This is a genomic window from Ruminococcus flavefaciens ATCC 19208, assembly GCF_000518765.1.
GTDB lineage: Bacteria > Bacillota > Clostridia > Oscillospirales > Ruminococcaceae > Ruminococcus > Ruminococcus flavefaciens.
Genome location: NZ_JAEF01000017.1, coordinates 16,121 through 73,791, shown reverse-complemented (window position 1 = coordinate 73,791; position 57,671 = coordinate 16,121). Strand labels below are relative to the sequence as shown.

The window sequence follows — 57,671 nt, the reverse complement described above, 5'->3', positions numbered from 1 at the left end:
ATCTCATAGTCAGTTTTCATATTCAAAGCCACTCCTTTCCAATTCGGATCTTAACGCCTGTTTAGCGTTATATAGCAATGCTTCGATCTGCCTCTTTGATTTTTTCATTATCAAAGCAGCTTCTGCATTGCTGAATTCTTCAAAATAGGAAAGATACAACACCTGACGATATTCTGATTTCAGGCTATGTAGAGCTTTATGAACAATGCGCTTTTGTTCACCTTTTATATATTTGCTTTCAAGGTTTTCCTCGTCGGCAATGTACTCCTGTAATTCCAGCGGGACGATGCTCAGCTTTGTATTTTTTCGCAGAAATTTTGCGGTTATATTCCGTCCGACCGCATAAAGCCACGTCTTGAACGTACTTTTTTCGGAAAACTTCGGACAGCGTATAGCAATTTCTGCAAATGTATCCTCTGTCAGCTCTTCAGCGGTGTGGATATTCTGCACAAAGCTGTTAAGATACAGTATCAATCCTGTGCGGTATTCACAGATGATCTCGTATAATCCTTCATCATCACCTGCAAGGAAACGGCGGTAGCTACTTGCACCGTTATCCATGGAGAGCTTCCTCCTCTCAAGGGGATTTTTCCCTTTCATCTATTAGTACCACTTTTAAGCCAAAACTCAAAGTGAATTTATAATTTTTTTATTTTTAACTATTATATCACGCTTAATTATACATTACAATATTTTATTTTCCATATCATAAAGCCTGTTATTGTTTTAACTCACCGTCGTTTATGATAAAGCATAACGAACATTTTTTTTCGTATGATCTTATTCACAGCTATTTACTAATAAAAATTTACAAAATATCATTGAATTACTGCTAAAAATATGGTAAGCTTATAATATAGTTAACAATAATATGCTATAAGTGTGCATTACATAAAGGTGGCGATCATTTTGAGCAAAACTGATTCCAGAAGCATTCCTTCTGACAAAAAACGTTTATCCATATCTATACATTTACCATTGCTGTTTATAGTAAGCTTTATCTGGATAATCGTTGCAGTAATCGTGCTGGTGTATTTCCGATTTGAAAAGAGAACTGTCGATGAATACACCGCTATGGGAAAAAGTGCTACAATGCTTATGACAAAGGAATTTGATCCTGATAAAACTCAGTTTTATATGGAGGAGAACTTCAGCCTTGAAGAATACAGTGAAATACGCGATCGGCTTGTATTTCTGAAAGAAAACTATCCCGACGTTATGTATATGTATATCTATCATTTTATTCCCGAAGGCGGTGAAGTAATTTTCGATCTTGACAGCGATTACAGTCTCGACGCTGATCCCCCCGGAACGATATATGATCCCGATCCTGCTGTTGTACCATATATGAATGATCTATGCGAAGGAAATGAGATACCTGTTCTGACAGGTGATACAGGAGACGGCTATATGCTGACATATATGCGTCCTGTTTTTGACAGCAACGGCAATTACAGCTGTCATGTATGCGTAGATTTTTCTATGGATAATCTTCATAAAAAAGATATTCGCTTCGTATTGGGACTTCTTCTGATACTGGCAATTATTACTGTCGTCATCGCGTTCATCGACATATACATTATGCGCAAAAAAGTTACAGGTCCTATAAACCGTATGAAACAGGCAACTGACAGCTTTTCATACGAAAACGAAAACGACCACCAGAACAATATCAGCATTATGGAAAAACTTAATATACATACAGGCGATGAAATAGAGGACTTATACCGTTTGTTCCTAACCTTTATGAAGAACAACCTCAGCTTTATGCAGAACCTTAATAAAGCCGAAAATGATATCAGAGACAAGGAGGCAAAGATCGGTCAGATAAGTCAGGAGGCATACAGGGATACACTTACAGGAGTGGGCAGCAAAACTGCTTATATAAAAAAGGTCGAGGAGATCAATTCCGATATAAAATCAGGCAAATGCGAGCTTGCCGTAGTAATGGTAGATATAAATAATCTAAAACAGATAAATGATGAACACGGTCATAAATCAGGCGACATATATATCAAGGGCTGCTGTCATATGATATGCTATCACTTCAAGCACTCCCCTGTATATCGTATAGGCGGAGACGAATTTGCTATAATCCTGAACGGTCAGGACTATGACAACCGAAAAACTATCATTGATTCGCTGAATAAAGCCTTTAACGAAAGCTTCATGAAAAAAGATAATGAACCTTGGCTGCGTTATTCCGCTGCAGTTGGAATGGCAGAATACTCCTCGGATGACAATACATTCGAGCTTATTTTCAAACGCGCAGACGAAGCAATGTACAAAGCCAAAAAGGAATTCAAAACACAGTACGGCAGTTACAGATAATAAACAAATGGAATCCGCAGGAAGTACAATCTCCTGCGGATTTTCTTTCAGGGAAGGTGTCGCAGGTGAAGTATTCGACGGCAGTTATTTTGATTTTTTTCAAAAAATGCTTGACAAACATTCGGTTTTGTGATAAAATATTTAGGTACTGCGGAGCAACTCGAAATGAGTCCGCCTCGGTTAGTCTGAGCCGTGTAAAATTTATCAGACATTATGCGGATATGGCGGAATTGGCAGACGCGTATGGTTCAGGTCCATATGAACGCAAGTTCATGCAGGTTCAAGTCCTGTTATCCGCACTTGAATATGCAAAGATTCGCACTTCACAATAGTGAGGTGCGAATTTTTTTATAATAATATGAAATATTTCCCGAAATAATTCGACTATATTATCAAGAGGGACCTCGCCTCCCCGAAAGGAGGAATACACCATGAACGATAAAGATATCATCGAATTATTCCGAAAAAGAGATGAACAGGCGATCACGGAACTAAAGCTGAAATACGGCAGACTATGCTTCCATATCGCAGCAAATATCCTTTCTCAGCGCGAAGATATCGAGGAATGTCTGAATTCTGTATACTACGATATATGGAACAGGATACCGCCTGACGAGCCAAATGACCTCAGGACATATCTATGCCGCATAGTGAAAAACAAAGCTATTGACAAGCTGAAATACAACTCAGCATCGAAGCGTAATTCCAAATTAAGCGTATCAATTGATGAGCTGGCAGAGTGTATCCCTGATACACGGCAGCAGGATATCCCTACGCAGAAGCTTGCAGAGCTAATAACACGTTTTCTGCGAATGCAGGACGAAAAACACAGAAAGATATTTGTGAGACGTTACTGGTACGGCGATGATCTTTCAAAGATAGCCGAGTATTTCCAGATGAACGAAAAAACTGTTGCCACAAATCTTTTTCGGACAAGAAAGAAACTAAAAGATTTTTTAAAGAAAGAAGGTTTCGAGTATGAATAAAAATGATTTATTTGAAGCCATTGACCTCATTGACGACGAGCTTATCAGAGAAGCTCAGATAAACTCAGAAACTGCCTCAAAGGACGTAACTGATGAACCAAAGCCTGATATAACTGTTTCGGGAGTTGAAGTTCATCGCGGTATCAGATGGCAGCGCATCTCTGCTATTGCTTCCGCATTTATTCTTATTGCAGGCTTCGGAATATTAGGGGCTTATCTGCACAGTAACCGTCCAAAAAGGAATGTTCAGCCTAACGAGATCATAATACCTGCGGCTACGGAAAACACAACCGAAACTGAGGACAAGAAGACTGAGAGCACAGAAGCTTCAACAACAAAGACAACAAGCTCCCAAAAGAAAGAAACAAAAGAAAGTACAAATACAGTTACAACAAGCAAATCCGACTCTGAAACTTCAACCGCTACTCCTGCACCGACAGAAAGCAGTGAACTGAAACCTGCGGAGAATACGAAACCCGATGAAAAAACGCCTGTTGTAACAGTCACTCAGCCTGTTATAATACCAACTACTACAACTAAAAAAGCGATAGTTACGAGCAAGCCCAAAACCACTCAGAAGCCCGTAACAACGACTGCCGTAAAACCAACCGAACCAAAGGTTACTGAGCCCGAGCCAACGACAGACGATAACTGGGTGATACACCTTCCATGCACCAAATCCTCAAATGTAGTATGGCGTTCTTATCAGTGCCCCGAAATGTTTGAGATACTCAGAAGCATAGAATACAGACATATCACTGCGGCTGAATTTGCGGTAACCGACTATGAAATGCCTAATACTTACCTCATAGATGCAGATGATAACAACAGAGTATACGCACTTAACTTCGACCACAAATGGATCATGAGGTTCGGAACAGATGGAACTGACTGTGGTGATGCCCCCATGCCTGACAGACTTTACGAGCTTTTCTGTGGTTCATAAATATCAAAAGGTCCTCGATAATACATCGAGGACCTTATTTTACTTTTCACAGGAATGAATTGCCTTAGCAGGACAGGCTTCCATACAAGCACCGCAATTGGTACACTTATCATAGTCGATAGAAGCGTGGAAGTTATTAACGGTTATAGCCCCGTTAGGACATTTCTTCTCGCATATCTTACAGCCTATGCAGCCATTCTTGCAGGCAAGCTTTGTAGCCTTTCCGTTATCGCCCGAGGAGCAAAGAACGTCAATATGCTTTGCAAGGGGCTTTATACTGATAAGACTGTTTGGACAGGCAGCTGCACACTGACCGCAGGCACCGCATAAGGCAGGTATTACCTTTGCTACGCCGTTAACGACCTTTATAGCTTCATGCTCACAAGCACTAACACAGTCTCCAAGACCGATACAGCCGAATTTACAAGTACCGTTTCCGCCGTAAAAACGCTTAACAGCCTTACAGGACTGAACTCCGTCAAATGAAAAAGCAGTCTGAGTTGCATTGCAGTCACCGTTACAGTGGACAACTGCTGTCATGGGAACTACCTCAGCGGCAGCAGTACCAAGAATAGCAGCTATCTTCCCTGCTGCATCTGCACCGCCCGGACGACATAGATTTGTAGCTGCGCCCTTCTGAACTATAGCGTTTGCGTAGTCGGAACAGCCTGCAAATCCACAGGCACCGCAGTTAGCCTGAGGAAGTGCCTCGCTTATTTTTTCGATACGTTCATCAACTTCAACATGGAATACCTTAGCCGCAACTGTAAGCAGGACACCTGCCAGAATACCGCAGCCGCCGAGGATAAGTGCAGGTATAAGATAAGTAGTCATACACGTACCTCCTTAGCTGAACAGTCCCGAGAAGCCCATAAAGCTTACCGAAACTATTGAAGCAGCAATAAGTGTAGCAGGAACCCCCTTAAAGGTCTCGGGAATATCTGCGTATTCAAGCTTTTTGCGCACACCCGAGAATATTACAAGTGCAAGCATAAAGCCCAAACCTGCGCCAAGAGAGTTTATTATAGACTGACCGAAGCTGTAGCTGTTATCAATGTTAAGAACTGTAACACCGAGCACAGCGCAGTTTGTAGTTATAAGCGGCAAATAAACACCCAGTGAGCTGTAAAGTGACGGAACACACTTTTTAAGGAAATTCTCGACCAGCTGAACAAACAATGCAATAACAAGGATAAATACCACTGTATCGAAATATTCAAGTTCGTTGGGTACGAGTATTCCGTGGTGAATAGGATATGTTACCAGAGTAGCACATATCATTACAAATGTAACTGCAATTCCCATACCTGCCGCGCTGTCAAGCTTCTTTGAAACTCCGAGGAACGGGCAGATACCCATGAACTTTGAAAGTACAAAGTTATCAGTGAGCATTGCAGAAAGAAGTATCACAAGCATAGTTTTCATTTGCAGTCACCTGCCTTTCCGCATTTATCCGCATTCGGACAGCCGCTGCATCCAAGCTCCTGAGGAGGCTTTTTGTTGCTCAGCTTATTCACAAGAGCGATTATGATACCAAGAGTGAAGAAACCGCCAGCAGGCATAATAAACAGCAGCATAGGATTATCGCTGATTACAGGGATAGTTAATCCCATCCACTTGCCTGAGCCGATTATCTCACGAACAGAGCCCATAAGGAAGAGTGCAAGAGTAAAACCGATACCCATACCAATAGCATCGCAGGCAGAAGCAATGATCCCGTTTTTGCTTGCGAACATCTCGGCTCTTCCGAAGATTATACAGTTAACTGTAATAAGGGTAAGGTATATACCGAGGCTTTCGTACAAGCTTGGCACAAATCCTTCAAGCAGGAAGCCGATAAGCGTAACGAAGCTTGCGATAATAACGATAAAAGCAGGAATACGCACCTTATCGGGAATTATCTTCCTGAGTGCAGATATTACAACATTTGAGCCAATAAGGACGAATGTAGTAGCAAGTCCCATACCGATACCGTTCATAGCCTGAGTAGTAACAGCAAGGGTAGGACACATACCCAAAAGCATTACAAGTGTTGGATTTTCCTTGATGATGCCCTTGGTTATCTCCTTAGTAAGAGAAGTTTTGTTATCAGCCACCGATTATCGCCTCCTTATTTTCGTTATATACCTTCAAAGCAGTATCAACTGCGTGTTTCATACCCTTTGAAGAGAAAGTAGCACCGCTTATAGCGTCAAAAGAATCGGAAGGCTGTGTAAGTCCGTAGAACTGCTTTCTGAAATCTGCCTCATCTCTGACCTTAGAGCCAAGACCCGGAGTCTCACCAAGTGATACGAACTCAATACCCGAAACAGCACCGTTTTCATCTATACCAACGAGGATATTTATACCGCCCTTTGAGTAACCGTCAGTACATATCTGGATAACGGTTTTCTTATCCGGGGTTACAGCTATGGTCTGTATCTCATCATATCCGCATTTCAGCTGAACTACCTTGCTTTCTGTCTTGCCGAAAAGCGCCTCAACACTTGTGTTGAACTTATCTGCTTTCTGCTCCGCAATACTCTCCTTTGTAAGCTCATAGGCAAACACAAGAAGAAGAGAAGCAATAACGCATATAACAGTGAGTACAAGAGTAGGCTTGATCTTATCCTTCATTCTTTTCAGCCTCCTTTGCACCGAGCACCTTAGTTCTTGTAAGCTGTTCTATGTAAGGTGTAAGAACGTTCATAAGAAGTATTGAGAATGAAACTCCCTCAGGATACGAACCGAAACGGCGTATAACAAAAGTGATTATACCGCAGCCGAGTCCGAAAACGATCTTGCCCTTTGTAGTTATAGGGGTAGTAGCGTAGTCTGTAGCCATAAAGAAAGCACCGAGGAATACGCCGCCTGCAAGTATCTGATATACAGGATCATCACCTGCAATAAAGCTCAGAACGAACAGGCTTCCGATGAATGACACAGGTGCAGCCAAAGAGATTATCTTTCTTGCTGCAAGATAAAGTCCGCCGATGAGAAGTCCCAGAGCACATACCTCACCGAGACAGCCTCCTGTCTTTCCGAGAAACAGATCAAGATAAGACGGCAGCTCTCCGCCTTTTTTAGCGAGTACCAGCGGAGTTGCCGAGGATACTGCGTCATAATCGTACTCCAAAGGCTTTATCCAGTTAGTCATTGCTGCTGGAAATGATACCATAAGCACGATACGTGCGGTAATGGCAGGATTGGCAAAATTCTGTCCAAGTCCGCCGAAAAGCTGCTTTACTATAACGATAGCCACAAAAGAACCTATGACAGCCATCCAGTAAGGCAGCGTAACAGGCAGGTTCATGGCAAGAATAAGTCCCGTGACCACAGCCGACATATCGCCCACAGTATTACTGCGCTTCATCATAGCACGGCATACATATTCAAAGAATATACAGCTTCCGATGCATACAGCCGTAAGCGGAATAACACGCATACCGAAGAAATATATCGCAGCTCCCCATGCAGGAAGAAGAGCGATTATAACATTCAGCATTATATTTGAAGTTTTTACATAGTTTTCGTCGTGCGGTGACGGCGAAACGATAAGCTTGTTCATGTTTCTCCGCCTCCTTACTTTCTTGGGATAAGTGCTTTGGCAAGCTGATTTGTCTCTGCAAGCTTTCTGTTTGCAGGACAGACATAGGTACAGCTTCCGCAGTTCATGCAAAGCATGACTTTAAGCTGTTTCAGCTCATCAATATTGCGTATCTTAAAAGCTCTGTCTATATCCGCAGGCATAAGTCCAAGAGGACATACTCTCACACAGCGTCCGCAGCGGATACAGCTTGAAGTTTTACGCTCATCATAGTGATTGAAAGCAAGCAGCGCATTTGAAGTCTTTACAACAGGCATATCAATATCTGGAACACTCATTCCCATCATAGGACCGCCTGCAATAAGCTTTTTAATAGAGTCGATATCTGTCTTGCAGAATTCAAGAAGCTCCCTGAAAGAAGTACCTATTACAGTGCTTACATTTTTAGGCTCACCCACCGCATTTCCGTCGATGGTAAGTCTGCGCGTAACAAGGGGCATACCCGTCTGCATATATCTGTACAGAAAAGCGACCGTAGAAACATTCATAACAATAACGCCTGCATCAGCAGGAAGAGTACCCTCGTTTACGATTCGTCCCGTTGAATTATATATAATGACCTTCTCAGCACCCTGAGGATAAGCTGACGGAAGCGTGATTATGTCAATTGTATCATCATTCTCAGCCATTTCGGTGAAATGTTTTATAGCCTCGGGCTTGTTAGCCTCAATTGCAAGCTTTGCCCACTTGATACCCAACTGTGATTTCACCATATTGATACCGTTGATGATATCCTGAGGATTTTCCATCATTTCACGGTAATCTGCTGTGATATAAGGCTCACATTCAGCCGCATTTATAATAAGTGTATCAATATTTGACTTTGGATTAAGCTTTATATGAGTCGGGAAACCCGCACCTCCGAGACCGCAGGCACCACTCTCACGGACAGCCTTGACAAAGCTTTCCTTATCTGTTACAACAGGAGGCTTTACTTCCTCGGAAACTGTCTGCTGTCCGTCAGTCTCGATCTCGACCATTTTACAGACTGCACCCATAGCGTTTCGGTAATCGGTCAGAGCAACGACTTTTCCCGAAACGCCTGAATGAACAGGTGCGCTGAAAGGCACATCGGAATCACCTATCTTTTGTCCGACTTTGACCTCATCACCAACCTTGACAAGAGGCTGACAAGGCGCACCCATAGTCATGGACATAGGTATCCTGACTTTTTGAGGAATAGGAAAAACTACAGTAGAGCTGTTTTCCGTATTTTTACGGTGTTTCAGCCTGATACCGTTCAATTTCTTCATATATTTCTCCTTGTATTTAAGCAGATATACTGCCGAATAGATTTATGAAAATTATAGTTTGTCAGTTACATGGCAAAATAGCCCATACAATAATAATTATATATCATATCGAAAAATTATTCAAGATGTTTTTACAAAAAAATAATAAATTGACAATAAAATCTGTTCTTATCAAATAAAAAGAGGCATCCGAAGATGCCTCACAAAAGCTTATTTATTTTTTCTGCGCGAAATAACAGCCGCAGCAGATGCTGTTCCAAGAACTGCTAATACAGAATATATCGGTGTTACGCCTGTTTTAGGTGAATCGGTCTTGCTCTTAGTCGTAGTAGCAGTTTTCTTAGTTGTTGTAGCTGTAGCAGTCGTTGTAGTCGCAGTAGTTGTCGTAGTCGTAGTATTTGTCAGCTCTTCGCCGTCCTGTGTCGTTGCCTGAGTTGTGGTAGCTGTAGTGGTTGAGGTAGAGGTAGGCGTAGTTGTTGTAGTAGTGGTTGTTGTTGTAGTAGTGGTTGTTGTTGTAGTAGTGGTTGTTGTGGTGGTTGTTGTAGTAGTAGTGGTAGTTGAAGTAGATATTGTAGTTGTAGTTGTTGAGGTAGATGTTGTAGTTGTAGTTGTTGAGGTAGATGTTGTACTTGTCGTAGTTGGAGTAGTTGTAGTTGTCGATGTACTTGTCGTAGTAGATGTAGTGCTGGTAGTCGTTGTTGTAGATATCGTAGTAGTAGTGGTAGTAGTGGTTGTCGTAGTCGTTGTTGTGGTAGTTGTTGTACTTGTAGTAGTCGTTGTGCTCTCTGATCCGCTCAGCATCTTAGGATTAAACAAAGAATAACCGAACTGTATACCGCCGTCAAAGGACTTGGCAAATGTAGCACCTGCTACGTGACCGCCCTCATCGCCGCTGCCATCAGCATTCGGAGCAAGAGTCGAGCCTTGTATCGAACCGAGGTATTTAAATTTAGTCGCGTCCTTAAGGTTATACAGAACAGGCATATTCTCGCCCTTGTCCTGAAGAAGATTTCCCTTATCGTCATAAAGCTTCATATTAGTGAGAGGAAGCTTTATATCGTCACCCGGAACGTTTATTACCAGATATGAACCTTCCGGGATATAGACATCTATCTGTAGATATCCGTCGTTGAATATCTTCGCCTGTTCGGCATCAAGATTGACCACATTAAGGTTATTATCACTGCCTGTTATAGTCCAGCCTTTGTCGTAGTATTTGTCAACACCAAGATTTGCATTAGCTTCAAGACCGCTCAGGTAACTGCTCCGCTGATTGAGCAGTGAGAACTCCTTATCAAAGTCTATAAGCTCACCGACGTATATCTCGCATTGACCAGCCTTCTCATGGTCAATTATCTCCTGACTGACCGTTTTATCACTACCGATAACAAAGCGTTTGCCTCCGGGCTGGAAATTTTGCAGTGTATCGCCGCCCACAACTATCTGAGCAGCCTTACTGGACGGGTCAAGCTTAGCGCCTACAGAATACGAAACAGGATCACCCATATTAGCGTTGCCTCCTGCTGCAAGCCTTCCCTCACAATCAGAGCCGTGAGCTGCGAAATCATCATGCAGAAAAACAGAGAACTGTGACGCAGCACCGAGGAAGTATTCATCAGCATCACTTACGCCAAGCAGATCTGCTTTATTTTGCGATGTTATAGGCTGTGAACCTTCTTCAACAGGTACTTCCCTATTATGCAGTGCCAGAGGAACAGCTCCCATGATGCAAAGCGAAGTAAGTACACTTAAAAAGCGTTTTAATTTGATCTTATCCATAAACGATCCCCCAAAATATATATTTTATACTATTTTAGCATAAAAATGATATATAATCAATGAACAACTTTAACAAACATCACATATTATCTATGTTTATTATTCACATTTTTGTCATTATAGTAAAAAAACGTTCCTTCATTTAAATGAAGGAACGTATAAAAAGCGCATAAAACAAAAAGCACCCGCTATTGCAGATGCTCTTCTGGAGGCGCCACCCAGATTTGAACTGGGGATCAGGGTGTTGCAGACCCACGCCTTACCACTTGGCTATAGCGCCGCTATTGGAGCGGATTACGAGGCTCGAACTCGCTACCTCCACCTTGGCAAGGTGGCGCTCTACCAGATGAGCTAAATCCGCGTAATGGCGACCCCGAACAGACTCGAACTGTCGACCTCCTGCGTGACAGGCAGGCGTTCTAACCAACTGAACTACGAGGCCAAAGAATTGGTGGGGACTACAGGGCTCGAACCTGTGACCCTCTGCTTGTAAGGCAGATGCTCTCCCAGCTGAGCTAAACCCCCACATATTCTTTCGTCCATCGGTTCTCTCGCCCGACGACTTTAATATTATATCACGATATCTGCTCGTTGTCAACCCTTTTTCCAAATTTTTTTCAAAAAAATTTTAGTACACTTGCTTTTTAGCTATATTACGCAAAATGCACAAAAATTTTTTTAAAAGCAATTATATAATATAAAACCAGCTCTCATCATTATCAAGATCAGATTTTTCAACCTTGGATGAATCATCAAAATTATATCTGAGTTCCTGATTTTTTACGCTTACCTTTGCTCCCGCAGGTACAGAACGTGTTATAAATACGTTACCTCCGATAACTGCATTCCTGCCTACAACAGTCTCACCGCCAAGGATAGAAGCACCTGAATAGATAGTAACATTGTCCTCAATGGTAGGGTGACGCTTTTTATTGCGCAGAGACTGACCGCCTCTTGTTGAAAGCGCACCGAGAGTCACGCCCTGATATACCTTTACATAATCCCCTATTTCAGTTGTCTCACCTATAACTATACCTGTACCGTGGTCAATAAAGAAATACTTACCGATAGTTGCTCCGGGATGTATGTCGATACCTGTCTTGCTGTGAGCGTGCTCCGTCATAACTCTTGGGATAAGCGGAACTCCCAGTACAAACAGCTCATGCGCAAGACGGTTTACAAGTATGGCATAAAGTCCCGGATAAGAATAGATTATCTCATCTTTATTATATGCAGCAGGGTCGCCGTCGTATGCAGCCTGAACATCGGTTTCGATGTATTCTCTTATCTTAGGTATCTTATTAAGATACTCAAATGTAATACGGATAGCATTGTTGTTTAATTCGTTATCATCAAGCTTTTCGTATTTCTCATCATATCTCAGAACTATATATATCTGTCGGATAAGCTTGAATATTACATCTTCAAGTATCATGGACATATTATTTCTTACAGTAAAAACTCTGTAGCTTTTGTTTCTGAAATAGCCCGGGAACACGATCCTTCTCAGCCCTTCAATAATACCTATTATCTCATCATTGTCAGGATGATCGAATGCTTTTATTTCATTGACAGTACGCTCGTCCTTGTAATCATCAAGGATACTATGCGTAAGTTCATTGATCTTTTCTTCGAGACTTTTCATCATATCCACCTCATAAAGCAATTGCAGGCAATGGCAACTTTTTAATTTATTATACCTTATTTTTCATATTAAGTCAATATGCGTTATATTCATATTTTCATTAATAAAGCAGTTTTCTATTGACATTAAAAGCTATTCACGCTATATTATATAGTATAGGCAAGGAAAGAGGTATTTTATGAATATAAATATTGACAGATCACTTACAGGTGAATTCAGCAAAAGTATATGGTCCAGATTCAGAAAAGGCATAGATGAATACAGAATGATAGAAAACGGTGACAGGATAGCTGTCTGTATATCGGGAGGCAAGGACTCCATGCTTATGGCAAAATGTCTGATGCGCCTGCAAAAATACAATAATATAGATTTCGATACAGAATATATTGTAATGGATCCCGGATACACCCCAAAAAACCGCAGCAAGATAATCGAAAATGCCAAGCTTCTTGATATTCCCATAAATATTATGAATACACGTATTTTTGAGTCAACAGCCAAAGCGGACAAGCATCCCTGCTTTCTGTGTGCAAGACTTCGCAGAGGCTGGCTGTACAAGACTGCACAGGAGCTCGGCTGCAACAAGATTGCTCTCGGTCATCACTTCGATGACGTTATAGAAACTATACTTATGGGTATGCTGTACGGCTCACAGATACAGACAATGATGCCGAAGATACACAGTGAAAACTATGAAAACGTACAGGTCATACGCCCCCTTTATCTTGTCCGTGAAGAAGACATAATAAACTGGGCAGAGTATAACGACCTGCATTTTATACAGTGCGCCTGCCGCATAACCAAAAGTGAAGGCAGTTCAAAGCGGGCAGAGGTAAAACAGCTTCTGAAAACTCTGCGCGAAGTCAATCCTTCCGTTGATATGAACATATTCCGAAGTGTTGAAAACGTTAATCTTCAAACCCTCATATCATATCACCGCGGAAATGAGTATCATCATTTCCTTGATGATTTTGATAAGGGACTAAGTGTAAAAGGCACAAACAAATTCAGTAAAAACTAAAGCCGCCCATTCGGGCGGCTTTGCATTTATCATACATTGTAAATGATCTCGGAATAAGCAGGGATAGGCCACTTTGCAGCAGGCATATTGAGCTCTATCTCGTCTGCGATGCTTCTCATTATATCCATTTCGGCAAGCACTACATCGTGGAAGAATTCAGCCTGCTTCTGGATACCGCTGACAGCATTTGCCTCTGTAACGCGCTGTTCAAGTCTTTCAATAGACTCATATAAGCGGTCTGAAAGTTCATTGAGCTTATTAGCTATCTTTTCATCCGTCTTGCTTGTAAAGCCTATCTGCTTCTTTGTAGCTATAGACTCACAAAGAGTCTGAACATAATCCATAGTAGCAGGAAGAAGCTGTTTTCTTGCCATTTCTACCATTGTACGAGCTTCGATACGGATAGTCTTTGAATACTTTTCAAGATGTATCTCAGTTCTTGCAGCTACCTCATTCTGGTTGTATATCTCAAACTTGCGGAAAATGCGTACATTCTTCTCGTCAGTATAGTGAGGCATACAATCAACAGTTGAAGCGTAGTTCGGAAGTCCTCTTCTTTCAGCTTCCTTTACCCATTCAGCAGAATAGCCGTCACCGTTGAAGATGATCCTTCTGTGCTCCTTGATAACGCTCTTGAGAAGCTTTCTTACTTCTGCATCAAAATTTTCCTTGCCCTTGAAGGGTTCAAGAATCTCAGTAAACTGGCTGAGCTCCTCACACATGATAGTATTGAGAAGAACGTTAGGACAAGCAATATTATCGGAAGAACCTACCATTCTGAATTCAAAGCGGTTTCCTGTGAATGCAAAAGGTGAAGTTCTGTTTCTGTCAGTAGAATCCTTAGGGAATGAAGGCAGAGCATCAACACCTATCTTGAAAGCACGGGTCTTTGTCTTATACTCTGTATCGTCCTCAATTGCCTGTAATACTGCCTCAAGCTCCTCACCGAGGAACATGGATACGATAGCAGGCGGAGCTTCGTCAGCGCCCAGTCTGTGGTCATTTCCGGCGGAAGCAGCAGAAAGTCTCATAAGGTCTGCGTACTCATCAACGCCCTTGATAAGAGCACAGAGTATAGTAAGGAACTGGAGATTATCCATAGGAGTATCCCCCGGATCGAGAAGATTCTGACCGTCATTTGTAGACATAGACCAGTTGTTGTGCTTACCCGAACCGTTTACGCCCTCAAAAGGCTTTTCGTGAAGGAGACAAACAAGTCCGTGTCTGAGAGCTACCTTTTCCATTACCTCCATAGCAAGCTCATTCTGGTCTGTACCCAGATTTGAGGTAGTGAATATAGGAGCCATTTCGTGCTGTGCAGGTGCAACCTCGTTATGCTTGGTCTTTGAATATATGCCGAGCTTCCAGAGTTCTTCGTCAAGGTCAGCCATATAAGCAGCTATTCTCGGACGAAGATTTGCGAAATACTGATCGTCAAGATCCTGACCCTTAGGAGGCTTTGCACCGAAAAGTGTTCTTCCTGTAAGGATAAGGTCTTCACGCTTGTCGTACATTTTTTTATCTATGATAAAATACTCCTGCTCAGCGCCCACAGTAGAAGTAACTCTTGTAACTCTGTCGTTTCCGAAAAGCTTGAGGAAACGCACAGCAGTCTTGCTGAGAGCCTGCATAGAACGAAGCAAAGGTGTTTTCTTATCAAGTACTTCACCTGTATAGGATACAAAAACTGTAGGGATATAAAGGCTTCCCTCCTTAACAAAGCAGTAGGAAGTTGGATCCCATGCTGTATATCCTCTTGCGGTACTTGTCTGTCTCAGACCGCCTGAGGGGAAAGAAGAAGCATCAGGCTCACCTTTTACAAGAGCCTTGCCTGAGAACTCCATAAGTGCCATTCCGTTTGGAGCCGGACTGATAAAGCAGTCATGCTTTTCAGCAGTCGAGCCTGTCATAGGCTGGAACCAGTGAGTGTAATGAGTAGCACCTCTTTCTATAGCCCATTCCTTTATTGTATTTGCAACAACATCGGCTGTAGCCATATCAGCCAGTGGCTCATTGTTCTGCATAGTTCTCTTGAGAGCTTTATAAACGTTTTTGGGAAGTCGGTTTTTCATTACTTCCTCATTGAACACATTACAAGCAAAAATTTCGGGGATATTAATTGACATAGAATTTCCTCCTCAGAGCTTAGATGCTCTTATATACAATACTCCATCATAATTCAAAATTATACCACTCAATCAGCTTTTTGTCAATATAGGGTCAGGTCAACAGCATCACTTTTTCATCTTGATACAAAATAAACGCAACTCTATCATAAAAAAGGTATAATAATGACAATACCGAATTTACAGGTGCAAATTGGTATGACAAAAATACTGCCGATCATTGACCGGCAGTACGCTGTATATCCCCCGAAAGGAACATAATATTTTTTATGCGGATTCCGCAGCAGATACAAGTGTCTCCTTTTTGAGCTCTTTGCTGTTGAAAGCTTCGGGAGTCGTAAATGTAGGAACCATATCGTGCAGAGCATCAACTGCTGTCTTTTCGTTATTTTCAAGAGCAGCATTTCTCAAAGCGTTAAGACGGAAAGCAAATGACATTTCGTCTATTTCTATCTGCTTGCCGATAAAGATGAGTTTGTTTGAAGTTTTCTGAAGTCCCTCTTCATTCATAAGAAGCTCTTCCTTTATCTTCTCACCGGGACGGAGACCTGTGAATTTGATCTCAACGTCCTTGTATGGTTCTTTTCCGTACATACGGATAAGATTTTCGGCAAGAGTAACTATCTTTACAGGCTGCCCCATATCAAGTACGAATATCTCACCGCCCTTAGCAATGGCAGCTGCCTCCATAACAAGACTTACAGCCTCGGGGATAGTCATAAAGTAACGGATTATATCAGGGTGAGTGACCGTAACAGGTCTTCCCTGCTCTATCTGCTTTCTGAAAAGAGGGATAACCGAGCCGTTTGAGCCGAGAACATTACCGAAACGTGTAGTTACAAATTCAGTTCTGCCCTCATGCTGCTGAGCAAGATACTGAACTATCATTTCGCAGCATCTCTTTGATGCCCCCATAACGTTAGTCGGATTAACAGCCTTATCGGTAGATATCATAACGAACTTCTCAACGTTGTGGAACTGAGCAAGCGTAGCAACATTAAAAGTGCCGACGATGTTGTTCTTAATAGCTTCCATAGGCGATACTTCCATAAGAGGAACGTGCTTATGAGCAGCTGCATGGAATACGACATCAGGCTTATATGTCTCAAATATCTGATTCATACGAAAATAGTCACGAACAGATGCAATAAGTGTAACAAGATCAAGGTCGTTACCGTATTCCATTTTCAGTTCCTGTTCTATCTCGTATGCGTTATTCTCATAGATATCAACTATAATAACTCTTTCAGGTGAGTATTTTGAAATCTGACGGACAAGCTCCGAACCGATGCTTCCGCCGCCGCCTGTTACCATACATACCTTGCCGCTGATAAAGTTTCTTATATCAGCATTGTCGAATTTAATAGGATCACGACCGAGAAGATCCTCAACTCTTATGTCGCGTATCTGATTGATAATGGTCTTGTTTTCATCGTCAAAAACAAGATTGCCAATAAACGGTACTACCTTAACAGGTATCTTTGTATCGGCACAGATATCGAGGATACGTTTTCTCTCGTCCTCAAAGCATGATGGTATAGCAAAGAGTATCTGCTCAATATTTTTTTCCTTGACAAATCTGTATATTTCAGCAGTAGTTCCTACGACCTGAACTCCGCCGACCTCAGAACCTATCTTATCGCGGTCATCATCAATAATACAGACAGGATCAAACATTGTTACCTGCTTATCTCCGGAATAAGGAGAATTCTGAGCATTATGTATTTCCTTGAGTATAGTCTTGCAAGCCTGTCCGCCGCCGATAACCATTGTACGCTTGCCCTTGAAAATCTTTGGCTTCACAAGAGTAATGAATGCAGTCTTGAACAAATACCTGAAAAGACATACCCCCGTAACAATAAGTACAAGATGCATAACAGAATAGTGCAGATTGTACGAACCGTCAATAATGTAAATGATCGCAGCCGAACAAACAATTCCGACTATCGAACCGTAAACACAGGTGAGATAATCCTTACTGTTGAAATATCTCCAAAGCTTGCTGTAAGCTCCCGATATGAGCATTCCGCCTATGCAGCATATCGCACTTACCGCTACAGAAATTATCAGTCTCGACTCATCAATGTCCCGCCCGACAAATGATAAGCAGAAATTAGTGATAAGCGCTGCAACACATATTATAAATACATCGGCTACAGCAAGAACGATCTTTCGGCATTTAAAGTTTCTGAACAGATCTCTCATATAAGCACTCCCTTCATCCCGATCATGGAAAACCAATGATCATTTACTGCAATGATTAGAAAAACATTATACGTATGATACAAAATGTTTAATGCAGTAACTTAAAGATTTTATTTATATATACCCCCATCTCAGCCAATATAATTTAATTATACTTATAGTTTCAGAAAAATCAATATAAAAACAGTTATCACTAAAAAAGTTCACATTTTTTCGTCACATCTTACAAATCCACATATTAATTTAAGCTGTACATTCGTTTATTTATTCTTTGATTTTTCGACATTAAGGAATCATACCGCAGATTTATTTCATTTGTAATTTAAGAAAGCTTCGCAATTAATCAACAAATCAATAATATATTATACGTTTGAACATATAAATAGTTTATTAAAATATACATAGTGTCAACTGTCATTCAAACAGTGACAATTGTCACTCAGAAAATGACGAATAGCACCTTATAATTTCATTTGCGATGTGTTATTATATAGTCACAGCAAAAACAAATCCACCATTAGAAAGGATGGTCTTTATGAGTGAGCTTTTTACAATAATCCTTATCGCTATGCCCGTTACTGTACCGCTTATGGTGATCGGACTGATAAAGCTTTCGGACAGTAAAAAAAGCGGCAATAATTATCCGCAGTCTCCATATTATTACAATAATAATTTCAATCAGCCATACGATTATAACAATTCTTCTATGCCAAATTCTACAACTATATATAATACAGCAGGAGGATTCGGAACAACACCAACTCCTGTCCCGTCTGTTCAGAAGGAAAATAACGAAACACATGAAAAGGCATCTGCTCCACAGCAGACTATACAGCCCGAAAAGCCAAAGAAAACCAAGCCTGATATGACTGTATCGAATATATTGTTCCTCATAGGAACTATATTTGTAGTCCTTTCAGGACTGGCATTCGGTGTTGCAGGCTGGGTAAAAACATCATACACAGGCCGTGTTCTTATAATTGCAGCCGCAGCCGCTGTTGCATATACTCTCAGCGGAGTCATCTCAAAATTCCTGAAGCTTACAGGAACTTCCATATCATTCTATGTCCTCGGCACAGGCTTTGTATCTACAGCACTTCTCACAGCAGGCTACTATAAGTTAATTGGCGAATGGTTCTCCTTTGACGGCGACGGTACATTCGCACTTCTCACAGTCTCCTCATTTATATCAGCAGCTCTTATGTTTGTGGGCGAAAAGCTCTACAAAAACATTGCCCTTGTATACGCTTCGCTTATAACAGCTTCGATCGGACTTTTATTTGCAGTATTGCAGATAGCAGATACATATGCATACCGTTCAATTCTTTTCATCATTGCACAGATGATCATAACTGCTTTCATTTATATAATGCGTCCTTTCAAAGGCAGCAAATATGAGACTCCTGTAAAAAACATCGGCACAGGCACAGCATTTACCTTCGGTTCAATAGCATTGACATATACACTGTCAACTCTCGATTCTCCTGCATTTGCAAGCTATTTTATAATCATAGCTGCTATTATACAGTTTGTTTTTTACGGTATTTACAAGAAAATGCCTGCTTTTATCGTGATTGAATCAGTTCTTTCACTTATGCTTGCATTTATGATACACTGCTCGCTGTTAAAAGAATTCAACGATGATCTCTGCGTAACCGCAGTTTCATTGATAACTATCATAATCTACCTTGTTCATCGTTTTATCCCGAACATAAAGAATACATTTTCAGAAGCAATTACATTTTCAGCAGTTATTTTCATGACTTTCTCATGTATCGCTCTGATAAGATCACACACATTTGCACCTTATCTTCTCATAGCTGTAATTGCAGCAATTATTGTGGCTTCTTACTTGCTGAGCGAAAACTCCGCAATAAAGTCACTGGCAGGAACCGCTTCACCTATCATTCCTTTATCAGCTGCAATAGCAGTTTCCACCCAAAGAGTAATAAGCCCTGATTTCTATATCAGTACAATTACCTGCGCAAGTATGATCTCAGTCATTCTTATGGGCTTTGCAGCTGTAATGATGTTCACAGCTTTCGGCAAAAAGATCAATTCAGAAGCAGCTGTATATTCAAATCTTTCAGCGGTTGGTCTGGTACTTCTTTCAACACCTCAGTACAAGCTCCTTTCTCTTATCACAGCAGCACTTTGTCTCGTACATTTTGCATTATCAAACAAAACAAGATTTAATTTCGCAGCTATATTTTCATCGCTTTCTCTTCTCAAAATAGTATATATGATAACCAAGGAATACTCTGGAAACACCAGCGTTGCACTCGAAACTGCAATGTTCATCACTGTAATAATTTATGTACTCCTTTCAAGAATGATCTATCCCGACGCTTTTATATACAATAAAGGCGACAGAAAGATCGTTGACCCGCTTATTACAGTTGCTTGGATAGGTGTCTTGAAGATATTCGACTATACAGACATTTCCACCTTCCTCGGACTTATCGCCTGCGCAGTATTCTGCACAGGACTTATCAAGAAGAACTTCAGCGACAAAGCAGTTTCCGTACTTCTTACAATTTCTACAGCATTCACAGTCATCGCACTTATCGACCGCCCGTTCTTTATCTTTGAGTCAAAAGCCGTTACAAACAAGATAACACTCGCAATAATCGCTTTATCAGGACTTGCAATACGCTTTATCTGGCGCAAATTTGAGACAACAGCAAAAAATTTCTCACAGATCATATTCATCTTTACATTCGTATCGCTCCTTATTGACGCTATTGTATTTGACACAGCAGCAAACACTATCTTTGTAATGACAATAATGATACTTGTTCTTATCATATCAATAATATCAAGATCAAAGACATGGTTCATCACAGCAGCAGCTTCTCTCTTCACTATAACAGTATACGCTACAAGAGAATACCTCATGGCGCTCAACTGGTGGATATATCTTTTCATCGCAGGCGTTGTCCTTATCGGACTTGCATCAGTCAACGAATACCTCAAGAAGAATAACGAAACATTAAAAACCTCAGTTGCAAAGAGATTCAGCGGCTGGACATGGTAAAAAACTCCGGCCCAATGCGGATACCCCTATAAAATTACAGCCCTGAAGTAATTAAAAATTGCTTCAGGGCATTGTTTATATTTTGCTGAATGAATCAATCTGAATTCACATGAACATTGTGTTCATGATCACAGACATATCATCATTTTCTTTTTGGATCTCCTTGATCTCCTCTTCTGTATACTCCTTTTTAAGCTTGTTGCCGCATACAGGACATTTCTTTTCTTTTAAATCGTATTTCTTTTTACATTTTTCGCAGAACTTGTACATAGATAATGACCGCCTTTCTTAATTTCGTTTTTAGATTTTATACAACATTTGCTTAGGGATATTTATTGTGCAATGCTTCTGATTGGAGGCATTGAAATATTGATCCCTGTAATCATTATAGCATATAAGATGTCTAAAAGCAAGATACGCGATGACAAATTGCCGTTATGTATAAGCTTGAACGCGAAAAAGGGTGCAGCGTCACGCTGCTTATAGCATATAAGTTGTACAAAAACAAGAGATGCGGCGATAAAATGTGAAGTATTTTTATATTTTAGTCAAAAAAATATTGCCTAAAAACCTTTCATGTGATATAATAAATATATAATACATATACATGGAGGTGCATTACTACGTCAACTATGGTTTCCGCCGTACTTCTTTTGCTTGGACTGTGCGGTATGCTCATATCTGTTACATGGGTGCTGCGCCGCGGCAACAGCAACAGGCTCACTCACCTCTTCCTGAGCTGTCAGCTATCCATAGTCCTCTGGCTTATATCTGAAGTGCTAATACTTTTTTCATACACAAAACAGCAATTCTGGATAAGCTACGTAATAGGCAACCTTGGAATAAGCTGCTTCGGTCCGTTATGGCTGTGGCTGTCTCAGGAATATACATACGTTTCACAGAAAAAGATCAGATTTCTCTGGCTGCTGCCACTGATCACAGTTTCTGCAATAATCGTTGTATTGACAAATCCCCTGCATCATCTCTACTATTCCTCATTTGTAGACAACAGATTTACATACGGACCGCTTTTCTATGTATATCAGGTCATTTATTATATATGCATAGTTACCGGTATAACAATAATCTGTTTAAAACATACAAGAAGCTCTTCACAGATAACCAAGCAGTCAGTTCTTCTGATACTATCGGCAGCTATCCCCCTTGGAGTAAATACGCTTTCTCTGTCAGGTTTCTTCCATTCAGATGTAACTCTTACTCCCCTGTTCTTCGGTATATCGAGCGTACTTATAATAATTGCTCTCGGGCGCTACGGACTGCTCAATATCAACAGCATAGCTATCCGTGATACTGTCAACAACATAGACAGCGGTGTAATGATCTTCGACAACAATAACAGAATAACATATAAAAACAAATACTCAGAAAATCTGCCATTTTTAAAAAACATAGAAACTTCACATGAATTTGTAAAAGTTATTTCCGAACTTTCCAATGAAGAAATACACAGTGATTTCAGCTTGATGGAGCTTAAATACGAAAACGAATACTACAATATAAAGCAGTCTTACTGTCAGAACAAGAGCGGTGACGATGTTGCACGTGTAATAACTATCAACAATGTAACCGAATACCATGAGCTTGCAAAAACCGAAAAAAAGCTCAGTCTCGAACAGGAGCGTACAAGAATAGCACAGGAGATGCATGATTCAGCCGGACATACCTTTACTATGATAAGCTCTCTTGCAAGAATACTGAAATATGATGCTGAACAGCCTCAGCCTGATATAAAAAAAATGCTTGAAAGTATTTCCGAGATAGACGGACTTTCAAGAAGCGGCGTTACTCAGCTCAGATGCACCATAAACAATCTGCGTGACGATGAGTTTATGACGTCGGTAACAAAAGCTGTTCAAACCGTTATCACAGCTGTAAGAGGTGTTGATATCGAGCTGTGTACACAGGGAAACGAGGATAAGCGTTACAGCTTCTGTATAAAGGAAATATACGATAACTGCCGTGAAACAATTACAAATGCACTAAGATATTCAGATGCTACAAGAATTGATGTAATAATCAAATTCCTTGATACAGCCATAGAAATGTATATTCTCGACAACGGAAAAGGCTGTGGCGATATTTCCGAGCACAATGGTCTGAGAGGTATACGAGAGCGCACAGAAGCTCTGGGAGGAAGCGTCAGATTTTCCTCTGTAAAAGGCGAAGGTTTTAATACTATTGTAAAAATACCGTTAAAAGGAGTGGAGATATGATCAATGTAATTTTAGCAGATGATGTAAAGATTCTCCGTGCAGGACTGAAAGCAGTGCTTTCGAGCGACAGCGATATCAATGTTATCGGTGAAGCTTCTGACGGAAAAGAAGCATATGAAATGAGCATAAGACTGAAACCTGATGTTGTGCTCATGGATATGCGTATGCCTGATTACGACGGAGGCTACGGCACAAGGAAAATAAAGGATACACTGCCTGATGTAAAAGTTCTTGTACTTACTACATTTGACGACAAGGAAACTGTAGATCAGGCAATATCAAGCGGTGCAGACGGCTATATCCTGAAAGAGATGGATCACGACAAGATAATAAACTCTATCAAGGCAGTTGCAGGCGGAATAAGCGTATTCTGCGATAACATCTTCCGTTCCATCAAAAAAGATGTAATTGTCCAGCAGGACGCAAAAAATTTTGATCTTACCGACCGTGAGATAGATTTTATACGTCTTATATGCGAAGGCTACGACAACAAAGAGATAGCATCAAAGCTTTTCCTTGCCGAAGGAACGGTAAGAAACGGTATTTCCAGACTTCTTGAAAAGCTTGGAATGAAAGACCGTACACAGCTTGCTGTATTTGCTATAAAAAATAACATTATATAGATCTTTGCCAAAACGGAAGACAATTCTTCCGTTTTATTTTTCTTGATTTTTCGTAATGACTGTGTTATAATATAAAATTGGCTCAACAAATTACATAAGGAGTGTATTTATGAGTAAATTCAGAAAACAGCATATGTCCATCAAATGGCATGATATCATTGACAGCGAAAGTACAGAGCCTGCCTTGAATGCCTCACTGAAAGAAAAGGCTACTCTTGTAGGCAGAGTGGGACTTATGATGCTTTCGGTAGGAACAGGTGCATGGAGAGTAAGAGCCTCTATGAACAAGATAGCCCGTGCCCTTAACATCACCTGCAATGCGGATATAGGTTTACTGTCAATTGAATATACCTGCATAAGCGGCGGAGAAACATACACAAATGCTATCTCGCTGAATACAACAGGCGTAAACACCGACAAACTCAACGAGCTTGAAAACTTCGCTGACGGATTTACTGAACGTGCAGGCAAATATTCCGTACAGCAGTTCCACATGATACTTGACAAATTTCAGGACATGAAAGGCAATTACAAGTCATGGAACTTAGGACTTGCCTCAGCACTTGCCTGCTGTGCATTCACCTTCCTTCTCGGCGGCGGACCTGTCGAGATGATATGTGCCTTCTTCGGTGCAGGCATAGGAAACTTTATAAGAAAGCTCCTGCTTGAAAGGCATATAACTCTTTTCGCCAATGTAGTCGCAGGCGTTGCATCAGCCTGCTGTACATATGTACTTTGCATAAAGCTTGCAGAAATGCTTTTCAATGTATCGGCAGTACATCAGGCAGGATATATATGCTCCATGCTGTTCGTTATCCCCGGATTTCCTCTTATTACAGGCGGTATCGACCTGTCAAAGCTCGACCTCAGATCAGGAATAGAAAGAATAACATATGCACTCCTTATTATAATAATGGCTACACTTACAGGCTGGGTCAGCGCACTTGTATTTGATTTTCACCCTCAGGATTTCGTAGAATACAAGCTATCTCCCCTGCTCCGTTTCTTCCTTATAATGCTGACAAGCTTCTGCGGAGTCTATGGCTTCTCACTCATGTTCAACAGCAAAAGGAGAATGGCAGCCATTGCAGGAATAATAGGCATGATAGCAAATACCCTGCGCCTTGAGCTCATAGATTTGCTTGGGCTTCATGTAGGTCTTGCCGCATTTATCGGCGCACTCAGTGCAGGACTTATGGCATCTGCCATAAAGCATTGGATAGGCTATCCGCGCATAACACTCACTGTACCGTCAATAGTCATCATGGTTCCCGGAATGTTCATGTATAAAGCCATTTACTACATTGCCCTGAATGATATCTCAACAGGCGGACTTTGGCTCACGAAAGCAGTACTCATCGTTATGGCACTGCCCATAGGACTTATTTTCGCAAGAATACTTACAGACAAGAATTTCCGCAAAAGCAGCTGAAAAAAGACCTTCCCGAACGGAAGGTCTTTTTTTCACAGATTTTCATTTTTCAGTGCATCTATAGTATTATCCTTCTTTATCTTGCTCATTGAGTACATCATAGTTGAAAAAACTACAAGAAATACACTGAATACTGCAATTGCAACAGCTCTCCACGGAATGTAGAAATCAACGTCCACACCCTCGTTTACGGCTTTATATACCAGAAATGTAACGCCTGCCGATGCAGGAAGACCATAGAGCAGTGCCTTTGCACCGTACATGATACATTCAAAATTGAGCATTTTTCTCATACTCTTTGAAGTCATTCCAACAGAACTGAGCATAGCAAATTCGCGCCTTCTGAGATTAATATTGGTAGTTATGGTGTTAAAAACATTAGCCGCAGCAATAAGTGAGATAAGAACTATAAATCCATATGCAAATACCTTGACGATAAGCACCATGCTTCTTTCTGTTTCTACTTCATCTGCATAGTTATATAGTCCGTCTACAGGAAGTCCGTTTCCTTTCAATGACTCTTTAAGTGACGCAAAGCCGTTGTATATATCATCGGAATTGATATTGAATCTATAGGTTATGAATGATTCATCAGCCAAGTCACCGTAAAATGCTTCGCACATACTGTATGGGAATATTGCGGTCAGCAAACCTTCTTCAAGGAAAAACGGCTTTTTATCAGCTATCTTTCCTACATGGAAAGTTATCTCCCTGCTGTACTCGTCCATATCAACCTTCATGGTAGTTTCATCATTTATTGAATTGGCATTCTTCTTAACATAAACGGCTTTTCCATCTTCATTTACTTCAAAGAAATAATATCCGTCCATATTTTTAAAGATATTGATCTGCATATCGAAATCTGCTCCGTTAAGATACCTGATACGCTCCATTTTTTCAGTATCACTATTGAACAATAGCATACAATCGTAAACTATACACTTGGGAGATTTTTTATCCATATACTCATCGGCATTTACTCCGCATTCCTCTGCAAAACTGCGGAAAGTATCATCGTCAACAAAAATGATATCTATGAATCCGTTCATTTTTCCTTTTTCATAGGCCGATTCGTTGACGCCGCCCCTTTGAACGGTATCTTCCGTGAAGTTCTTTCGGTCGGCAGAGAAAAAGATATAATCGCTCAACGAATACGATGACTTTGTTATATGCTCGGTATTTTTTATGACATCATTTACCTTTTCCGGATCAATCTCCATGCTTTCACTCTGCTTGAATAAATGATATGAATAATCCATTCCGCCTGTCTCATTGGTATCCTGAACGGCTCTCACAAGATAAGAAGTAAAAGCATAAGCCGATACAAACAGAACTATGCTCATAAACAGACTGATAATAGTTGCACGATACTTCTTTTTGCTGCACTTGAAGTATTTATGAGCAAGTATTCCGGGAAGTCCGAATATTTTGGCAATGAACTTAGGAGTCTTGATATACTTTTTCTGATTGATATCCGAATTCTGCCTTATAGCTTCAACTGCGGATATCTTAGTAGCTCTTTTTGAAGGTATCCAAGCTGATATGGTAATAGTAACGAACGCGATTATGCAGGCTGCTATCAAAGCAAAAGGTGAAACGCATATGCGCATAGGCTCAGGATAACTATTATCGGAAAACGCAACAAATTTGTTTCCAATGGCAAGGAAAGTCACCCACATACCGAGTATTCCGACTAATATTCCGAGCGGTATGCCTATAATACTTAAAGCCCAAGCCTCAAATCTTACCATCTTTTTCAGCTGCTTCTTGGTAGCACCGATCGAAGAAAGCAGACCGAACTGCTTTGTCCTTTCGGCAACTGATATAGAAAAAGCATTATATATGAGCATTATAGAGCCAAATATGATAAGAGCTATAACAATTGCTGCCATACCGAAAACAACACGGTAAAAACTGTCATACCTCGATACACCTATGAGCATCAGCACATTGCTGTGAGTTTCTCCGACAAGTCCGTTATCCTTCTTAAAATCATATATGTCCTTGGCATTTTTCATGCGGTAATATATATCTGCTTCCGCAAATTCATCATCGCCTTCGGGCACAGTAAGTGCGGTATATCCCGGTGCAAAATAATTCTCAAAATCCGGTCTCTCATATATACCTACAACGGTAAACTTTCTTGTTTCCTTAACTTCGATATGCTCGCCCACTAATACTACATTTTCGGAAGAATCAACAGCTGTCATGGGATTTTGCTGTGTAAGAAGTGAATCTTCGCTGTAATACATTGCGTTTTCTTCCGAATCTATGCCCATTTCAGCAATCTGCTCAGTGTCGATCTTTCTATCGCCTATCTCAAGAGTTATCTGATCACCTGTTTTCAGGCTTACACCGCCGTTATCCTGAAGATGCTCCGGGATAAGTATCTCATTCCTGTTTTGAGGCAATCTGCCGTCTTTTATATGAACAGGGATAAGTCCGTCCATATCCTGTTCAAATCCGCAAATATAAAGATATGGCTTGTAATCATTGATACTGTCGATATCCGCATATCCGATATAGCTGAGGCAGCCTGTACCTTCGACCTTATCTGAGCTTTTTATCTTGTTGTACATTCCAACATCGCTGGCTTTTTCATATCCGTGCCATTTTCCTTCGGTATACTCGAAATAGTTTATCGCATACTGTCTAACAGAAGCGATAGAAGTAGTCACAGCACAAATAAGAGCAGTTGAAAGGATTATGCCTATTATAGTAACAATAGTTCTTGTTCTGTTCTTTTTCAGCGACTGTAATGTGACCTTACTGAATATATTCATTTTCTTATCACCTCGTCACGAATTATCCTTCCATCTTCGATGGCAAGTATCCTGTCAGCCTGAAGAGCAATATTTTCATCGTGAGTAATTATAATAAGAGTCTGATTGTATTTCTGATTTGAAAATTTCAGCATCTCGATTATTTCCTGACTGTTTTTGCTGTCAAGATTTCCCGTAGGCTCATCTGCAAGTACAACTGCGGGAGCATTCATCAGCGCTCTTCCTATAGAAACTCGCTGCTGCTGACCACCCGATAGCTGATTTGGAAGATGCTTTTCACGTCCGCTAAGTTTAAGAGTTGCTATCAGCTCTTTAAGACGGTTCTCATTTATCTCCTGACCATCCATAAGAACAGGAAGCGTGATATTTTCCGTAACATTGAGCACAGGTATAAGATTGTAGAACTGATAGATAAGTCCGACCTGTCTGCGTCTGAAAATAGCAAGCTGCTCATCATTCTGAGCATAGACGTCATTTCCGTCCATATATACCTTTCCCGATGTAGGCTTATCGACTCCGCCGAGTATATGGAGCAGTGTAGATTTACCCGAACCCGAAGGACCGATTATTGCTATAAATTCACCCTTTTCAACTGAAAAACTTACATTGTCCAGCGCACGAACTTCATTTTCACCGCTGCCGTAAGTCTTGCATAAATTTTCGACCTTTAGTATTTCCATAACGACACACCCTTTCTGAGTTTCTGAACATATTCTATCATGTCAAGATGACTATTCAGTGACTTTAAAATAACAAATACGTCACAAAAAAGAAAAGGCAGGTATGAATCCTGCCTTAAACCGTAGTCTTGTAAAATCTTACTGTAAACATCGCACCGCCGCTATAATTTTCGGCTTTTACGGTACCATTCTGACCTGTGATTATCATACGAGCAAGAGCAAGTCCTATACCGAAACCGCCCTTATCCTCATTTGAACGTCCCTTATAGAAACGCTCAAAGATATGCGGAAGATCCTCGGAAGAGATACCGCTTCCGCTGTCGGTGATGATAATTTCGTAATAAAGCGCATTTTCTTTACCTGTTACCTTTATTGTACCGCCGTCAGGAGTATGCTCCATGCAGTTCTTGACGATATTTCCAACAGCCTCACAGCTCCATGCTATATCGCATTCAAGCTCACCTTCACCTGCTTCAACAAGCTCCTGACCATGCAGCTCTATAGGTATCCTGACAGGCATACACGCCTTGTCAATAAACTGCTGCATTGTTATTTTTTCCTGATGAAATTTTACCGTACCCGTATCAAGCTTTGACATTTTCAGAAGAGCGGTTATGAGCCAGTCAATACGTGATAGCAATCCATATAGCTTATGAACGGTCTGTTCTCGTTTTTCAGCTGTCATATCGGGTTCAGACAGCATAGAAACAAGTATATTTATTGATGTAAGCGGAGTTCTTATCTGATGAGAGACATCTGCAAGAAAATCTGCAAGATAAATTTTGTCCTCGACAAGTCTGGACTGCTGTTCACGGAGACGCACTGTCATTTTATAGACCTCGCTGTGAAGCAGCGCAAGCTCACCCTCCGCATATTTTTCAAGATCAATGTTTTCTTCACCGTGAAGTATCCTGTCAATGTCACTTGTAAGCTCCGATATTTTTTTGTATCTTAAAAACACCGTTATAAAATGTATAAGGATAAAACCGCAGCACAGGCATATTACAGGGATAAGAAATCTGTCATCATATATCAATACGAAAACAACTGCTGCCAGTGACAATACGACAAAAGCGATCAATGAACGATATACTTCGCCATTTCTAAGTAATTTACTCATAAGTCAACTCTGTACCCCATGCCTCTGACTGTTTTTATGATAGTCGGATTCTGAGGATCGTCCTCTATCTTTTCTCTCAGACGCTTTATGTATACAGTAAGCGTATTATCGTTTACAAATTCTCCTGCGATATCCCAGATGGATTCAAGAAGCTTTGTGCGCGTCATAACAGCTCCTCTGTTATTGATAAAAACAAGCAGTAATCTGTACTCAAGAGCTGAAAGGAAAAGATCCTTGCCGTTTTTGCTGGCAGTACCCTTTACAGTGTCCACAAGCACATCTCCGAGCTGAGTCACTGTGCCTGTACTTCCCGTAAGTCTCAGTATATTCTTTATACGCGATACAAGTTCACGAGGACGGAAAGGCTTTGCAATATAATCATCTGCACCAAGGTCGAAACCCGTAACAGTGCTGAATTCATCGCCCGAAGCGGTCAGAAATATAACAGGTATACAGGTATTGTTTTTTATAGCCGAGCAAACAGCAAAACCATTGCCCTCCGCAAGAGAAACGTCAAGAAGCACCAGATCAAAAGCTTCATTTTCCACCATTTCAAGAGCCTTTGTCTGTCCGTTTGCATTCTTTACACTGAACCCCTCGCCCGAAAGATACTCTGTAAGATTTGCAATGATTTCCTTATCATCCTCAACAAGTAAAATTTTATTCAAGGTCGAACAACTCCGTTCAAATAGTCTGATCAAATGTATTATAGCACATTCCATACAAAATGGCAATACGTCAAACGCAGAACTCTAAAACGGACAGAATAAAATACATACTGACTGTCGTACACTAAACTACAGCCGCAGTTCAAAGACCTGCGGCTTATTATTTAGCAAACGCAAATCTTACTTTTGTTATTATTCAACAAAATGTATTGACTTATGATTAAAATTGAGGTATAATAATATAAACATAATATAATATAAAACTAAACATGATTGAAAGAAGGTGGAGCATAATGTATGTACAGGGCAAATGCTACAAATGCGGAGGATTCCTTGCTGTTGATGATACGCAGGATGCATCTATCTGCCCGTTCTGCAACAAAGCGTTTATTGTACAAAAGGCTATAAACAGCTTTAACGGAGCAGTAGCTCATGGCATTGCTGCAAAGAAAACTTCTTACAATTATGACAGTGACTTCATTGTTGAAAGAAGCGTTCTTATTCGCTATAACGGCTTTACTAAAAGCGAAATAAGAATACCTGACGGAATATCTGTGATTGGTGAAGCTGCTTTTCAAGGCATGAACAACATAGAATCTGTTTTCATTCCTGAAGGAGTCGAGCTTATAAGTGAAGGAGCGTTTTCAGGCTGTAAAAATCTACAATCTATAGAAATTTCCGAAGGTGTTGAAACTGTAGACATAGATGCATTTAACGGCTGTGTAAGCTTAAAGGAAATAAAATTTCCCGACAGCATCAAAAACATCGAAGCAGGCGCTCTCGCAGGCTGTACAAGCCTGGAGATCATAAATATACCTCAAAATACAGAACTGCTCCCGTGGAGGATATTTGAAGGCTGTACAAGCCTGAAGTGCATAAATATACCTAAAAAAGTAAAAACTATAGAGGATTTCGCATTTGCCGAGTGTACAGGCCTTGAAAGTATCAGTTTTGAATGTATGCATTCTGAATATGATCCATCGGCAGGTCTGAAAAGAATAGGAATGAATGCATTCAAAAACTGTACAGACCTGAGCAGCATAAATATCCCGGAAACTGTGGAATATATCGGCAATCAGGCTTTCAGGGGCTGCTCAAAACTGAAAAAGCTCATTATCCCCAAAAGCGTTAAAGCCATATATCCGTATGCTTTTGCAGACTGTACCGAACTTGAACAGGTCACCTTCGCAGGAGAAACGGAATTATATAAAGGCAGCAACCCATATAAGTACGGAAAAAATCCTGCTACATTCTATAACTGCCCCAAGCTTCTGAATGTTACATACAGCAAGTTGCAGAAGCATTACTGGGCATTTCCTGCATACATTAAATCGCAGGAACCCATAAATATCGAAAACGGCAGATGCAGATACTGCGGCGGAGAATTCAGAGGTCTTTTCGATAAGGTATGTTCTGTATGCAAGGCACACAAAGATTATTGACAGATAACCAAATATGTAAAAAAACGCTTCAGTAATACTGAAGCGTTTTCGCATTTATTTACATTTACTGAAATATAGGCGACTCGCTCACCAGCTTGTCCCTGTCCCATTTCTGTATTTTTTTCACGCCGTCAGCGCAGGTGAGTATGCCTTTCCCGTGGCGCATATCACTTTCCCATTCACCCTCAAAGACATCGCCGTTTTTATAGTAAAAAGTACCGTGTCCCTGTTTCACGCTGTTCTCAAATCTGCCTTCAAACCTGTCACCATTGTTGAAGAAAAAGACACCGTTACCGCTTTTGACGTTATCACACCATTCGCCGTCATACTTATTGCCGTTTTTATAGAAATAAACGCCGCGTCCGTTTCGCAGGTCGTTTTCGTATTCACCTTCATAAACATCACCGTCAACGAATGTGAAAACACCTTTTCCCTGCTTAACTCCTTCATTGAAGCTTCCCTCGTATACATTGCCGTTTGTATAGGTAAATGTACCTTTTCCGTGCATTTTTCCCGTGAAGCCCACTTCACCTTCATATCTTCCGTTATCGAAATCTATGACTCTTTTAGCATCGGGAGAAGGCTTTGGAGTACCGCTGATAAGCTCCTCACTTACCATCTTTCCCTCATCGTAGACACGCTTGTAAACGCAGTTGTCTTCATGGGTCTTGAATAATACTTCACCCTCGGGCAGTCCTTCTACCCACTCGCCTTCTATAACATCTCCGTTTTTATATGTGAAAACGCCTCTGCCGTGATATCTGCTTCTGCTCCATGAGCCCACAAACTTAGTCTTGCCGTTCTCATAGAACTCTGTCCCCTCACCGCATCTCCAGCCGTACATCCATTCGCCGTCATATTCCAGCTTGCCTGTCTGCCAGTACTGCTTTCCGTTGCCATGAAATTTGTCGTCCACGAAATCACCTGCGTAGACAAGGGATTTGCTTGCTTCATCGTCCTCGCCCTGTCCGATATCATAGTAACCCTTTGCGTACTTTCTTCCGAAACCGCAAAGCCTGCCGTCTTTCCATTCTCCGTCATATTCAATATCCAGGTCATTAATAAAAACTCCGCGCCCTTCAGGTTTTCTTCCTGAGCCTACGTGACCGGAATACACACCTGTACCGAGAACAGGGCTTACAAAATTCATATTGTTTGCTATACCTTTGCTGACTTTAAGAAAATCCAACATTCCCATAATATCTTCTCCAAATCATCACTTTCAGATCTTTAGGGAGAGTCTGACGAGTTGTATTATTAAATCCATTATAAAATTAAAGTATAATTCATCGCTTATATTGTACCATATTGCAATTGTAAAGTCAATAATTCACGATTTAATTTTTATAGTTTGATTGGCTTAACAAATTATTTACGTGAAATAGCTATTTTCACTAATTAGCTATTGACAATTTATGAATAATATAGTATAATTAGGCTTAGTTTACAACTTTATTCATTTAAAGCTTTACAGGTTTATCATTTTACACTGTAAGCGAACTGAAAGGTCGGGATACAAATGGGCGCAAAAGTCGCTACATTCGTCATACTTGCCATTTACATCGCTATAATGGTAAGTATAGGAATTTACATGTCAAGGCGTACAAAGTCTTCTGAGGACTTTATGCTTGGCGGAAGAAATGTTGGTTCATGGCTGACAGCATTCTCCTACGGAACAACTTACTTCTCAGCTGTTGTTTTCATCGGATATGCAGGACAGTTCGGCTGGATGTACGGAGCATCTTCAACATGGGTCGGAATAGGCAACGCCATAATCGGAAGCCTTATACCGTTCTTCCTCTTAGGAAGACGAACACGTCTTATGACAAATCACCTCGGTGCAAAAACAATGCCCGAATACTTCGAGCATCGTTTTAGCTCCACAAAGCTCAAAACAGCATCTGCTCTTATCGTATTCATTTTCCTCATTCCTTATACAGCATCTGTATACAACGGACTTTCACGTCTGTTCGGAATGGTATTCAAGCTTGGTGAAAACGGTGCAACATACATAATCATCGCAATGGCTGTACTTTCTGCCGTATACGTAACACTGGGCGGATACAAGGCTACAGCACTCAATGATTTCTTCCAGGGCATCATAATGCTTATAGGTATCGGAACAGTCGTAGCACTTACAGTACAGAAGAAGGACGGTCTTTCTGCTGCTCTTGATGCACTTAATACTATTTCCGACGGCAAAACAGAAACAGGAACGCTCGGTTCAATGTTCGGACCTGATCCTATAAACCTTCTCGGTGTTGTTATCCTTACATCTCTTGGTACATGGGGACTACCGCAGATGGTACAGAAATTCTACGCTATCAAGGATGAGCAGGCTATCAAGAAAGGCGCTATCATCTCAACTTTCTTTGCTATCGTAGTAGCAGGCGGCTCATATTTCATGGGTGGATTTGTAAGACTCTACTGCACACTTGACGGCACAGACGGCTCAGGCAGAGCACTTATTGATACAGTTGACGGAAAGCCTGTATACGATACGATGGTACCTGCACTTATACATCAGGCACTTCCTGATCTCCTTATCGGACTTGTTGTTGTACTTGTTCTTTCAGCATCACTTTCAACTCTTTCATCACTTGTACTTACATCGAGCTCAACACTTACCAACGATCTTATCAAGCCCCGCATCAAGGGCTTCGACGATAAGCATCAGGTAAAGTTCATGCGTATATTCATCGCAGTATTCCTTATAATCTCCGTAATCATCGCCTGCAACAAAAACGCATCTATCTCAACACTTATGTCCTACTCATGGGGCGCACTTTCGGGAGCATTCCTCGGACCATTCCTCTATGGTCTGTTTATGAAGAAGACTTCACCTGCCGCTTGTGCAGCAAGCTTTATCACAGGTGTTGGCATAAGCGTAACACACATGGTACTGTTCAGCATGAACATTGAAGCATTCAGCGGACTCAAGCAGTCAATAATCGAAATGAACTGCCCGTTAAATCTTCTCTCACCTATCAATGCAGGAGCATTTGCAATGATCGTATCACTTGTTATCGTACCGATAGTAAGCGCATTTACAAAGGCACCTGAGGAAAAGATAGTAGACAATGCATTCAGCAGTCTGAAAAAATCATTATAAAAGATCATCGGGAACATGAAAATGTTCCCGATCGTTTTTTACTATAGTCAAAAAAAAGCAGCCGCAAGGCTGCTTTTTTTATAATTACTTTCTGTTCTTTACAAAATCATTGAGTGAAGAAGTACCGTCACCTGAAAGGTAAGCATAATAAGCAAGAAGGTTACTTGCGTCAACAGAATCTACAAGACCATCGCCGTTGATATCAGCAGCTGCTCTCTGATTTGCGTCAAAAATACCGTCCTGACCTGCTGAGATCTTTGAATACTCCTTCATGATACCTGAAACGTCAACTGAATCCCACTTGCCGTCGTTATTGATATCGCCAAGCTTTCTGTCGGAAGCATTAATAAGGAGAGGCTTGCTGTTCTCGGATGGATCATACTCCTTGAAAGTACCGTCGCCGTTTCGAGCGATGATACCGCTGAAATAAGCTCCCTCGCTGTAAACCTTCAGATTGTATGAACCGCCTTCAGCATTAGCGTCAAACTTAGCATCAAAGCAAGCCAGCGGATAAGAGTCAGACTTCTCGCCGTTAAGCTCCATAGGCTTTTCGGAAGATATCTTTGAATAGTTTACAGCAAGCACATTAAGATCCTCAAAAGTATTGAGGTTCATGCTGTCATCAGTCTCGAATCCCTTATAAGGAGCACCCTTATAAAGAGCGTTAGGTCCTGTAAGATTAGAAAGCTTGAGTGACTTTTCAGCAGTTACCTTTACAAAGATCTGACCAGCCTTCTTGCTTTCGTCCTTTATGTATACAGCACATGGGATAGCCGATGTATTCTCCTTTGTATTTACAAATACAGCGCCAAATTTGAGTGTCTCAACACCGTCAGCTTTATCGTTCACAGTGAAGTATACAGAAGGTGCCTCATCTGCTGCATTAGCACTGAATGCAGGAGCTGCACACATAGCAGCGATCAAGCCCATAGAAACACCTGCACGTAATAATTTTTTCATAGTAAAAACTCCTTTCAGAGCAGCTCAGCCATACGAAGAACTATCTCCGCAACCCGCTTAGCTGCGATCTTTTCAAATTCGTCAAATGACATAGCTCCCTCATCATCTGCATTATCGGAAATGCAGCGCACACTGACATAAGGAAGCTCGTTAAGGTAACAGCAGTGACCTACAGCTGTACTCTCCATATCAACGGCATAAGGATCGAATTTTTCCTGAATAGCTTTTTTTACCTCATTGCTGGTAATAAAAGCTTCGCCCGAAACGATACGCCCTCTGAAGGATTTAACGCCAAATTCTTCACAAACCTTTTCCGCAGTATCAATAAGCTCGCCATCTGCCTTGAAGATACCGCAATAAGGAGGATAATCCTTGAGAAAATGAAGATCAAGATCGTGAGGAAGAACCTCTGTGGATATAACGACATCGCAAACCTTAACTGCACTGTTCATACCGCCTGCGATACCCGTATTTATCACACAATCGGGGTGGAAATTATCTATCATGACCTGTGTGCAGACTGCTGCATTTACCTTAGCTATTCCGCAGCAGGCATTTATCACAGTTTTGCCGCCTTTTTGATTAATGTAGAAATCGAAACCTGAGATATGTTTTATTTCAGCTTTACCAAGTATTTCCCTTATGTCAGCAAGCTCTGAAGGCATTGCTCCGATTATTGCAATAGTATTCAATATATCACTCCTTAGTCAAATTCTTTTTTTATTATAGCACATAATTATTAATAAATCAAGTACAAATGAAAAGACCGCAAACGTTGCAAAAAAACGAATGCGGTCTATCTTTTTTTGCGGAATTTAGGCATGATTCTCTTACGATAAAGATCATACATAAAAACAAGATCAAAATCATAGACAAGGAATATTATATTGCATATCCCCAGCATTATGTAAGCTCCATATATGCCCATTTCATTGAATTCATCAAGCATCTCATCGAGTCCGAGGAAATACACCGTAACATAGAAATACCCTATGATACAGATATTGAAAACAGCAAGCTTGATAATAAACCTGATGAGCCTGAGAGAGATTTTCTCAATATAAAACCTCAGTATAGGATAATGTCCGAAGAACATTATAAAAATAAGAGCTGCTTCCTTATCGAATGTCACGAAGACAGACAGCAGGCTGACGGCGAGATACGTAAGAAATGCCCAGCCTGTGCTGACTTCAACAGCTATTATCATAAGAAGGATACCTGCTATCCCCGGGAGCAGCAGATAGAGCGCAGGAAGAACTCCCGCAAGAAACATCGTAACAAGACACAAAGCCGATACGATGCCTCCAAGAGCTACTCTGTAGCTGATATCTCTCATTTCTTCAAAGCCCTTTCCTTCCCGTCGGAGGACTTTTTAGCCTGCTGTATATTGTACACTATAGCTGACAGTATCTTTGTAGGAACAAACCTTGCAGCAACTGTGCCAAGCCTTACTGTAAGCCCCGGTATAGCAAACAGCTTGCCCGTGAAAGCCTTATGCAGGGCATACTCAGCAGCATAATCAGCATTTATGGGCTTTACCGAAAAGCTTACACCTGCACGGTTATTGAAATTGGTCGCAACTGGACCCGGGCACAGGACCGTTATGGTAACATTTGACTTATCTCTGCGAAGCTCCTCATAAATAGCAATAGAAAGCTTCAGCACGTAGTTTTTTGTAGCATAATACGTAGCCATAAGAGGACCTGCCATAAAGCCTGCCGCAGAAGCCACATTCAGGATAGTACCGTAATCCTTTTTCTTGAAATCGCGCAGGAACAGCTTTGTAAGGATATGAAGAGCTGTAACATTAAGGTCTATCATATTCAGTTCATCGGTCATATCCGTATCATCAAATTTACCGAAAAGACCATATCCTGCATTATTAACGAGCATATCAACATCTTTTCCCTTGCAGAATTCATAAACTCTGAAGACCTCCTCGCGTTTTGCGAGATCAGCAGTTATTATCTCAGTACCTTTTCCGAGAGTTTTCTGCATTTCCTTCAGCATCTCCTCATTACGTCCCGTAAGGATAAGGTCCCAGCCTCTTTTAGCAAGTTTTCTTGCAATACTCTGTCCGATGCCTGATGTCGCGCCTGTAACTAATGCCTTCATAAGATCAATTCCTTTCTGTTATTTTCTCCAGAGAGATTTCTTTATCAAGATCATTTATTCCGAAAAGGAACAATGTCTGGCTGTAATCGTTTATGTTTATGATATCCGATAGCTCCCTGTCCAGCTGGTCTGGCGAAACAATGATTATCTCGCTGTAATGCTGAATAAGGAACGGAATGAAGCAGTCCGCATAGCTGTCCTTGATGACAAGGAGCTTTTTGTCATTCTGATTTGACGTTTTTATTTTTAGTACAGGAACATCTTCACCAAGGTACATGGAATACATATCGCTTGAATCAAGCCTGCTCCTGTCATATATCTCCCCCGCTGTCACCGAGCCGTCGTTCAGTATCCTTTCGCAGGATATCACTTCAGCACTGTCGGGACAATTGTAGATATCAATAAGATCAGCCTTAGGCTTATCGGAAAGTGTTCTGTTATAAAGATCGCCCCTGAAAGTATCAGTAACGTGCTCGATAATATACTTGTCATATAATGTTGACTGGAAACCAAGCTTCTGTATCACTGTCTTATAAACACAGTATGCTCCGTAACTGGTCCACTTAGTATCATTGCGGTAAAAAATATAGTTATCCTTCATCATTTTAAGAATATTGTAAGCGTCTATGGTACGTATCTTATTTATAAGCAGTTGATAAAGCTCATTTATTTTCTGACTTTCGGAACGGCTTATGATATGTGAAGGGAGAATATCACCGTACACACCTGTAGAAGACGGAACAGCAACAATATATACAGTAGTAGCATTGTCATATTTCAGTGCAAAATCATTGATAATACCTGCATTTTCCAGCAGAAGACTATTATCCTGCCCCGATACCTCTGTATCGAGCAGTCTTTCCTTGCTTACATAAACTCCGTTAACTATACTCTCCGAAAGTTCTTCCTGTATGCGGTCATTAGCGTATACCCATTTACTTCGTCCCGCAAAATGGTCGGTCATATATCTGTCCACCTGCTCGGCATAGCTTCCGTTGTACATCTCCTTAAACGAAGGGTCAGGAAAAGCGGCAAGCTGTCTGTTTTCATCGAATGACCGGTCTTTCTTCTCGCCGAAAAACGTCATCAGACCGAATACGGAAATTACCGATAAGGATAAAACAGCAGTAACGATACTCATTGCCTTGTTTAGCTTATTCACTTTACCCCTCCTTACAAATTAATAAGAAGCATATCCGAACTTCCGCTGTATGAGATAAGAGCAGTACATATGATAAGCGCAGCAGCTGCGATAAAAGGTGAAGCAACAGCAATAGCCGTCTTTATCCTTGCTTTTCCGGAACGTATCATCATATTCCTGAAAAGACTTGTGGATGCATACATAGTAATAAGCAGAAGCACAATATATGACTTTACAAGATAAAAGAACTGAGTATCCGCAAGTACACCGTTTCCGCCTATCATTGCAAACAGGTATTTAACAGAAAATGCAAGACTGTCCCCTGACAGAAATACCGTGCAGAGAATTACGGCAAAGAACGTGTAAACTATACCGGTAAAATTCATTATCTTCTTCGGAAGGATATAGTTTTCTGCGGTAAGGGCAATGCCCATCAGCATACCCCATATTGCACCATTTGGCGAAACGGTATACCAGAATCCGAAGATCGTCCAGCCACAAACAGCGACTGCCTCTCTGAGCCATTTTTCAGAACACACCACATATACAGGCTTCGTGACATACCTTCTCAGCCACTGTGTTACCTGAGACTGCCAGCGGGCAGCAAAATACTTTATCCTTGTGCTTAACAGCGGATAGTTGAAGCTCTGTGGTAATTTCAGTCCGAAACAGTAAGCAACACCTGTACCCATATCAGCAAATCCCGAGAGAGTGAAATACAGACAGAAAAGATAAGCCGTAATCCCCAGCCATGCAGTTGCTGCCGATATACTGTCAACGTCGCTGCTTCGTGTTGCGGTGTACAACATATAGAGATTATCCGCAGCAATCACCTTTTTGGTAAGCCCCTTTATAAAAAGCGACATACCCACACCTATATTGCTGAGGCTTTCCCTTCGGCTGTCAAGCACCTTTTTGAACACGCCGTACCTGAGGATCGGTCCCATAATAAGTCTCGGAAAGAACATTATATACAGAGCATATCTTATAAAGCTTTTTTCAGCCTTTATCCTGCCTTTATAAATATCTATCAGCGTACCGATGGCAGCAAGTGTAAAAAATGATATACCCACAGGATAGAAGCTTTCCGGAGCGTGCAGGATATCATGCAGCCATGCAAAATACTTTGTCCTGAATCCAAATATCATTATCAGGTCAAAAATGATACCCAATGTAAGAGGTACAGCTGCAAGCTTTTCGTTTTTTCTCAGCCTGCCTGTCATATGACCGAACAGGTAATTCACAACGGAATAGGCTGTTATAAAGAAAAGGAAATACAGACTTACAAAGCAGCAGAACGCCATGCTCTCTGCGAGCATTACTGCTTCTCTGAATCTTTTTGGTGTCAGATAATAGAGCAGCAGAGCAGCGGGCAGAAACCCGTATATAAACAGCAGACTGCTATATACCATTGTTTTCCTCCTTTATCTTCTCTGTCAGCTCCTCAAGCTCTCTGCTGTCCATCATGGTACAGAGAACCTCCACAAGAGCGCCTGCGGAAAGCTGTCTCGGCAGACCGAGACTCACCTGAAGCTTCTCACGTAACATACTGCTGTTTGAACCGCCGCTGAGTCCCAGCTCATAAAGCGTAAGCTTAGTAATATCAGAACGTGTGCTCTTTTCGGAAGCAGTAATACCTGCTTTCCTGAAAGCCTCCGTAAGTGTTTCCACATCTATTCCCTCAACGCCAAGCTTTCCCTCAGCGGAAGGCTTTGTCTTGCGTTTTTCCTTGCCGAAAACATCTGGGATATACACATTGGTTATCCTGCCGCTGCCAACAGCACCTTTGATATAGCCGCGTATCTTACGCCCTGCCGCATCTGAATCCGTAAGTATGATAATACCTGTTTTACTTGCATAATAGCGGATAAGCTCAAGCTTTTCCGTATCCTTGAAAATACCGAAGCCGTTGGTAACGATGATAACCGCGTCAACAATTGACGAAAGCTTTATCTTATCGTATTTACCCTCCACAATAATGGCTTCATCTAACTTAATCATAAGACCTCCGCTAATTTTTAGTCATAAGCATTTTAGTAACAGTCTGTTCAAGCACAGTTTTCTCGTCACATCCCCCTGAGTTAAGAGTGATATTGGTATCCCTCAGTATCCTGATGCAGTCTCTCAGCCTTCGTATGCTCATTTTCGAGCTGTCACGGAAAGCATTCTTTACCTTGAATTCCCATACATAAGCGAAATCCGCTTTCACATCGCTGACCTGTTTTCCGCATTTCCTTGCACATGAAGCGCGGTACATATCAATGAACGAAGCAGTGATATTCGCCAGTACAGCACCTCTGTTGTCCCTGTCCTGCATCAGTTCATCAAGAGCCTCAAAAGCTGCTCTTTTATTGAAAGCAGAAACAGCGTCCGCCAGCTTGAAAAAGGTAACATCACTCTGCCTGTGAACGAGGTTATGGATAATATCAGCAGTTATCTCGCCGCTGCCTGCATAAGAACAGAGCTTGTCTATCTCATTTTTTATGGTAAGTGTGTCGGACTGACACATAACAGCAAGCTCACGAGCATTATCAAGGGATATAAGGCTACCTCTTGCGGATACGCTTGCAGCAATATCCTTTGCAAGCTCATTTTCGCTTTTTATAGGACACTCAACAAGCTCACCGACCTTTTCGGCAAGGTCTGCAAGCTTCTTGTTCTTATCCTTGATAGTGCTCCTGCCTGTTTTATAATCAGTTTTTACAGCTATCTCAAAGCCGGTAACATTGAATATGACTACAGTCTGAGACGGTATATCCTTCAGTACCTCTATAAGCTTTTTATTGAGATCGTCACTTCGGAGTCCGGCCATGTTTTCACGGGGCTTTTCGCAGTTATAGTCATTAATGAGTATACAGTTATATTCAGACATCATAGGCATCATCTGTACCATATCGTAAAGCTCTGAGGTATCGAGATATCTGCCGTCCAGCTTATTGAGTGCAAACTCCTCATTATCCCCTACCGCAGCTTTGATTATCAGCTTTGTAAGCTTTTCCACTTCGGGAATATTTTTTCCGAAAATATAGTACAGATTTTTCAGCTCACCGTTTCTAAGCTGAGCCTTTATTGTTTTTAAGTCAGTCTGTGGCATCAGAGTCTCCTTATTTTACAGCTGCCCTTACCCGACAGCACTATCTCAAAATTGTTTTTATCATCAAGAAATATCATATTATCAATATTTCTGTCTGCGTCCTTTGATGCTTTTCCCCAGCACACCTTAATATCACCGTCAGCCTCAATTATATCAGAATATTTTGCAAAAGCTATATCACTGTTTTCATCACCTACAGTAAGGATACCATCGCCATACCTGATACAAAAGTCATCATGCGATATCAGAAGCTCTTTATCATAGAAATACACCAAATTATCCTTCGATATGCCTGCTATATCAGTATCACTGAATATAAGCCAATTTTTAACCTTAGTATATTCAAGCTCAGTATCATATGCAGCATAAGCCGACTGCACCTTTGCCGTTAGCACAGTATTGTCAGCTGTGGAAATACCATTTCTAATCAGGTATTTTCTCACATAAGCTGCCGAGCGGTAATTACCGCTGAGGTCTATGATATCAGCGCAGCCGTCCCTGCATACAACAACAGCAACGTTATTGCCCTTTCCGAGAACAGCAACGGTAAGAACGGAATTCTTCATTATACGCAGAACTCCCGAGCCTATAAACATAACTGCAATTGACAAAGAAATACATACACTGATAAATCTCCTGCTGCGGAACAAAGCAGCTGCAACTACAATCATAAACGTACATATAAGTAAACCGCTTACAATAGCTTTACTGTCGCAGGAAAAATGTGTCCATCTTATATAAGCCAGCCTGTCAGAGACGTTCAGTATAACATCATTTATCATCTTTGAAACAGGCAGCAGATCAAATACACCGCCTGTCAGCGCGTAAACAAGTCCGATAACCATTGACAGTGAACACAGCGGCACTACAATTATATTGCTGAGCGGAGCAATAAGCGATGTCTCATCAAAGAACAGCACTGAAAACGGAAATACGCACACAGTAGTGCAAAGCATCACCGCAAAGCTTTTTATCAGCTTTTGTATGGTCGTTTCCTTCGACATATCCTTGGTCATATACTGTGCAAAAACTCCTATACCGAAGGTACCTGCAACTGACAAGATAAAGCCTTCATCATAGACTGCATAGGGCTGAAAAAGGCATATGAGCAGTACCGCTCCTGCCAGCGAATTGAAGGTATCGTTCTGCCGTCTGAAAAGCCTTGCCGCATACATGAAGTTCATCATTATGGCAGCTCTCACAGCAGAAACAGGATAATCAGCCATAGCCGTAATGAAAACGAGAATAAGCTCCATTGCAATAAAAGAGACATACCTGTTGACACGAAGCGAACTCAGCATCGTCATAAGAACAAATACCGCTACCGATACATGAAGTCCGGAAACTGCCAGTATATGACCGATACCACTGCGGTATACAGCCGTTTTCAGATTTACGTCCATATCACGCTTCTCACCGAAAACCATACCTGCAAGCAGGTCGCCGCTGTCCTTTCCAAGCTCAGTGCGAAAATCGAAAATAATGCTTTCTCTGTACATGGAAATCGACTTCTTTAGTTTGCTGCCGTCACGTTTTTCAACGCTTACACTCCCGGCACTCCCCACACTTAGAAAAACGCCGTCAGACTTAAAGTATCTTTCACTGTCAAAGAGATAATCCTTTGCAGGTTTATAAAAATTACACTTTTCAATTGATATGATATCGCCGTAGTCCGCCTCACAGGAGCTGCTGTAAAAGCTGATCTTTGCGAATATATCATCATTTATCCTTCCATCAAGGATATAAGAGGCACTTCCGCCGTCGTAGCGCACTACATCTGAAACTTCGCCTTTAAAGCTGCCGCTTTTACCGTCCATAGAGACAGCAGGATAGTATCTTATGGCAGAATAAGCCGAAAATACGCATACAGCCGCAGCAAAAAAGGCGCCTATAACTATATAGTCAGATTTCTGCGCTCCGTACTTTCTAATAATAACAAGTGCAGCAGCTAACATTACTGAAAGAACTATCAGCGGCGCAGGACTGGTAAAAAATGAAGCGAAAAATAATCCCGCCATATACGCTGCCGCAGCACCAATCATTTTTCGCTTCATAATTTTATTCCTTATTTAAAGAAGAGAGGTAATTTCTCAAGGAAGATGATATCCTTTCTGTCAGCAGCATCGCCCTCAGCGAGAACAGCCGACTTACCTGTGATATCTCCTCCTGCCTCAGTCGCAAGCTTTTCAAGGGCGATAAGAGACTCACCTGTGCTTATAACATCATCAACGATGAGTACCTTCTTGTCTTTGAGCATCTCAGCCTTTTCCTGAGAGAGATAAAGTGTCTGCTCAGCAGCAGTAGTTATAGACTTTACAGTAACTGCAATCGGGTCTGTCATGTAAAGCTTTACGGACTTTCTTGCAACGACGTAAGGCTTTCCGCTGTTCCTTGCCATTTCGTAAGCAAGCGGTATACCCTTTGATTCAGCAGTAAGGATAACGTCAAAATACGGAGACTTTTTAAGAAGCTCACTTGCAACAGCCATAGTAAGCTCAACATCTGAGAACATTACAAAAGCCGCAATATCTATCTTATCATTGAGAGGACAAATGGGAAGCTCTCTTTCAAGACCTGCATGGTCATTTTATAAGTATTTGACATAATATATTCTCCTTATTCAGTCTTGCCGAGGGACTCAGGTCCCCAGCCCATTTTAACGCCTGCAAGCATATGGAAGTGAAGATGCTTGACAGTCTGACCTGCATCGTCACCGCAGTTATTGATAATACGGTAGCTTTCGATGCCCTCAGCCTTAGCTATTTTAGCAGCAGCCTCGAATACCTTTGCTACAGCATTTGAATTTTCTTCAGTTATCTCGTTAGCGCATGAGATATGTACCTTAGGGATTATAAGGTAGTGTACAGGAGCTATAGGAGCGATGTCCTTGAAAGCAAAAACAAATTCGTCCTCATAAACCTTAGTGCTTGGTATCTCGCCGTCAATTATCTTGCAGAATAAACAATCCATATTAGTTTCTCCTTTGTATTAAGATGTACGGAGCGGAAAGCCCGCTCCCATATTTTTATTAAAGTGATGCACTTACTACTTCTTCAAATTTGCCCATAGCTTCGTCGATCTTGGAGATATCTCCTGCACCTGCCATAGCGCCATCGGGCTTTCCTCCGCCCTTGCCGCCTGTAACAGCTGCGATCTCACGGACGATCTTTCCTGCGTTAGCACCCTTTGCAACAGCGTCCTTTGTGCAGACACAGTAGAATGTACCCTTTTCGCCCATAGTACCTGCAAAGAGAGCGATTATAGCTTCGTCCTTGTCCTTGACGCTGTCACCAAGCTTTCTGAGAGCGTCAGGTGCAGAGCCGTCCATTCTTGCAGAAACTATCTTAACTCCGCCAACTTCCTTTGCATTGTCAAAGAGAGCAGCTGTCTTTGAGTTAGCTATCTGCTGAGTTAAGCTTTCGAGCTTTTTGTCCTTCTCCTTAGCCTCAGCTGTCATAGCAGCGCACTTCTCGGGAAGCTCGGTAACATTAGCAAGCTTGAGTGCCTTTGCGGACTTGATGATAGTATTCTTGAACTCATTGAGAAGAGCGATAACGTTCATACCTGTTACAGCCTCAATACGTCTTACGCCAGCTGCAACAGAGCTTTCGGAAACTATCTTGAAAAGACCTATCTGAGAAGTATTTGATATATGAGTACCGCCGCAGAATTCAACTGACTTGTTTGCAGTTACAACACGGACAGTATTGCCGTACTTTTCACCGAAGAGAGCCATAGCCCCCAGCTTTCTTGCCTCTTCAATAGGCATTTCCTGCATAGTAACAGGGAAAGCGGACATTATCTCAGCATTTACGATATCCTCGACTCTTGCTATCTCCTCCTCAGTCATTGCACTGAAGTGGTTGAAGTCAAAACGACAAGCCTTTTCGTTAACGAGCTGTCCTGCCTGATGAACATGGTCGCCAAGTACCTGTCTGAGTGCATGCTGAAGAAGATGTGCAGTAGTATGGTTACGCATAATAGCCATTCTGCGGTCTTTTTCTATCTGAGCAAGCACCTTGTCGCCCTTTGAGAGGCTTCCCTGCTCAACAGTAGCGATATGGAGAAAGTGTCCCTCAGACTTTATAGTATCATCAACAGAAGCGATATTCGCACCGTTGATGAGCATACCTGTGTCGCCTACCTGTCCGCCGCTCTCAGCATAGAAAGGAGTAACATTGAGAACGATAACAACATCGTCGCCTTCAACGGCAGTCTCAACTTCATTTCCGTCCTTATAGATAGCAAGTATCTCTGCGTCCTCAGCCTCAAAGTCTGTATAGCCTGTGAAAATAGTTGCAGGAGCGTCTACCTTGATGCTGTTGTCAGCCCATGAAGAACCTGCCTTAGCGGCATGGTCAGCCTTAGCTCTTGCTCTCTGCTCCTTAGCAAGCTCTGTGAAGCGGTCACGGTCAACTGTATAGCCCTTTTCCTCGCAGATCTCCTCTGTAAGGTCTATAGGGAAGCCGTATGTATCTGAAAGCTTGAATGCATCGTCGCCTGAGAGGACTTTACCGCCCTCGGCAGCAAGCTTTTCTGTGAACTGGTTGAGAAGCTCTGTACCCTTGTCGATAGTCTTTGCAAAAGCTTCTTCCTCAACACCGATGATCTTCTTGATGTAGTCGCGCTTCTCAGCAAGCTCAGGATAAGCATTTGCATTTTCGTTTATAACTGTATCACATACCTCTGTGAGGAAAGGTCTCTTAACGCCCAAAAGTCTGCCATGACGTGCAGCTCTTCTGAGGAGACGGCGAAGAACGTAGCCGCGTCCCTCATTTGAAGGAAGTATACCGTCACCAACCATGAATGTAGTACTTCTGATATGATCGGTGATAACACGAAGAGAAACGTCCTTCTTAGCGTCCTTCTTGTACTCAACACCTGCAATTGAGGAGATATGCTTCATGATATTCTGAACAGTATCAACTTCAAAGATATTGTCAACGCCCTGCATTACGCAAGCAAGTCTTTCAAGTCCCATACCTGTGTCGATGTTCTTGCTCTTCATCTCGGCATAGTGACCTTCGCCGTCGCTGTCGAACTGGCTGAATACAAGGTTCCATATCTCGATAACTCTGTCGCAGTCGCTTGCCTGCTCGAAGCTCTCGAAAGGACCGTAAGCCTCACCGCGGTCAAAGTGTATCTCTGAACATGGACCGCAAGGACCTGAGCCGTGTTCCCAGAAGTTATCCTTCTTACCAAGACGGATAATTCTGTCATGAGGGATACCGATGTGCTTTTCCCATATCTGCTCAGCCTCGTCATCACTCTCAAAAATAGTTATCCAGAGCTTTTCAGCAGGTATAGCAAGAGTCTTTGTGAGGAATTCCCAAGCCCACTCGATAGCCTCAGTCTTAAAGTAATCACCGAAGGAGAAGTTGCCGAGCATCTCAAAATATGTACCGTGGCGAGCTGTCTTGCCAACACTTTCGATATCTGGAGTTCTTATACATTTCTGACAGGTAGTAACTCTCTTGTTCGGAGGAGTAGCCTGTCCGAGGAAGAATTTTTTAAGAGGAGCCATACCCGAATTGATAAGAAGAAGGCTCTTGTCGCCCTGAGGTACAAGAGAAGCACTTGCCATTCTTGTATGGTTCTTGCTCTCAAAGAAAGATAAATACTTTTCACGTAGATCGTTAAGACCTGTCCACTGCATAAAAATGATCTCCTTTTAATTAATTCATAATTCATAATGTGTAATGCATAATCAATCAACATCACACATCAAGGACACTGTTACACTTTAATCCGTATTTCCGAATTAAAACAAAAAGAGCCCCGCCGCCATAAATGGGACGAAGGCTTTCGTGGTACCACCCAAATTCAAAAGGAACGAAGTCCTTTCCTCAATATCCTTAACGCAGAAATACGCCCCGATTTCTCAGAGTAGCTCAGGGGTAGCACCTGTATTATGCGTAAAAGCTCGCACCCACCGCTTTCTCTCTGCACCGCATATGCTACAGTCATTCCCATCATTGCTATACTATGTTATTATAACGCTTTTTTTGGTAAAAGTCAATGGTTTTGCAAATATTTCTGAAAAAACTGCTCATATCAAGCAAATGATCTCAAAATAATTTTGCATTTTCTTCCTCAGCCTTATATTACTCACAGTTCATTATATTAATGAGATTCCGGTAAGCTTTAGCAATGCTCAGAAAAATAACCCCCTTTGTTATAATAGTTCATGTCTGCAACACAAACTAAAATTTCAAAGGAGGTTACGGTGAACCCGTTTTACAACATTTCGGATCAAATTACAAATATTATGTCATTATCTGACTTTTTCTCTTAACTCAAAAAACTGATATGCCTGTATTATTCTGTTCTGAGCGCTTCAACAGGATCTTTTCTTGCTGCAACGCCTGACGGGATAAGTCCTGCAATAAGTGTAAGTAGCATACTGATAACAACAAGTATCACAGCACCCACAACAGGAACGTGAGCGCGAAGCGTATCAAGACTTGTTACATGATGTATGATAGCGTTTATAGGTATGGTCAGAAGCACCGACACTCCTATACCTATAAGACCTGCCGCAAGTCCCACAAGCAGCGTTTCTGCATTGAATACCGTGCGGACATTATGCTTTGAAGCACCTATTGCACGGAGAATACCTATCTCTCTTGTACGTTCAAGAACAGATATATATGTGATGATTCCTATCATTATTGAAGAAACCACAAGTGATATTCCGACAAAGGCAATAAGAAGATATGATATACCGCTTATAATGCCTGTAATTGATGACATAAGAAGTGCGACAACATCGGTATAATGTATAACGTCAGACTCCTTTACGCCCTCGTTATATCGCTTTATAGCATCTGATATATCGTCCTTGTCCTCAAAGCTCTTTGCAAAGAGTCTTATACGTGACGGGTCAGACTCGTCTGCAACACCCAGAAGCTTCAGGTTGTCATCGTATGTTGATTTTGATATCTCCTCGGGAGTATACTTCTCAAATACAACAGCATAATTCTCATCGCTTACAGGAGTTGAATCAAGCAGCTTTGCAAGCTCTGCATTTGTAAGCGAACCGAGCTGTTCCTGAGCCATCTGAGCGTACTGCTGTGCTATCTGCTCTCTGATAGCCTGCTCAGCATAGCCTTTTAGCTCTTCATCGCTCATAGCCTGAACAAATGATTTTACCTGCTCTGCATCAACACCAAGCTCAGATGAATACATCTGAGTGATCTGATCTAAGAACTGCTGACGGTCAAAATCCTTCATAGCAGCTTCTACCTGAGCATCTGCCTGTGCAGGGTCAGGCTGTGATATAACAAGGCGGTAGATGTCAGCCTTTGTATCTGTATCGGCATTCTTGATGAATTCCTTGACAGTTTCGACTTTCTCCTTGATAGTAGGCTCAATATAATCATCAGACATGAATTTTGTGCCCGTGATAATGTCGTTTTCCTTATCTTCGACCTGTTTCTTAACAATGTCGCTGTCATTGGTCTTGTTTATAACGTATTCCGTAAGCTGAGATGTATAGCACAGATAACCGCTGAGCATAGGAGCCTTTACATCTTCCTTCGGCTGTATGAAACCGACTATCTTGATCTCTGTTCCTATATCATCTGCATTGAACAGATATTCAAGACCTGTCTCAGTAGCTGAGATATCGTTGAAGCCCTTTCCTGTGATATCCTTCTGATAATACTCGCATGGAAGTATCATCTTGAACTTCTTCCCTGTTATCTCGTCAAGACTCCACTCGGTCTTACCGTAGTCCTTGATCTCCTGATTGCTCATAACAGCTTTCAGCTTTTCGTTAAAGCCTTCCTTATCCTTCAAGCCCATAGGGTAGACCATGATATCGGGAAGTTCATTGTTTCTGGTGAGAACTACGACCACCTCATCGTAATTCTCCGGCCATCTGCCGTTTACGACATCATACTGCTCCTTGACTATATCGTTTACAGGCTCGCCTTTTTCACCCGGGAGCAGTTCTTCCATGATATTGAGACCGAATGCCTGCATCTCCATATCAGCCATAGGATTGTTCATGGAAGCAGCCATAATGTCCGAATCGCCCATTCCCATAGCCTTGTTGTACATATCCATAAAGTCTACCTTTACGATCTCACCTGATGGAGACTGTGTGAATATAGGCATCTTTACATCATAGGAATATCCGATGGCAGTTGTTTTTTCTGCAATTACACTGTCAGTTTCAATAAATTTCTTGAAATCCTTCATATTGTTTATCTGCTTTGCAGAGGCATTGAAGGAATTAAACATATCATAGACCTGAGTATTTGAGTACACCTTGTCAGCTTCAAAGGTACGTGCTTCGTACTCCTCCTGATTTTTCATAAGAGCCGATATCATTCCTGATGTATCGGTATTCTCACGCATTATCTCAAGAGGATAGGAAGAAAGTGTCTCCTCCTGTATATTGTCGATATATTCATTGATACCCGTTGCAAGAGAAAGGATAAGAGCAATACCGATTATACCGATAGAACCTGCAAAGGCTGTCAGCAGAGTCCTTCCCTTTTTGGTGAGTAAATTATTGAGGGAAAGAGATACCGCAGTACCAAAGGACATTGAAACTCTCTTTTTATTCTCCTTGCCTGACTTTTTATCAGCTTTCTTATCCTTTGACTTTTTAGCTTTTTTAACCTCAAATGGATCACTGTCACCTGTGAGCTTACCGTCCTTTATCCTGATTATACGTGTAGCGTACTGATCTGCAAGCTCAGGATTATGAGTTACCATGATGACCAGTTTATCCTTTGCTATCTCTTTGAGAAGTTCCATTACCTGTATGGAAGTTTCCGAATCAAGAGCACCTGTCGGCTCATCTGCAAGGAGTATATCAGGATCGTTTATAAGTGCACGGGCAATTGCAACACGCTGCATCTGTCCACCTGACATCTGATTAGGCTTCTTATGTATCTGATCCCCCAGACCTACCTTTTCGAGAGCTTCTTTCGCACGTTTGCGGCGTTCTGATTTGGATACGCCCGAGATAGTCAGCGCAAGCTCAACATTAGACAAAACAGTCTGGTGCGGTATAAGATTATAGCTCTGGAAAATAAAACCGATAGAATGGTTTCTGTAAGCGTCCCAGTCTCTGTCCTTGTATTCCTTTGTTGAGACGCCATTGATGATGAGATCACCTGATGTATAGTGGTCAAGTCCGCCTATAATGTTAAGAAGCGTAGTTTTACCGCAGCCCGAATGACCGAGTATAGCTACAAATTCGCTCTCTCTGAAAGTAACGCTTACCCCGTTGAGAGCATTTACGACGTTATCCCCAACGCCGTACTTTTTCACTATGTCTTTGAGTTGTAACATTTAATCTCCCCTTCGTTATTATTTTTAGCTTTAAATCCCTCATGTAAATTAAAATTTACTAACATCATTATAGCACTTTGACGAATAATTGTCAATTCGATTGTTATTTTTTCACAGCGACTTCACATAAATTTCACAAATAAATAAGGCATTGTTTGTTAACAATGCCTTATCAGTTAAATATTTATTTCATGCCGTATTTCTTAAGGAGAGTCTCTATCTTTGTATGCGGATCAATGATCTTGCTGATAGAAACATCGTGATTGATAGCTTCAATGAAATATGCGATATACTTTGATACATCGACCTCATGGAACCAAGGTCTGCTGAGAAGCTCAGGTGTTCTGTAAGTAAGGTTTGTACCGAATACACCGTCGATGATGCCGTCCTCATAAGCCTTGTCGAACTTTTCAAGACCGTTTGTGAAGATAGCATAAGTAGCATAAGCGAAGAATCTGCCTGCCTTCTTTTCCTTGAGAGCAGAAGCAACATCAAGCATAGACTCGCCTGACGAGATTATATCATCTGATACGAATACGTCCTTGCCCTCAACAGGGTTTCCGAGGTATTCGTGAGCAACTATAGGATTGCGTCCGTTTACGATAGTGGAGTAGTCTCTTCTCTTGTAGAACATACCCATCTCAACGCCGAGAACTGATGCATAGTACATATTTCTGTTAAGAGCACCTTCATCAGGGCTTACTACCATGAACTTGTCCTTGCTGAAACTAATATCCTTGATATCCTTGAGCATAGCCTTGAGTACCTGATAAGTCGGCATAACGTTATCAAATCCCATGAGCGGGATAGCGTTCTGTACTCTCGGGTCGTGAGCATCGAATGTTACGATATTTGATACGCCCATTGCCTCAAGCTCCTGAAGAGCGCAGGCACAGTCAAGAGATTCACGATAGCTTCTTCTGTGCTGACGGCCGCCGTAGAGAGTAGGCATAATGACAGTTATGCGGTGAGCCTTACCGCTTGCAGCCTGAATTATTCTTTTAAGATCCTGAAAATGATCGTCAGGTGACATTGCATTCTGCATTCCAAAGTAGTCGTACTTGATGCTGTAGTTACCTACATCAATAATGATGAAGAGATCCTTGCCGCGGATAGTTGATTTGATGAGACCCTTTCCGTCGCCCGATGAAAAACGAGGGCACTCGCTCTCAACGAGGAATGAATCAACATTGATACCGCCCTTGCCTGCCCAGTCAACAAGATAATCGTCGATCTTTTTTCCAAGCTCGGTAACGCTGTTCATTGCGATGATGCCAATAGGGGCAACATTTGAATCACTGCCGAATAAAATTTCACTTGAAGCTGTCATAAAACCTTTTTTCACACGCAGAAAACGTGTGATCTCCTTTCGCATTTAGTCATTTTCGGTCAAAACCATGCATTATTTACAGAAGTTCTCGATATAGCGTTCAATATCCCCGCTTATGATAGTTTTTGCAACATCTGCATGATCGACCTCGTTAACGGCTGTTGTTTTGTTTTCAAGTTCCTTGTAAACTGTGAAAAAATGTGTCATTTCATCAAAAATGTGCTGTGGAAGCTCTTCGATATCCTTATACATATTATAATTCGGATCCTCAAACGGTATAGCAATGATCTTGTCATCGCGGTGGCCGTTATCAAGCATTCTGATAACTCCGATAGGATAGCATCTTACAAGAGTAAGAGGCATAAGCTGTTCAGAGCAAAGAACCAGAACGTCGAGCGGGTCGTTATCGTCCGAATAAGTCCTTGGGATAAATCCGTAGTTTGCAGGATAATGGGTCGAGGTATAAAGGATACGGTCCATTTTTATAAGACCTGTTTCCTTGTCAAGCTCATACTTGATCTTGCTGCCCTTTCCGATCTCTATCACAGCAATAAAATCTTCGGGAGTTATCCTTTTCGGACTGATCTTGTGCCAGATATTCATAAATTTCCTCCGCAGATATCTTTCCGCGCCTGCTGCACGGTGTCAGATTATTTTGATAAGCCATTTAATGACGTTATCCCCTACAATTTAGTATACCATTTTTTTGAGATTTGTCAATATACCGTTCAATTTTCGGCAATTCCGATAAATTATCCCAAAATTACAGCTTTTTTTCGTCTTTTCGTCTTTTTTAAATTTTTGTATGATTTTACTATTTTTTTACTGCCAGTAGACTGATATTAATAAAAAGTGAATATCAATAATGAATATTATAATAAAATTATATTGATTTTTTTCAAAAAATATAGTAAAATATATCTATGGTTAGTTTTTGGAGACTTTTGACAGAAAGGGGATAACGATGAGTGGTTACAGAATTGCTGTCATCATAGAAGAGATCGGTCAGAGCTATCAGAGTGCTATTCTTGATGGCATTTCATCTGCTGCTGTAGAATTCGGTCTCAACGTGCTGGCATTCACTTCATTCAGCGGTGATATGAATAACGCTCGTCATGACATAGGCGAATTCAATATATTCAGTCTCCCTGATTTCAATGATTTCGACGGTGCTATTCTTCTCACAAATACAATTTATTATAAGCCTGTGGGCAACATTATCCTTGAAAGAATAAAAAAGGCAGGAATACCTGCTGTAAGCATAGATAAAGATGTACCTTCATTCTATTATATCGGCATAGATAACAAGACTGCAATGCGCAAAATAACCGAGCATATGATAAATATACACGGTTTCAGGCGCTTTGCTTATATTTCGGGACCTCCCGGCAATACCGAAAGCTCGGACAGACTTGCGGGTTTTTCAACTGTCCTTGAGGAAAACAGACTTACACTCACTGAGGATGCTATATATTACGGCGATTTCCGTGCTCCCACAGGAAAGCTTGCTGTTGAGCATTTCCTTGATACATTGCCTGAGCTTCCCGAAGCAATAATATGTGCAAATGATGTTATGGCTGCATCGGCTATAACCACCCTTGCTTCTCACGGATACAATGTTCCCGACGATATAGCCGTTACCGGCTTTGACAATACCTACAACAGCCATAATTATCAGGTTGAGCTGACTTCCGTTGAACGTCCTCTCGGACTTTCGGGAAGGCTTGCCTGCAAAATGCTGTATAATCATCTGCGTGGACTGTCACAGGAACGAAGTGTTATACTTAATATGTCCACCTGCTTTACAGAGAGCTGCGGCTGCGGTCATAATGCACTTTCTGACCTTTCAGAACTGAAAAAGCTCAATTACAGGAACTATTCAAACTTTGAAAGCATACAGACCTATATGTCGGTACTAAACCGCATTTCCACGCAGCTTCTTGCCTGCAATACCTTCGATGAGTATATTGCTACATTAAAACGCACAGCTATAGAAATACATCCTGACGAATTCTATTTCTGTCTATGCGATAACTGGAACAGCGAAGAAGCTGTTGAAAGTCCGACAAATACGGAAAAAACAGCTGAAAAAGTGCCTATAACCTACACCGATGAAGTTATCGTAAATATTGCCTACGTCAACGGCGAGTTTATTGACTGCGGTAAGATAAGGGCAAAGGATATAATCCCTCCCGATATCAAAACAGATGATAAGGGAAAACTCTACTTCGTAACTCCGATTCACTTTGGTGAAAGATGTCTGGGATATATGGTTATACGTAGCACAAAACTCGCTCTTCAGAATATAATGTTCCAGTCATTCTGTATCAGTATATCCAACTCCCTTGAAAATATAAGAAAGCTGATGTGCCTTGAATACGCTGTTGACAGACTCGGCAAGCTATATACACTTGATACCTTTTCGGGAGTATACAACAGAAACGGCTTCGTTCTTGAAACATCTGCTCTATATGAGAAGTGTACGGAAAATCATCTTGATATTATGCTTATGTTCATCGACCTTGACGGACTTAAAGAAATAAACGACACCTACGGTCATAACACAGGCGATCAGGCTATTTGTCATATTGCCAATGTTCTGAGAGAATCATGCAGCAATGAAGTATTCTGCCGTTTCGGCGGTGATGAGTTCATAGTCTTCGGAGCTGATTATAATAAGGAAGATGCAAACAAGCTCACTAAAAAAATAAACGCAAATATTGAAAAAATAAATAAGAGTGGTGTAAATCCGTTTGCACTCAGTGTAAGTACAGGATTTATAATCGCAACACCTAAAGAGGGAAAGGATATCTTCTACTTTGTTACAGAAGCCGACAAGCAGATGTATAAGGAAAAGAAAAAGAAAAAACTCTCCCGCAATCCGAAAGAGTAAAAAAACCGCAGCAGGTGCTGCGGTAATTTTTTTATACGGGAGAATACTCCTCTACCAACTGTAGTACGTTCTTATGGTAAATATTTCCGTTCAGCGCACTTCCGTCACAGCCGATACAAAGAGAGTGGATATCAAACGGTGATTCTTCATAGGGATTTTGAGGAGCATCACCGTTAAGGAAATACTCGCTCAAATTTTTCAAAGCACTTCCCTGAGGAAAAATAACATTGCCTCTGCCTATATCAAAGCCTTTATCAGCGAATCTGCCAATGAGCGATACAGTTTTGAGATTATACGGATTGTCGTCACTTTCGCTTACGAGCCATGCAGGACTTATTTCAACATATACACCTGCTGATTTCAGGCTGTCAGCAAAGAACTCCACAGGCTCAAGAGGGATAGTTTCCTGATGAAAAGCGTCCACAGAGAGCATAACACGTTCAACACGGCTCTCATGCAGTATCATAGCAACCTCATGTATCCTGTTCTTATCCTTGCTGAAAAATCCGTTAGTAATGATATCGCGCTGTGGGATCCCCATTTCAAAGGCAGTCCTGTGTATTTCAGCAACAGTTTCGGGATAAAGCAGAGGCTCACCGCCGAAAGTCATCAAAGACTTAATATCATACCTGCTGCAAACATCTTTAACTGCCTGAACAGCAGCTTCTGTATCAATATGCGGAGAACCTGTACTGTGATCTCCTTCACTGCAATGCTTGCATCTGCCAGTGCAGCACATTGTAACTATAAATTCAATCCTGTTAAGATTTTTCAAATATTCATTCATAATAACTGCTCCTTTTTATATTATATCAAAAATCGGCGCAGTACGGGAACTATTCTTACTCGGTGTGCCGTTCCCTCTCTTACTGCACCGAGCAGTTAATTCGTTTCAATTGCATATCTTTCACCTTAAACCGAAAGAACTATATCCTTACCGTTTGACTTATATTCTTCAACCTTGACTCCACATTTCTCAAAGAGAATAGTGGAAGCCTTGACACTGTCGGTATCCGCATACTTATTGCACTTATAGACAACACGGTTTATACCCGACTGTATTATTGCCTTTGCACATTCATTGCAAGGATAAAGGGTAACATAAAGCGTACAGCCGCTTAGGCTGCCGAAGCTGCTGTTAAGGATAGCATTAAGCTCTGCATGGCAGACAAATGGATACTTTGTATCAAGCGGCGATTCTGCCTCACGCTCCCACGGCATCTCATCATCAACACAGCCGATAGGCATACCGTTATAACCAACAGAAACGATCTTATGCTGATCATTTACAATACAAGCACCTACCTGTGTTGAATTATCCTTACTGCGTTGAGCAGAAAGCAGAGCAATACCCATAAAATACTCGTCCCAGCTTATATAATCAGTCCTTTTCATAATAAACTCCTTAAAAAACGGTTATTATACGAATCTTAATATGTAAGTATTATAACATACATTTTTCTATAAATCAATAAAATATAAGAAAAAAGCCTTCAAACCAATATGTTTGAAAGCATAATTTGTCTATAAAGAATAAAAACATTTCTGAAACAAAAATCGCGGCTCAAAAACCTGAACCGCGAAACTGCGCGCCCGCTCGGCGCTGGTGGGCCATTAGGGACTCGAACCCCAGACCGTCCGGTTATGAGCCGGATGCTCTAACCAACTGAGCTAATGGCCCTCATAAATTAATCGGAAGCTGATTTTAGCTTCCGATATTTATTTGTGTCGGCACTGATTTAGTTTCCCGGGCCGTCACCAGCCAAGTATCGTCAACGCGAATGAGCTTAACTTCCGTGTTCGGAATGGGAACGGGTGTG

The 57,671-nt window shown here is 41.4% G+C and carries 45 protein-coding genes, 6 tRNA genes, 1 rRNA gene and 1 other annotated feature (1 of these 53 cut by a window edge); of the genes, 12 read left to right on the top strand and 40 right to left on the bottom strand.

The window, feature by feature from the left end; translation table 11 throughout:
* Positions 1–9: 9 nt before the first annotated feature.
* Complete coding sequence (locus tag L870_RS0105560; RefSeq protein WP_028517302.1) at positions 10–561, bottom strand: RNA polymerase sigma factor; 552 nt, start codon at positions 559–561, stop codon at positions 10–12.
* 348 nt (positions 562–909) lie between these two features.
* On the opposite strand from L870_RS0105560, the gene L870_RS0105555 reads away from it, so the two are divergent.
* From L870_RS0105555 to L870_RS0105540, 4 genes are all read left to right on the top strand, one after another.
* On the top strand, positions 910–2,331 hold the full coding sequence (locus L870_RS0105555) for a GGDEF domain-containing protein (RefSeq protein WP_028517301.1): 1,422 nt from the start codon (positions 910–912) through the stop codon (positions 2,329–2,331).
* Between the two features lie 215 nt (positions 2,332–2,546).
* A tRNA-Leu gene (locus L870_RS0105550) sits at positions 2,547–2,630 on the top strand.
* Between the two features lie 132 nt (positions 2,631–2,762).
* The gene (locus L870_RS0105545) at positions 2,763–3,317 is read left to right on the top strand and encodes an RNA polymerase sigma factor (RefSeq protein WP_028517300.1); all 555 of its coding nucleotides are present in this window, start codon (positions 2,763–2,765) and stop codon (positions 3,315–3,317) included.
* A complete protein-coding gene (locus tag L870_RS0105540) occupies positions 3,310–4,263 on the top strand; it encodes a hypothetical protein (RefSeq protein WP_028517299.1) in 954 nt (317 codons plus the stop codon). Before L870_RS0105545 ends, L870_RS0105540 begins: the two co-directional genes overlap by 8 nt.
* 39 nt (positions 4,264–4,302) lie before the next feature.
* Here the strand turns inward: L870_RS0105540 and L870_RS0105535 are convergent, their stop codons facing one another.
* The 12 genes from L870_RS0105535 to L870_RS0105480 form a co-directional block, all read right to left on the bottom strand.
* Positions 4,303–5,097, bottom strand: coding sequence for an RnfABCDGE type electron transport complex subunit B (locus L870_RS0105535; RefSeq protein ID WP_028517298.1), 795 nt, complete (start codon positions 5,095–5,097; stop codon positions 4,303–4,305).
* Between the two features lie 12 nt (positions 5,098–5,109).
* Complete coding sequence (locus tag L870_RS0105530; protein ID WP_028517297.1) at positions 5,110–5,688, bottom strand: electron transport complex protein RnfA; 579 nt, start codon at positions 5,686–5,688, stop codon at positions 5,110–5,112.
* Complete coding sequence (gene rsxE / locus L870_RS0105525) at positions 5,685–6,359, bottom strand: electron transport complex subunit RsxE (protein WP_028517296.1); 675 nt, start codon at positions 6,357–6,359, stop codon at positions 5,685–5,687. The genes L870_RS0105530 and rsxE overlap by 4 nt, the downstream gene beginning before the upstream one ends.
* The gene (locus tag L870_RS0105520) at positions 6,352–6,879 is read right to left on the bottom strand and encodes an RnfABCDGE type electron transport complex subunit G (RefSeq protein WP_028517295.1); all 528 of its coding nucleotides are present in this window, start codon (positions 6,877–6,879) and stop codon (positions 6,352–6,354) included. The genes rsxE and L870_RS0105520 overlap by 8 nt, the downstream gene beginning before the upstream one ends.
* Entirely contained in the window at positions 6,869–7,810 is a 942-nt protein-coding gene (locus L870_RS0105515) for an RnfABCDGE type electron transport complex subunit D (RefSeq protein ID WP_028517294.1), read from the bottom strand. The genes L870_RS0105520 and L870_RS0105515 overlap by 11 nt, the downstream gene beginning before the upstream one ends.
* A gap of 14 nt (positions 7,811–7,824) precedes the next feature.
* Positions 7,825–9,102 carry an electron transport complex subunit RsxC gene (gene rsxC, locus L870_RS0105510; protein ID WP_028517293.1) on the bottom strand — a complete coding sequence of 426 codons (1,278 nt, stop codon included), beginning with the start codon at positions 9,100–9,102 and terminating at the stop codon, positions 7,825–7,827.
* Between the two features lie 210 nt (positions 9,103–9,312).
* A complete protein-coding gene (locus tag L870_RS0105505; protein WP_028517292.1) occupies positions 9,313–10,881 on the bottom strand; it encodes a choice-of-anchor A family protein in 1,569 nt (522 codons plus the stop codon).
* Positions 10,882–11,087: 206 nt separating this feature from the next.
* Positions 11,088–11,161: transfer RNA gene (locus tag L870_RS0105500), tRNA-Cys, on the bottom strand.
* A gap of 5 nt (positions 11,162–11,166) precedes the next feature.
* Positions 11,167–11,242, bottom strand: a tRNA-Gly gene (locus tag L870_RS0105495).
* Positions 11,243–11,246: 4 nt separating this feature from the next.
* Positions 11,247–11,323, bottom strand: a tRNA-Asp gene (locus L870_RS0105490).
* A 7-nt stretch (positions 11,324–11,330) separates the two neighbouring features.
* Positions 11,331–11,406, bottom strand: a tRNA-Val gene (locus L870_RS0105485).
* 163 nt (positions 11,407–11,569) lie between these two features.
* Positions 11,570–12,526, bottom strand: a complete 957-nt coding sequence (locus L870_RS0105480; RefSeq protein ID WP_028517291.1) for a serine O-acetyltransferase — start codon at positions 12,524–12,526, stop codon at positions 11,570–11,572.
* A gap of 178 nt (positions 12,527–12,704) precedes the next feature.
* Here L870_RS0105480 and L870_RS0105475 point away from each other — a divergent pair, with 178 nt between their 5' ends.
* Positions 12,705–13,547 carry a tRNA lysidine(34) synthetase gene (locus tag L870_RS0105475; RefSeq protein ID WP_028517290.1) on the top strand — a complete coding sequence of 281 codons (843 nt, stop codon included), beginning with the start codon at positions 12,705–12,707 and terminating at the stop codon, positions 13,545–13,547.
* 29 nt (positions 13,548–13,576) lie between these two features.
* Here L870_RS0105475 and L870_RS0105470 read toward each other — a convergent pair whose 3' ends face one another.
* Positions 13,577–15,673: a glutamine synthetase III family protein gene (locus tag L870_RS0105470; protein ID WP_028517289.1), complete on the bottom strand. Its 2,097-nt coding sequence runs from the start codon at positions 15,671–15,673 to the stop codon at positions 13,577–13,579.
* Between the two features lie 267 nt (positions 15,674–15,940).
* Positions 15,941–17,878 carry a polysaccharide biosynthesis protein gene (locus L870_RS0105465; RefSeq protein ID WP_028517288.1) on the bottom strand — a complete coding sequence of 646 codons (1,938 nt, stop codon included), beginning with the start codon at positions 17,876–17,878 and terminating at the stop codon, positions 15,941–15,943.
* 535 nt (positions 17,879–18,413) lie between these two features.
* On the opposite strand from L870_RS0105465, the gene L870_RS0105460 reads away from it, so the two are divergent.
* Positions 18,414–20,915 carry a hypothetical protein gene (locus L870_RS0105460; protein ID WP_028517287.1) on the top strand — a complete coding sequence of 834 codons (2,502 nt, stop codon included), beginning with the start codon at positions 18,414–18,416 and terminating at the stop codon, positions 20,913–20,915.
* Positions 20,916–21,020: 105 nt separating this feature from the next.
* Here L870_RS0105460 and L870_RS19225 read toward each other — a convergent pair whose 3' ends face one another.
* Positions 21,021–21,185, bottom strand: a complete 165-nt coding sequence (locus L870_RS19225; RefSeq protein WP_155250149.1) for a hypothetical protein — start codon at positions 21,183–21,185, stop codon at positions 21,021–21,023.
* Positions 21,186–21,547: 362 nt separating this feature from the next.
* Here L870_RS19225 and L870_RS0105450 point away from each other — a divergent pair, with 362 nt between their 5' ends.
* The 3 genes from L870_RS0105450 (at position 21,548) to L870_RS0105440 (ending at position 25,204) form a co-directional block, all read left to right on the top strand.
* Positions 21,548–23,149, top strand: a complete 1,602-nt coding sequence (locus L870_RS0105450) for a sensor histidine kinase (RefSeq protein WP_037271324.1) — start codon at positions 21,548–21,550, stop codon at positions 23,147–23,149.
* Entirely contained in the window at positions 23,146–23,772 is a 627-nt protein-coding gene (locus L870_RS0105445) for a response regulator (protein ID WP_028517285.1), read from the top strand. The genes L870_RS0105450 and L870_RS0105445 overlap by 4 nt, the downstream gene beginning before the upstream one ends.
* Before the next feature lie 109 nt (positions 23,773–23,881).
* The gene (locus L870_RS0105440) at positions 23,882–25,204 is read left to right on the top strand and encodes a threonine/serine exporter family protein (RefSeq protein ID WP_051411424.1); all 1,323 of its coding nucleotides are present in this window, start codon (positions 23,882–23,884) and stop codon (positions 25,202–25,204) included.
* Positions 25,205–25,236: 32 nt separating this feature from the next.
* Here L870_RS0105440 and L870_RS0105435 read toward each other — a convergent pair whose 3' ends face one another.
* From L870_RS0105435 to L870_RS0105420, 4 genes are all read right to left on the bottom strand, one after another.
* Positions 25,237–27,987, bottom strand: coding sequence for an ABC transporter permease (locus L870_RS0105435; protein WP_028517283.1), 2,751 nt, complete (start codon positions 27,985–27,987; stop codon positions 25,237–25,239).
* On the bottom strand, positions 27,984–28,667 hold the full coding sequence (locus L870_RS0105430) for an ABC transporter ATP-binding protein (RefSeq protein ID WP_028517282.1): 684 nt from the start codon (positions 28,665–28,667) through the stop codon (positions 27,984–27,986). The genes L870_RS0105435 and L870_RS0105430 overlap by 4 nt, the downstream gene beginning before the upstream one ends.
* 115 nt (positions 28,668–28,782) lie before the next feature.
* A complete protein-coding gene (locus L870_RS0105425) occupies positions 28,783–29,787 on the bottom strand; it encodes a sensor histidine kinase (RefSeq protein ID WP_028517281.1) in 1,005 nt (334 codons plus the stop codon).
* Positions 29,784–30,455, bottom strand: coding sequence for a response regulator transcription factor (locus L870_RS0105420; protein WP_028517280.1), 672 nt, complete (start codon positions 30,453–30,455; stop codon positions 29,784–29,786). The genes L870_RS0105425 and L870_RS0105420 overlap by 4 nt, the downstream gene beginning before the upstream one ends.
* A 293-nt stretch (positions 30,456–30,748) precedes the next feature.
* Here L870_RS0105420 and L870_RS0105415 point away from each other — a divergent pair, with 293 nt between their 5' ends.
* Entirely contained in the window at positions 30,749–31,897 is a 1,149-nt protein-coding gene (locus tag L870_RS0105415; RefSeq protein ID WP_028517279.1) for a leucine-rich repeat domain-containing protein, read from the top strand.
* 64 nt (positions 31,898–31,961) lie between these two features.
* Here L870_RS0105415 and L870_RS0105410 read toward each other — a convergent pair whose 3' ends face one another.
* Positions 31,962–33,095, bottom strand: coding sequence for an MORN repeat-containing protein (locus tag L870_RS0105410; protein ID WP_028517278.1), 1,134 nt, complete (start codon positions 33,093–33,095; stop codon positions 31,962–31,964).
* Between the two features lie 321 nt (positions 33,096–33,416).
* Here L870_RS0105410 and L870_RS0105405 point away from each other — a divergent pair, with 321 nt between their 5' ends.
* On the top strand, positions 33,417–35,009 hold the full coding sequence (locus L870_RS0105405; protein ID WP_028517277.1) for a sodium:solute symporter family protein: 1,593 nt from the start codon (positions 33,417–33,419) through the stop codon (positions 35,007–35,009).
* Positions 35,010–35,093: 84 nt separating this feature from the next.
* On the opposite strand, the gene L870_RS18405 is transcribed toward L870_RS0105405, so the two are convergent.
* The 15 genes from L870_RS18405 to L870_RS0105330 all read right to left on the bottom strand — a co-directional run bounded on the left by L870_RS18405 (position 35,094) and on the right by L870_RS0105330 (position 53,561).
* Positions 35,094–35,969, bottom strand: coding sequence for a dockerin type I domain-containing protein (locus tag L870_RS18405; RefSeq protein ID WP_028517276.1), 876 nt, complete (start codon positions 35,967–35,969; stop codon positions 35,094–35,096).
* A gap of 14 nt (positions 35,970–35,983) precedes the next feature.
* A complete protein-coding gene (locus L870_RS0105395; RefSeq protein ID WP_028517275.1) occupies positions 35,984–36,661 on the bottom strand; it encodes a 5'-methylthioadenosine/adenosylhomocysteine nucleosidase in 678 nt (225 codons plus the stop codon).
* A gap of 104 nt (positions 36,662–36,765) precedes the next feature.
* Positions 36,766–37,305 (bottom strand): hypothetical protein, encoded by a 540-nt coding sequence (locus tag L870_RS0105390; RefSeq protein WP_028517274.1) that lies wholly within the window; start codon positions 37,303–37,305, stop codon positions 36,766–36,768.
* Positions 37,302–38,084 (bottom strand): SDR family NAD(P)-dependent oxidoreductase, encoded by a 783-nt coding sequence (locus tag L870_RS0105385; RefSeq protein WP_037271320.1) that lies wholly within the window; start codon positions 38,082–38,084, stop codon positions 37,302–37,304. Before L870_RS0105385 ends, L870_RS0105390 begins: the two co-directional genes overlap by 4 nt.
* Before the next feature lie 4 nt (positions 38,085–38,088).
* Positions 38,089–39,246: a DHHW family protein gene (locus L870_RS16720; RefSeq protein ID WP_242836489.1), complete on the bottom strand. Its 1,158-nt coding sequence runs from the start codon at positions 39,244–39,246 to the stop codon at positions 38,089–38,091.
* Positions 39,247–39,257: 11 nt separating this feature from the next.
* Complete coding sequence (locus tag L870_RS0105375) at positions 39,258–40,637, bottom strand: MBOAT family O-acyltransferase (protein WP_028517272.1); 1,380 nt, start codon at positions 40,635–40,637, stop codon at positions 39,258–39,260.
* Positions 40,627–41,226, bottom strand: a complete 600-nt coding sequence (locus L870_RS0105370) for a ribonuclease M5 (RefSeq protein ID WP_028517271.1) — start codon at positions 41,224–41,226, stop codon at positions 40,627–40,629. Before L870_RS0105370 ends, L870_RS0105375 begins: the two co-directional genes overlap by 11 nt.
* A 10-nt stretch (positions 41,227–41,236) precedes the next feature.
* On the bottom strand, positions 41,237–42,319 hold the full coding sequence (holA, locus tag L870_RS0105365; RefSeq protein WP_028517270.1) for a DNA polymerase III subunit delta: 1,083 nt from the start codon (positions 42,317–42,319) through the stop codon (positions 41,237–41,239).
* Entirely contained in the window at positions 42,319–44,373 is a 2,055-nt protein-coding gene (locus L870_RS0105360) for a ComEC/Rec2 family competence protein (RefSeq protein ID WP_028517269.1), read from the bottom strand. Before L870_RS0105360 ends, holA begins: the two co-directional genes overlap by 1 nt.
* Before the next feature lie 11 nt (positions 44,374–44,384).
* Positions 44,385–44,873, bottom strand: coding sequence for a phosphoribosyltransferase family protein (locus L870_RS16715; RefSeq protein ID WP_051411423.1), 489 nt, complete (start codon positions 44,871–44,873; stop codon positions 44,385–44,387).
* A 62-nt stretch (positions 44,874–44,935) separates the two neighbouring features.
* Positions 44,936–45,289, bottom strand: a complete 354-nt coding sequence (locus tag L870_RS0105350) for a histidine triad nucleotide-binding protein (RefSeq protein ID WP_028514903.1) — start codon at positions 45,287–45,289, stop codon at positions 44,936–44,938.
* A gap of 58 nt (positions 45,290–45,347) precedes the next feature.
* On the bottom strand, positions 45,348–47,975 hold the full coding sequence (gene alaS, locus L870_RS0105345) for an alanine--tRNA ligase (protein ID WP_028517268.1): 2,628 nt from the start codon (positions 47,973–47,975) through the stop codon (positions 45,348–45,350).
* 132 nt (positions 47,976–48,107) lie between these two features.
* Positions 48,108–48,304 (bottom strand) — a binding site (T-box leader).
* A gap of 333 nt (positions 48,305–48,637) precedes the next feature.
* Positions 48,638–51,628, bottom strand: a complete 2,991-nt coding sequence (locus L870_RS0105340; protein ID WP_028517267.1) for an ATP-binding cassette domain-containing protein — start codon at positions 51,626–51,628, stop codon at positions 48,638–48,640.
* Between the two features lie 184 nt (positions 51,629–51,812).
* Positions 51,813–52,958 (bottom strand): ribose-phosphate pyrophosphokinase, encoded by a 1,146-nt coding sequence (locus tag L870_RS0105335; RefSeq protein WP_028517266.1) that lies wholly within the window; start codon positions 52,956–52,958, stop codon positions 51,813–51,815.
* Between the two features lie 72 nt (positions 52,959–53,030).
* Positions 53,031–53,561 carry an inorganic diphosphatase gene (locus tag L870_RS0105330; protein ID WP_028517265.1) on the bottom strand — a complete coding sequence of 177 codons (531 nt, stop codon included), beginning with the start codon at positions 53,559–53,561 and terminating at the stop codon, positions 53,031–53,033.
* Positions 53,562–53,922: 361 nt separating this feature from the next.
* Here L870_RS0105330 and L870_RS0105325 point away from each other — a divergent pair, with 361 nt between their 5' ends.
* Positions 53,923–55,851 carry a substrate-binding and GGDEF domain-containing protein gene (locus L870_RS0105325; RefSeq protein WP_080676355.1) on the top strand — a complete coding sequence of 643 codons (1,929 nt, stop codon included), beginning with the start codon at positions 53,923–53,925 and terminating at the stop codon, positions 55,849–55,851.
* Positions 55,852–55,882: 31 nt separating this feature from the next.
* Here the strand turns inward: L870_RS0105325 and L870_RS0105320 are convergent, their stop codons facing one another.
* The 4 genes from L870_RS0105320 to rrf form a co-directional block, all read right to left on the bottom strand.
* Entirely contained in the window at positions 55,883–56,638 is a 756-nt protein-coding gene (locus tag L870_RS0105320; protein WP_028517263.1) for a radical SAM protein, read from the bottom strand.
* Between the two features lie 125 nt (positions 56,639–56,763).
* Positions 56,764–57,246 (bottom strand): deoxycytidylate deaminase, encoded by a 483-nt coding sequence (locus tag L870_RS0105315; protein ID WP_028517262.1) that lies wholly within the window; start codon positions 57,244–57,246, stop codon positions 56,764–56,766.
* A 209-nt stretch (positions 57,247–57,455) separates the two neighbouring features.
* Positions 57,456–57,532: transfer RNA gene (locus L870_RS0105310), tRNA-Ile, on the bottom strand.
* Positions 57,533–57,577: 45 nt separating this feature from the next.
* Positions 57,578–57,671, bottom strand: a 5S ribosomal RNA gene (gene rrf, locus L870_RS0105305); it runs 23 nt beyond the window's last position.

Excerpts from the sequence above, each read along its gene's own strand:
- L870_RS0105330 (WP_028517265.1), bottom strand. The coding sequence starts at position 53,561 with ATGAATATCTGGCACAAGATCAGTCCGAAAAGGATAACTCCCGAAGAT.
- L870_RS18405 (WP_028517276.1), bottom strand. The coding sequence starts at position 35,969 with ATGAAAAAATTATTACGTGCAGGTGTTTCTATGGGCTTGATCGCTGCT.
- rsxC (WP_028517293.1), bottom strand. The coding sequence starts at position 9,102 with ATGAAGAAATTGAACGGTATCAGGCTGAAACACCGTAAAAATACGGAA.
- L870_RS0105385 (WP_037271320.1), bottom strand. The coding sequence starts at position 38,084 with ATGAAGGCATTAGTTACAGGCGCGACATCAGGCATCGGACAGAGTATT.
- L870_RS19225 (WP_155250149.1), bottom strand. The coding sequence starts at position 21,185 with ATGTACAAGTTCTGCGAAAAATGTAAAAAGAAATACGATTTAAAAGAA.
- L870_RS0105430 (WP_028517282.1), bottom strand. The coding sequence starts at position 28,667 with ATGGAAATACTAAAGGTCGAAAATTTATGCAAGACTTACGGCAGCGGT.
- L870_RS0105390 (WP_028517274.1), bottom strand. The coding sequence starts at position 37,305 with ATGAGAGATATCAGCTACAGAGTAGCTCTTGGAGGCATCGTATCGGCT.
- L870_RS0105335 (WP_028517266.1), bottom strand. The coding sequence starts at position 52,958 with ATGACAGCTTCAAGTGAAATTTTATTCGGCAGTGATTCAAATGTTGCC.
- alaS (WP_028517268.1), bottom strand. The coding sequence starts at position 47,975 with ATGCAGTGGACAGGTCTTAACGATCTACGTGAAAAGTATTTATCTTTC.
- L870_RS0105450 (WP_037271324.1), top strand. The coding sequence starts at position 21,548 with ATGGTTTCCGCCGTACTTCTTTTGCTTGGACTGTGCGGTATGCTCATA.
- L870_RS0105530 (WP_028517297.1), bottom strand. The coding sequence starts at position 5,688 with ATGAAAACTATGCTTGTGATACTTCTTTCTGCAATGCTCACTGATAAC.
- L870_RS0105440 (WP_051411424.1), top strand. The coding sequence starts at position 23,882 with ATGAGTAAATTCAGAAAACAGCATATGTCCATCAAATGGCATGATATC.
- L870_RS0105325 (WP_080676355.1), top strand. The coding sequence starts at position 53,923 with ATGAGTGGTTACAGAATTGCTGTCATCATAGAAGAGATCGGTCAGAGC.
- L870_RS0105435 (WP_028517283.1), bottom strand. The coding sequence starts at position 27,987 with ATGAATATATTCAGTAAGGTCACATTACAGTCGCTGAAAAAGAACAGA.
- L870_RS0105560 (WP_028517302.1), bottom strand. The coding sequence starts at position 561 with ATGGATAACGGTGCAAGTAGCTACCGCCGTTTCCTTGCAGGTGATGAT.
- L870_RS0105505 (WP_028517292.1), bottom strand. The coding sequence starts at position 10,881 with ATGGATAAGATCAAATTAAAACGCTTTTTAAGTGTACTTACTTCGCTT.
- L870_RS0105515 (WP_028517294.1), bottom strand. The coding sequence starts at position 7,810 with ATGAACAAGCTTATCGTTTCGCCGTCACCGCACGACGAAAACTATGTA.
- L870_RS0105370 (WP_028517271.1), bottom strand. The coding sequence starts at position 41,226 with ATGATTAAGTTAGATGAAGCCATTATTGTGGAGGGTAAATACGATAAG.
- holA (WP_028517270.1), bottom strand. The coding sequence starts at position 42,319 with ATGCCACAGACTGACTTAAAAACAATAAAGGCTCAGCTTAGAAACGGT.
- L870_RS0105410 (WP_028517278.1), bottom strand. The coding sequence starts at position 33,095 with ATGGGAATGTTGGATTTTCTTAAAGTCAGCAAAGGTATAGCAAACAAT.
- L870_RS0105350 (WP_028514903.1), bottom strand. The coding sequence starts at position 45,289 with ATGGATTGTTTATTCTGCAAGATAATTGACGGCGAGATACCAAGCACT.
- L870_RS0105545 (WP_028517300.1), top strand. The coding sequence starts at position 2,763 with ATGAACGATAAAGATATCATCGAATTATTCCGAAAAAGAGATGAACAG.
- L870_RS0105320 (WP_028517263.1), bottom strand. The coding sequence starts at position 56,638 with ATGAATGAATATTTGAAAAATCTTAACAGGATTGAATTTATAGTTACA.
- L870_RS0105540 (WP_028517299.1), top strand. The coding sequence starts at position 3,310 with ATGAATAAAAATGATTTATTTGAAGCCATTGACCTCATTGACGACGAG.
- L870_RS0105360 (WP_028517269.1), bottom strand. The coding sequence starts at position 44,373 with ATGAAGCGAAAAATGATTGGTGCTGCGGCAGCGTATATGGCGGGATTA.
- L870_RS0105340 (WP_028517267.1), bottom strand. The coding sequence starts at position 51,628 with ATGTTACAACTCAAAGACATAGTGAAAAAGTACGGCGTTGGGGATAAC.
- L870_RS0105375 (WP_028517272.1), bottom strand. The coding sequence starts at position 40,637 with ATGGTATATAGCAGTCTGCTGTTTATATACGGGTTTCTGCCCGCTGCT.
- L870_RS0105425 (WP_028517281.1), bottom strand. The coding sequence starts at position 29,787 with ATGAGTAAATTACTTAGAAATGGCGAAGTATATCGTTCATTGATCGCT.
- L870_RS0105520 (WP_028517295.1), bottom strand. The coding sequence starts at position 6,879 with ATGAAGGATAAGATCAAGCCTACTCTTGTACTCACTGTTATATGCGTT.
- L870_RS0105470 (WP_028517289.1), bottom strand. The coding sequence starts at position 15,673 with ATGTCAATTAATATCCCCGAAATTTTTGCTTGTAATGTGTTCAATGAG.
- L870_RS0105315 (WP_028517262.1), bottom strand. The coding sequence starts at position 57,246 with ATGAAAAGGACTGATTATATAAGCTGGGACGAGTATTTTATGGGTATT.
- L870_RS0105460 (WP_028517287.1), top strand. The coding sequence starts at position 18,414 with ATGAGTGAGCTTTTTACAATAATCCTTATCGCTATGCCCGTTACTGTA.
- L870_RS0105405 (WP_028517277.1), top strand. The coding sequence starts at position 33,417 with ATGGGCGCAAAAGTCGCTACATTCGTCATACTTGCCATTTACATCGCT.
- L870_RS0105535 (WP_028517298.1), bottom strand. The coding sequence starts at position 5,097 with ATGACTACTTATCTTATACCTGCACTTATCCTCGGCGGCTGCGGTATT.
- L870_RS0105465 (WP_028517288.1), bottom strand. The coding sequence starts at position 17,878 with ATGAGAGATCTGTTCAGAAACTTTAAATGCCGAAAGATCGTTCTTGCT.
- L870_RS0105415 (WP_028517279.1), top strand. The coding sequence starts at position 30,749 with ATGTATGTACAGGGCAAATGCTACAAATGCGGAGGATTCCTTGCTGTT.
- L870_RS0105475 (WP_028517290.1), top strand. The coding sequence starts at position 12,705 with ATGAATATAAATATTGACAGATCACTTACAGGTGAATTCAGCAAAAGT.
- L870_RS0105480 (WP_028517291.1), bottom strand. The coding sequence starts at position 12,526 with ATGAAAAGTCTCGAAGAAAAGATCAATGAACTTACGCATAGTATCCTT.
- L870_RS0105445 (WP_028517285.1), top strand. The coding sequence starts at position 23,146 with ATGATCAATGTAATTTTAGCAGATGATGTAAAGATTCTCCGTGCAGGA.